This is a genomic window from Nocardiopsis sp. NPDC058631 (assembly GCF_042716955.1).
In the GTDB taxonomy this organism is placed as follows: Bacteria; Actinomycetota; Actinomycetes; order Streptosporangiales; family Streptosporangiaceae; genus Nocardiopsis.
On sequence record NZ_JBHXQY010000002.1, the window covers coordinates 57,672 to 111,331 of the forward strand.

Here is a 53,660-nt window from a genome sequence, read left to right on the forward strand (position 1 = left end):
GTTGCCGATCGCGGCGGCGGTGACGGCCTTCCTGGTCGCCCTGTGGTCCGTCTCCAGGGTCTGCTGACCCTGCGGTTGTGAGTCGCTCACGTCTCCCCCTCGGTGGGATCACCCAAGTGTCACCCAAAGCATTAAGTTAATCACTTTGTGTAATCAGCTGAGGTGGTTCGGTCGTGTCGCTCCGGCGGTAGCGTGGCAGCGCGGGGGAGCGGAGAGAGGGAGTCCATGCGCAAGGTACTGGTCAGCGCCTGCCTGATGGGGCGCAGGGTGCGCTACGACGGGCGCGCCAAGACGATCGGGGACGCCGTGGTCGCCCGATGGCGGCAGGAGGGGCGGCTCGTGGTGCACTGCCCGGAGATCGCGGGCGGCCTGCCCGTGCCCCGGCCGCCCGCCGAGATCGAGCCCGGTGCGACCGCGGCCGACGTGCTCGCCGGACGGGCGCGCATCCTCACCCCCGAGGGTGCGGACGTGACCGACCACTTCGTGCGCGGCGCCCGAGCGGCGCTCGCCACCGCACAGGGGAACGGGGTGGAGGTGGCGGTCCTCAAGGAGTCCAGCCCCTCCTGCGGGTCGCGCCAGGTGTACGACGGGACCTTCGGCGGGCACAAGCTGGCGGGCGCAGGGGTGACGGCCCAGCTGCTGGGGGACCACGGCGTCGCGGTCTTCAACGAGGACGGGGTCGCCGAGGCGGCCGACTACCTGGCCGCCGCCGAACGCGCCTGAACGCACGCAGGGGGCCCGGGGACGGCCGTCCGCGCGGCGCACGCCGTCGGCCGTCCACCAGGCCCCGGGGAGCTACGAGGGCTTGACCACCTCGTAACGCAGGCAGGCGAAGGCGCCCGCGAGCTTGGCCTCCAGGGGGCGCAGCCGCACCCGCCCGTCCAGCAGCGGGGCGCCCCCGCCCAGACTCACCGGGGCGATGGACACGACGACCTCGTCGAGCAGGCCGAGCCGGGCCAGGTCCGCGGCGAGGCGGCCCCCGCCGACCACCCACACGTCGCGCCCGTCGGCGGCCTCGACCATGTCCGCGTGCAGGGACCGGAGCTCCTGGTCGGTGTCGGCACTGGCGAAGCGCAGGTCCCCGTCACGGCGGGGCAGCTCGCGGTGGGTGAGCACCCAGGCGGGGACCCGGTAGGGCCAGGGCTCGTCGCCCTCGTGCCGGTGGATCCACTCGTAGGTGGTCGCGCCCATCACGATGGCGCCCGCGTTGTTGATGAACTCCTCGGTCTCGTCGAGGGCCTCACTGCCCTCCGACCCCGGTTCGGCCCCCTCCACCGCGAACAGCCAGTCCAGGGAGTTGTCCTGGTCGGCGATGAAACCGTCCAGGCTCGTCGCGGTGTTGTAGATCGTGCGAGTCATGTCCTACCTTCCGTGGTTGTGCCGGTTCTGGAGCCACTCGATCGGGTCGCCGTGGTCCACCTCCACACCCGCGGAGCGCAGCATCTGCCGGACGAGCTGCCTGCGGTGCGCGGAGAACGTGAGGACGTGGGCCAGGACGCTGCCGATGACGAAGCTCTCCGGCGGGTCGCACAGGGCGTCCACCAGGCGGTCGCCCCAGGCCCTGCGGCGCCCGATGTCGTTGACGGCCGCGATCCACCGGGCCGCGGAGTCCTCGTGCCGTGCCAGGAGCGCCGCCGGGTCGTCCGCGCCGCGTTCGGGCTGGTCGCCCGCCTCGATCGAGGCGAGCCACACCTCCTTCGCCCGGACCAGGTGTTCGAGGACGGCCGCGATCGACTCCTCGGGGCCGTCCCACTCCAGGACGGTCCGCCCGGGGTCGCGCACCTTCCGGTACACCCCGTCGGGGAGCGTCGCGGCGAGGCGGAGCAGGTGGGCGGTGTCGTCGACGTCGTGGTGGATCTGGAGGGCGAGGACGTCCATACCGGTGTCCTTCTTCGGGTTCTCCTCGACCCACAGGTGGATCGGGGGGTGGAAGTGGATGCCGTTCGGTGCGGGCAGCCACGTGGTGCTGCCGGGCGTGGTGGCGCCGGGCGGGTGCCCGTACGCGCGTCCGAAGGCGCGGATGAACCCCTCGACGGACTGGTAGCCGGCGGCGAACGCCGCGTCGGTCACGCTGCTGCCCTGGCCGATCTGCCAGGCGGCGCGCTCCAGCAGGACCCTGCGGCGCAGGGCGACGGGGGGCTCACCGGTGTCGCGGGTCATGCGGCGGGTGAAGTGGAACGGGGAGGTGAAAGCGTGCCCCGCCATGTCGGTGAGGCGGGAGTTCTCCTCGTCCAGGACGGCGTCGAGCAGTTCCCGGAGTCGGTCCCGTCCAGAGGTGGGCTCGGTCATGTGACCAGTATGTTCGCGGCGCCCCCGTGTCCGCCTGACCGATCTTGCCCACCCGGGGCGGTCGGCCTCCGTGTCGGAGGAGGGTGCCGGCCCGGGGTCGGGAGGCCGGCACCCGGTCCGGGGTCAGGCGCCGGCGGAGTGGCCGGCCCGGTTCTGCTTCTCCGGCCCCGATCCCGGTTCGGCGGGTCCGGCCGGAGGGTCGGCTGCCGCTGCAGGGTCGGCCGGCACCGGGACGTCGGTGGCCTCGTGCCCGACGCGGCGCGCCCTGAGAGCCGGCGGAACCATCGCCAGCAGGGCGAGCAGCGCCAACCCGAGGCCGATCCACAGCGGCGCGCGCAGGCCGAAGGCGTCGATGCCCATGCCGCCTGTCCATGAACCGAGCACGACACCCATGGTGATGAATGAGGAGTGCACGGTGTTGACCAGGGCGCGGGCGTTGCCCGCGCGCTGGACCCGGGTGATCATCGCCGGGTTCAGGGTGATGCCGACCAGGCCGATGCCCGCCATCGCCAGCAGCGCGGGCACCGGCAGGTCGGCGAACAGGGCGAAGACGGTGAGGAAGACCGCGTTGAGCAGCAGCCCGGTGACGATGACGGTGATGGTGTGCGACATGGCCAGGCGGCCGACCACGATGTTGCCGACCACCGTCGCCGCACCGTAGCCGAGCAGCAGCAGCGGCACGATGTCGCGGGAGAAGCCCGTGATGTCGGTGAGGATCGGCGTGAAGTAGGAGAAGGCAGCGAAGGTGGCGCCGATGATGAGCGTGGAGGTACCCATGACGGCCCACAGCCGGGGGCTGCGGAACACCGCCATCTCCGAGCGCAGCTCCCCGGCCTCGTCGGACTTCTCCAGCCGTGGCAGGGCGAGCATGGTGGCCACGGCGACGATCACGGTCAGGACGCCGACGAAGGCGAAGGCGGCCCGCCAACCGAACTGGCCTCCGATGAGGGCGGACAGGGGCAGCCCGAGCAGTGTTCCCACCATGAGGCCCTGGAGGGCCGCCCCGGTGGCACGGCCGCGCAGGTGCGGGGCGGTGACCTGGGCGACGGCGGACAGGGCGACGCCGAAGAACGCTCCGGACGCGGCCCCGGTGACGACGCGGGCGATGAGCATGGGCCAGTAGGAGGTGGACAGGGCGGCCAGGGTGTTGCCCACGAAGAAGATGACGAACAGCACCAGGAGGGCGTGGTCGGTGCGCAGCCGCAGCACCGCCAGGGTGGCCAGCGGTCCTCCGAGCGCCATCGCCAGCGCGAACGCGGTGATGAGGTAGCCGACCTGGGGGACGGTGGCCCCCAGATCCTCGGACATCTGCGGCATGAGTCCACCGACGAGGAGCTCGCTGGTGACCATGGCGAAGATGCCGAGTGCCATGAGGTAGACGGACTTTGGCATCGAATTTCCTCCTTTTCAGTTTTGAACTGATCAGACCAAAATCAGGGCGTGCGGGGATGCGCGCACGCCGACGCGGAGCAGGGCGCCGACGCGCGCCCGTGGTCGGGTCGCCGTCAGCCGGTCAGGGCGTCAGCGCGGCGAGTCCGGTCGACACGATGCCGTCCAGTGCTCCGCGTCCGGCCCCCGACTGGGCCGCGATCCTCATCCCGTAGATGAGCGAGGTCACGTACCAGGCCAGGTCGCCGGGGTCGCGGTCGGCGGCGATGGAGCCGTCGAGCTGGCCGTCCATGACGGCCAGACGCAGGGAGGACAGGCGTTTTTGCAGGTCGGCCTCGACCACCAGGGCGATGTCCTTGTTGCGCGAGGCGATCGTCGTGATGGTGTTGACGGTGAAGCATCCTGATCCGTGGCCGCTCTTCTGGTTGGCCGTCTCGTCGTCGACGATCACGGTGAGCAGCGAGCGGATGCGCTCCAGTCCGCTGCTTCCCTGGGCGTCGAGGACGGTTCCCTGGCGTGCGGTCATGGTGTTGACGTAGTACGAGAGCGCCCGTCGGAACAGGTGTTCCTTGGAGTGGAAGGTGTTGTAGAGGCTGCTGCGGGTCAGTCCGGTGGCCTGGCAGAGGTCGGCCGTGGACGTTCCGTCGAATCCCTTGGACCAGAACTCGTGACAGGCCTTCTGAACCACCCGCTCCTCGTCGAACTGGCGTGGTCTTCCCATGGAACGACGGTACCATTTTTTGGATTGATCGACACAAAACTTGAGGGGAACGGAGAGGGCTGCCGACCCCCAGGTCGCGGACCGGACCAGGAGGACGTGCCCTCCTGCGGCGCGGAGTCGGGCCCGTCCGACGCCCGATGCGCTGTGGTCCGACCTGGAGGCCGAGGGGCTCGTCGCGCCCTGTACGGGGGCTGAGCAGGGCTGCTCCCAGCACCGATCGGCATGGAACCGGTCCGGCCGGGTGCGTTTCGGAGCGGTCCGGCACGGGGCCTCGCGGGCGGAAACGGCGGTGCGAGTGCCCCGGCGGATGCGGTAGAGTCTTCCCCGTTGGCAGCGCCGGAGACGGTGCCTGCCGCACGGCCGGGACGTAGCGCAGTTTGGTAGCGCACTTGACTGGGGGTCAAGGGGTCGTGGGTTCAAATCCCGCCGTCCCGACAGAGAAGTAGCAGGTCACAGAGGGGCTCGTCGTCAGACGGGCCCTTTTCTGCGTCTCCGGTGGGGTCGGGGCGGGGTTGAACCGGGGCGGTGCGGGTTGTCAGCCCACGTCGTGGGGGACGGCGTCCAGGGCCTTCGTGCCTTCCGAAATCCTCCCGGTGGGCGGTGGGAGGGGGCGTCTCCCAACGCCGTGGCGTCCTGGCCGGGCTGTGGGCCGCCACGGCGGTGGCAACCACCTCCTTCTACGGTCTGAGTACCGGGTGGCCGCTGGCGATCGAGATGCGGTTGAACGCATTGATGAGAGTGGTCGTCCACTCCACCACGGAGATCTGGGCGGTGGTCAGATGGGCCGCCGCACGAGCGTTGACGGCTTGTCGGTCGATCGTCGGATCGATCACCGTCAAAGACTCCGCCAGTTCGAGCGCGGCCCTTTGCTCATCGGTGAACGACGCGACCTCGCGCCAGGCCGACAGCACATCCAGAGTGCCCTGCGCCACTCCTGCCTTGCGCGCCTTGGGGAAGTGGATACTCAGGCAGGTCGAACATCCGTTGATCTGGGACACCCGGATTTTGATCAGCTCGATGGTGTCCTCGCCCAGACCCGCCTCTTGCGCCGCGGACCGGGAGGCCGCGGCCGCCTGGAGCATCGCCCCGTAGACCTTGGGGTGCTCCTTGTCGATGTAGGGACGCTCCGCGCTCATGCGTCACCCTTGCCCTTGACCGTCCCCTCGACCAGGGCGAGGTCGGCCGGCCTCGGTCGACGGAACCGTCCGCCCTCGGCCGTGTACTCGTCGCCGTGCTTGTGCAGGTGCCTGGCGAAGAGCGGGCACACGGGGACGACGGTGAGGTTCCTGCGGATGCTGTCGGCCAGTGCCTCACCGACTAGAAGTCCGGCCAGTCCCCGGCCGCCGAGCTCCGGTGCGACCTCGGTGTGGAAGAAGACGCGCTCGCCGGGTACCCGGGGCGGGTCGATGAAGTCCGCGCGTCCGGCGAGGGTGCCGTCGTCCAGACTCACGGCGTAGGCGCTGATGGCGCGTGTCTCGTCCAGCGCGAAGTGTACGACGGCGCCGGTTCTGTCGGTCCGTGGCTCGCCCATGGCAGACCTCTCTGGTGGGGATGGTGTTCGGCTCGGTCGGTGGCGGACACGGCGGCAACCTGCCGCGCGAGTTCGTCCTCGCGCCTCAGCCCGTCGCTGTCGCGGAGGCGTCCCCGGCGGCGCGGGCGGCGAGCAGTGAGGCATGCGTGGGCGCCCCGGGCACGTGGTCCGGCCGGTTCTTGGCGAATTCCTTCCGCAGGACCGGCAGGACCTCCTCGCCGAGGATGTCGAGCTGCTCCAGCACGGTCTTCAGGGGGACCCCGGCGCCGTCGACGTTGAACAGCTGGCGCTGGTAGTCGCCGAAGTTCTCGCGGAAGGTGAGGGTCTTGTCGATGACTTGCTGGGGGCTGCCGACGGCCAGCGGGGTCTCGTCCATGTACTGCTCCAGGGAGGGTCCGCCGCCCATCAGGGGGGAGTGGTCGAAGTAGGGACGAAACTCCCGTACGGCGTCCTGGGATCTGGGCCGCATGAAGATGTGGCCGCCGACGCCGACGACAGCCTGTTCGGGGGTGCCGTGGCCGTAGTGGGCGTAGCGCTTGCGGTAGAGGCCGATCAGCTTCTGGAAGTGTTTCTTGGGCCAGAAGATGTTGTTGGCGAAGAAGCCGTCTCCGTGGACAGGATGATCCGCTCGGTGCGCGCCGCGATCCAGCCGAGCATGGTGGTCGGGGACGAGGGCACGAACGGCCGGTTGTGGTGCTCGCCGGTGGCGAACACGTCCAGCCCGATCTCCTCGGCCTTGCGCGCGATGGCGACCATCGCCTTGATCCGCTCGTGCTCGGTCGGCGTCCGACCGGTGACGGGGTCCTGTGTCATGTCACCGACGGTGAAGATCCCGAACTGCATCGCACCCACCTCCGTGTGGTCGCTGTGTCAACTGGCGTGGCGAACGCGATGTCGGGTGTGGTCGCCTCCTGTCGCGACATCGCAGCCGTTCGGTTGATTGATCAACAAAACTACTGGAAAGTTTATGTTGATGCATCAACAAACACTGTAGCCGCTGTCCGACGATCTCAGCTCTGGAGGATGTGGAGGACGCGGGTTCGCGCGACTGGATCGACGCCGTCCAGCCGCAGGGCTCTCTGTCGCTGGTCAGCTTGGTGTGTGCCTACCCCGGTCTCGCGCGCCTCCTGCGCTCGGCACTGGGGCTGCTCGCATGCGAAACCGCCGTACCACGGCCTGCTTCGGTGTCGATCATCCCCGCCGTAGACCACCGCCCGACGCGTCAAGAGTGAGGAGCGACTCCTCGCAGGCCCCGAGCTTGCCCCCCGGGAAGAACCCCGTATCGCCCGTTCAGTCCGGCTGCTTCTCCATGTGGTCCGAGACGCGCTGGGAGAGCCGGGCGAAGGTGCTGAGCTGGTTCGGGGTCAGGGCGTCGATGAACAGGCGGCGAACGTGCTCGACGTGCAGGGGCGCAGCGTCTTCGATCGCCTTGTAGCCGGCCGGTGTGGCGACGATGAACGCTCCGCGAGCGTCGTCGGGACATTCCTCCCTGGCCACGAGCCCACGCTTGGCCATCCGCCTGACCTGGTGGGACATCCGGCTCTTCTCCCAGTTCACGAGGTTGGCCAGCTCCAGGAAGCGCATCTTGCCGTCACTCGCCTCGGTGAGATTGGCGAGCACGATGTAGTCGGAGGCGGACATCCCGGAATTGGCCTGGAGGAGACGGGACAGCCGCCCGATGAGCGTCTCCTGCATGTGGATGAAGCCGTCCCAAGCGGCCTTCTCCTCCGCCTCCAGCCAGCGTAGCGTCTCGTTCATGGGCGCAGTGTAACGAAGAAGTTGACATCTCATCCACTTGAGCTGCGGCAACGGAGGTGTGGCCCTCTGCGGGTCGATGCACGTCGTACTCCGGCCACGGCGGTTCGGGGCCCGCCCTGGTTCAGGGGCCGCAAGTCCGCGGTGATCCTGCCGCCGGTCGACGGTGAACAGTGTTCTCCGTCCCCCGCGGACCGCAGGTGCCGCCCCTCCTCCGGGGGCGGCACCGCGGAGCAACCCGCGTTGCCGTCCTTCGTCTCACTTGCGAACCGAACTTGCGGGAACGTGAGCGGGACCTGTCAGCGGGGGCCGGCAGTCCGGCCCGGTCGAACACCGTCGTTTCCTCGGGACGCAGGGGTTCCGTGCCACCGGAAGGGGTCGTCCTCCAGCGCGGGGCGGTCCCAGTGCCCGCGGTCCGCGGCGGCTTCGTAGGTGGTGCGGAGGAACTCGGCGACCGCGCGGTCGGGGTCGGGTGCGGCGCGGGCGGCCTCGTACGGCAGCAGGAACTGCTGGAACTCGGTGCTGTAGTACGCGCCTTCGGGGCCGACCGGCTGATCGGCGAACCCGTCGGGTCCGGGGTAGGCGTAGGAGTAGAAGGCGCCTTCCTCGCCACCGCCGGGCCAGAAGCCGCAGCTGGACAGTTCCCGGGAGTAGCCCTCGACCATGACCCAGTCCCCGCAGTTGGGTGCCCCGCCCGGGTGGGGCGGAGCCGACCGCCCGGAGAAGCGGGTACAGGCCAGATCCATCGCTCCCCAGAAGAAGTGCACCGGGCTGACCTTGCCGACGAAGTGTGACCGGAACTCGCCGATCACCCGGTTGGCCTGCAGGAGCTGGCGCCAGAACAGGGTGGCCGCCTCGCCGTCGTAGGAGGCGTGCTCGTGGTCCTCGGCGAAGGGGATCGCCGGCTCGACCTCGTTGGGGTGCGGCCGGATCGGTGCCTCGATCCCGAGCTGGTCGAGCATGTCCAGGACACGGGTGTAGAACTCGGCGACCGGCATCGGCCGCAGCGGGAGGCTCCGCGTGCCGCCGTCACTGCTGCGGACTTCGAGCTGGTGGCCGACGAAGTCGAACTCGATCTCGAAGGCCCCCGTGCGGTACGGGATGGCCGAAGTCGTCAACCCGCGCGGGCTGACGTAGAGGGTCACCTGCCACCAGTGGTTGACCAGCGGAGCGTGGGCCATGCGGATCTTGCCCACGATCTGGGTCCACATGTGCAGGGTGTCGCGGGTGGGGGTCCAGTCCGAGACCCGCAGGCTCGGCCAGTTCGTCGTTGACGGGCTGGTCATCGGTTCTCATTTCCTTGGCTGTGCCGCCGGAGGGCGGGGGCGGTCGTGTTCTGCGGACGGGTGCCTCGACCCCTCGTCTCTCCCGGAGCGAAGCGGGCCGTGGTTTCGTCGGTCCCTGCCGCACCCTCACGACGACCGACGGCGTCCGTATGAGCGGTGCCTCGCATCCCCTGGGGGAGCGAGCCCCCCGATGGTAGTTGATCTATCACCGGAAAGGTAGGTGATGGATCAACTTGATGGACGGGATTCTGCCTCCAGGGGGCCGATGGTGGCGCCTGGACCCCAACTGGTTGACATATCATCCAAGGGTGCTAATTTAGGTGACGCATCATCTAAATCGGCGGTGTCCTGACCGAGCCCCCAGTACACGAAGACCTTGAGAGGAACCCCCCCTGTGAGCACCGAAGCCAAGAACGGACTTGAGGCGCTGCTGACGCCCGAGGAGAGCGTCGTCGTCCTGATCGACCACCAGCCGTTTCAGTTCACCAACCTGAACAGCCACGAGCCGTCGATGGTCGTCAACAACGCCGTCGGCCTCGCCAAGGCCGCCAAGGTGTTCGACGTTCCGACCATCCTGACGACGGTGCTGGAGGAGCGCGGCGGCTACCTCATCCAGGCACTGCAGGACGTGTTCCCGGAGCAGAAGCCCATCGACCGTACGTTCATCAACACCTGGGAGGACCAGCGTGTCGTCGACGCCGTCAAGGCCACCGGCAGGAAGAAGCTGATCATCGCCGGTCTGTGGACGGAGATCTGTGTGGCCATGCCGGCGATTCAGGCGGCGGGCGAGGGCTTCGAGGTCTTCGTCGTCACCGACGCGTCGGGTGGTATCTCGGTGGAGGCCCACGACATGGCCGTGCGACGCATGGTCCAGGCCGGCGTGGTGCCGATCACCTGGCTGGCCGTGGCGGCGGAGTGGCAGCGTGACTGGGCCCGCGAGAAGACCATGCAGGGCATGGTCGAGGTTCAGACGCAGCACGCCGGCGCCACCGGTGTCGCCTTCGCATGGGAGACACAGCTGCTGGGCAGCCGCGCCAAGAACAGCGTCTGACATGACCGCGGAACGGGCCCTGGTCCGCATCGGGTAGGGCGAGTGGTCGCAGCCGCGGGTCCTGCAGGCCCGGTTCCAGGGAATTTCCGGCCATGAGGCCGAGCGGCTCCGGAACGGGTCGCGGCGGATCGCGGTGTCACCACCGGAATCGTCTTCCGGAGAGCTCGTCTTTTCCGTGCGCGGAGGCTCTGGCCACCGGGCGGCGAGGCCGGCCGCGGCCATCAGGGCGGGCCGTCGGGTTGTCCGGCGGCCCGCCCTGCCCTGCTACGGCGGTACTGCCGGTGTGCCGTGTGAATATGTTGATGCATCACCTTTATGGGGTCGGCGTGACGCCCGGCCGACCGATCGAGGAGGAGACCATATGGCAGTCGAAGTGAGCGATGCGCCCGAGGCCAAGCGCTATGAGGCCCGCGTCGACGGAGAATCCGAGGTCGCGGGCATCGCGGGATACATCCGCACGGCGGAACTCGTCGCGTTCGTGCACACCGAGGTCGCGCCGGAGTACGAGGGAAGGGGGGTCGGGTCCGCGCTGGCCCGCACCGCCCTCGACGAGGCGCGGTCCGCGAACCTGCGGGTGCTCGCGACCTGCCCCTTCTTCGCGGGCTGGATCGCCCGTCATCCCGAGTACCAGGACCTGCTGTACCAGTCCCGGAGCAGGGTCAGTGACTGAACGGTGGGACACGGCGGTTGCGGAGGCCGGGAGGCCGGTATGAACGACGGATCCGGGAAGAAGACGTATGAGGGGCAGTCGGTCACGGTCACCTTCGAGGCCGGGCGCTGTCGGCACGCAGCCGAATGCGTCCAGGGCCTGCCCGAGGTGTTCGACACGGCCCGGCGCCCGTGGATCCGGCCGGACGGTGCCACTGCCGATCGGCTGGTCGAAGTGGTGCGGCGTTGCCCTTCGGGTGCGCTGCAGTACCGACTCGCCGACGGCGAAACGGGGCCCTGAACGACCCGCACAGATCGCGCGCGGTGAGATCGGACGGCTGACCTCACGCGGTGAACTGAGCGTGGACACGCCACAAGGGCCCGCGCGCGAGACCGGGGTCGTGCTGACGCTGAGGGCCCACTCCACCGGCGCACGCTGGTCAGGGCTCGTCGTTGCCCAGCCGCACGACCACGACGAGGTGAACCACGCCGGCGAGTTGCGGTGGCTGCGCCCCGTCCTTGTTGCGGGGACGACGTGCACCGACGCGGGACGGCGCTCTCCCACTGGCCCGGGGTGAGTGAGCTGTTCGCTCTCATGGGACTGCTCCCTGGTCGATGGGACTGGATTTCCAGTCCAACTTCCAGGGAGCAGTCCAAAAGACGGGGCCCTTCGGCCGTTGCCGGTGGGGGCGGTGGCCGTCGGCTCAGTCCGAGGCGGCGCCGAACCACCTCGATAGCGGGCCGGCCAGCTCCTGCTGGTCCTCGCCGACCCACACCACGTGCCCGTCCGGCCTCAGCAGCACGGCGGGTACGTCCGGTTCCCCGCCGGTGTCCGCGACGTGGTCGACGCGGTCGGCCCAGCCCCGGACAGAGAGCTGCCCGGTCCGGTCCAGGAGCAGCCCCCGGCCCCCGTGCATCAGCTCGTAGAGGCGACCGCCCCGGCCCAGCTCCACGTCGCGCATCCGCCTGCCGAGCAGCTCGTGCCCCTCGCCGAAGTCGTAGCGGACGTCGACCGCGGTGATCATGCCGGTCACGTACCGGTTGACCTCCTCGAAGTCCATCAGCCGCGAGAACAGCCACCGCAGTGCCACCGCACCCGGGTCGGCGCCCAGCATCGTGATCTGCGCGCGGGTGTTGTCCAGCACGCGGGCGCCGACCGGGTGCCTCTCCTCGTGGTAGCTGTCCAACAGTCCCTGCGGCGCCCAGTCCCCGACCGAGGCGGCCAATTTCCAGCCGAGGTTGAACGCGTCCTGCACACCCAGGTTGAGCCCCTGCCCGCCGGTGGGCGGGTGGATGTGCGCCGCGTCCCCGGCCAGCAGCACCCGGCCCGCCCGGTAGCGCTCGGCCTGGCGGGTGGCGTCGCCGAAGCGGGACAGCCAGCGCGGCGAGTGCACGCCGAAGTCGGTGCCCGCGAAGGCCCGCAGCTGCTGCCTGAACTCCTCCAGGGTCGGTGCGGCCGTGCGGTCCTCGGCCACACCGTCGGCGGGCACGATGACGCGGTGCACCCCCTCGCCCTCCTCACCTGCCGGGGCGAGGCCGAACCGCAGCTGGGTCCGGTGGACCTTCGCGACGGCGGCGGCGATCACCTCCGGATCCGCGGTCACCTCCATGGCGCCCAGCAGCGTCTCGACCGTGGCGGGCTCGCCGGGGAAGCCGATCCCGACCAGTTTGCGCACCGCGCTGTGCCCGCCGTCGCACCCCACGAGGTAGCGCGAGCGCAGGCGGGTGCCGTCCGCCAGTTCGACGTCCACCCCGTCCCCGTCCTGGTCCAGGCCGACCACCTCGCAGCCGCGCCGCATCCGCGTGCCCAATTCGAGGGCGCGCTCCTCCAGCAGCCGCTCGGTGACCGGCTGCGGGGTGGCGAGACCGTACGGGTGGGCCGTGTCCAACCGCTCCGGCCACGGCTTGGTGACGCCCCCGAAGAGACCGCCGATCCGGAACTTCTCGCTGACCGCGAGGAACCGGTCCAGCAGACCGCGCTGGTCCATCACCTCGACGCTGCGCGCGTGCAGGCCCTGCCCGCGGGAGTGCCCGGTCGGCTCGGTCAGCTTCTCCAGCACGAGCGTGTCAACGCCGTGCAGCCGCAGCTCGCCGGCCAGCATCAGGCCGGTCGGCCCACCGCCGACCACGATCACGTCGATCATGAATGCCCCTGTCCCTCGTCATGGCGTCCCGGCCGCCCGCACCTCCTGGGGAGTGCCCTCGTCCGAGCGCCTTCCCCTGCCGGTACGGCGTCCGCACGAGCCCCGCCCGACCTGCGACGGCACACGCGTGTCGTGGTTCCCGGAACTGTGTGCTCGGGCCACGAGCGATGATTCTGGGGCACGACCCGGGTCTTGCCGCAAGCCCCCCGGTACGCTATACGTTGAGAGTGGAAGGACGTATTTTTCCTCCCTCCCGCCGGTCCGAGACGGACGGGTGACCCTCTCACGAACCTGAGACGCGGAGCCCCCTCCGACCACGTGGGCTCCCTTCAAACCCCCTGTTTCCTAGGGCGTGAGGCCAGGCGCGCCGCCGACACGAGCGCGACGAGGCCGCCGAGCACCCAGCGACGACCGCGACCAGGGCCTGGGCCGTCAGCAGGGCGACCACGAGCAGGACCGCCCCAGCCCCGAGACCGGTCAGCCCCTGCGCGTTCCGGAGGAGGGGGCGGATCGGTGCGGGGCGCCCCCCGAGCGGGTCAGACGCCCGCTCCGAGGAGGGCCTCGCCCAGCGGCGTGCGGGCGTGCAGCATCCGCGTCCCGTCGCGCCGGCTGTGGACCAGCTGGGCCCTTCTCAAAATCGTCAGGTGGTGTGACGCCGTGGACACGGCTGTCGCACACGCGTCGGCGACCTCCGAGGTCGACCGGGGCCCGTCCAAGGACAGCAGGGCGCGGGCGCGCCCCGAACCGAGCAGTTCCACCAGGGCCTCCTCGACCGCCGAGCGCTCCTGCGTCCACGAGGCCGAGAGCCCGAGCACGGGGTAGAACAGTGTCGGCTGCGCGGGTGGTTCGGTGAGCACGGAGCAGCGCGGCGTGCTCATGACGGAGGGCACGAGCACCACACCGCTCCCCTCGCAGTCGACTTCCTCTTTGTGCTTGCGCATCTCGACCTCGATGGCGTCGCGGTGCCATGCGACGGACCCGTGGAGGGAACCGACCATCGCGGCGACCCCGTTCACGGCCACACGGCGTACACGCAGGTCGATGTCGGCGGTGATGAGCCGCCGGATCTGCGCCCAGTGGGGGGCCAGCAGTGACTCCCAGACCGCCTCCCAGGCGTCGGCCACCTGGGATCGGGTCCTCTCCGGGTGGGCGAACATGTCGGCGACGACCTGGTACCGGGGGCCGTCCGAACGGGCGAGCACCTTCGTGAGGTCCGCTCGCACGGACGCGGCCGGAACCCGGCGCAGCCGTTCGACCTCGTCGGCCGGGGTCATGTCCCACGACGGGGTCGAGGTGAGGAAGTCGGGGAAGTAGCCGTCCGGGCCGATCACCGTGCGCAGTACACCGAACGGACCGCGTGGCAGAGCCGACCGCACCGAGCGCAGCCACCCCCACTGGAGAGGGTGGTCCGGCGGGTTCTGGAGCACACGGACCGCGTGGCACAGCTCGTGGCCGGGGGAGATACCGAACCTGATGGAGGAGATGTCCGAGGCTCCGATCCGGAACCGGACCAGGTTTCGACCCATATCGAAAGAGTAGAGGCGCCGGGGGCCGCTCCACCAGAGTGGAGGCATCAGGACAGGCCCTCCAGGAGGAACCGTGAAGTTCGCTCTTCTGTACCACTACGACCCGCACACCGCCGGCCCCGTCGAGGAGGAGGTCGCCGACTGGATGACCTTCGACGCCCAGGTCCGCGAGGCCGGGCTCCTCGTCGACGAGGCGGGTTTCCACGTTCGCGACAAGGCCCTCACGGTCAGCGTCCGCGACGGGGAGAGCACCGTCACCGAGGGCGCGCCGACGTCGGGTCCGATGCTCGCCGGCTACTACCTCCTCGACGTCGCCGACATGGCCGCGGCGCTCCAGTGGGCGGCGCGCATCCCGACCGCCGCCTACGGCTCCGTCGAGGTGCGGCCGATCGTCGACGTCGAGTTCGAGGGTGGGAACGATGAGTGACGTGAGGACACCGGCGGTCGTGCCCGCTGCGGAGCTGCTGCTCGGCGACTCCAGGACCCTGCGGTTCGAGGGACGCCTGCACGGCTCGGGCATCTCCTTCTTCCTGGTGGACAACGACCCCGGCCAGGGGCCCGGTCTGCACCGGCACCCGTACACCGAGACGTGGACGGTCCTGGAGGGGGAGGCGACCATCACCATGGGGGACGAGCAGGTCGTCGCGAGAACGGGTGACACCGCTGTGGTCCAGCCCCACGTGTGGCACGGGTTCAGGAACACCGGTACCGGACGGCTGCGCCTCATGTGCGTGCACGCCTCGGACACGATGATTCAGGAGCGGCGGGACTGAACCGCCTCCCCGGGCTCGGCGGCGGTGCGGTGCCACCCGCGCCGCCGCATGCCATGCCGGACCCCACCGAGGAGTCGGGAGGTCAGCGGCGGTCCAGGACCCCGTCGAGGGGCCGTGGAACCCGTTCCGGGTCCAGGGCCTGGACCAGCGCCCGCGCGTACCGGCTCTTGCGGCCACTGAGGGTGCCCATGAACCGGCACAGCTGCCGGTCGACGGGGCGCTCGCGCTGGGCGGGCTGGTTCTGGAACGTGCGGAACGCCCGGAGGTCGCCCAGGGTCTCCAACACGGACTCCACCCCGGGGACACCGAGGGCGCGGATCAACTCGTCCTCCAGGTCGGCGTCGCACACGTGAAAGCCCTGCGCCTCCAGGTCCGAGCCGAGCCCGGCCCGTTCGAGGGCGCGCAGGAAGTAGCCCCGCTCCGCGACGTCGCACAGGCCGGAGAGGTGGAGGCCGAGCCCGCCCGGACCAAGCCGTTCCACGAACCGTCCGATGTTCGTCGCACCTCCGAGCGGCATCACGACGGTGCGCTCGGCGACCAGGTCGCGGCCCCGGCGCAGCGCGAGCGTCTCCAGGGCGACGCGGTCGCTGTCCCCCTCCACGAGGATCACCGCGCGGACCCGCTCCAGGTCTGACACCCGGCACACTCTACGGCTGGAGTGGGCCCGCACCGTGTCGGTGGTGGGGTCGCAGCCGGAGCCGCTGGAGACACGTGTGCCCGGCCTGTCCTCCTTTGGGAGGGGGCCGGGCACACGTGGTGTCCGTCGGCTACCGGGAAAGCGCGGCGCTGAGGAATCCGGTCCACTCGGTGGTGGGGAAGGGGAGGTGCCCGGCGCCGGGGTGCTTGGAGTCGCGAATGGCCGCGCCGCAGGGCAGGTCAGCGACCTCTACGCACTCGGCATCGTTTCCGGCGTGACGGGTTTTGCGGAGGTCGGTGGGGATGGGGGCTACCTCAACACAGTTGACATCTTGAGCGCTGTAGCTGCTCTTGCGAAACTCCAGGATCATCCTTGTCCACCCTCTATTGACGCCTTGGCATTAGCGATGCTCTGCATAGACGCGGTCGACGATAGTGCGATGCCCTGAACATTGCTGAATGCCATGTTGTAGCGCTTGATGTCGCTTTCCTGCTCAAGATACAGGCCGTCTGCTGCTGTGCTGACATAGACGATCGTAGGATCCCTGGGCTCGGGGAAGTCAAGGATGGTGAAAGCGCCTGCCATGCCCAGGTGAGCCCCGCTGCTGAACGGGAGCACCTGGATGTCGATGTTGTGCCGCAGGGCTAAATGTTCCAAGTACGCCAATTGTTCTGCCATGGTCTGGCTGCTGCCCACGACGCGACGCAGGACAGCCTCATCGATGACCGCTGTCATGTGAGGGGCATCGACTCGGGAGAGGATCTGCTGGCGTGCGAGACGTGCTTCTACTTGCCTGGGGATGCTCTGGTCATCAGTAGCTCGGCCTCCCTTGAAGATCTCCTCGGCGTAGTCAGGGGTTTGGAACAGGCCTGGCACGACTTGGGCTTCGTACGTACGTACAGCGGATGCTTCCGCCTCGAAGTCGGGAAGTGCGTGTTCACTGAAGACGTCCTTGTAGCGGGACCACCACCCCTTCTCTTTGGACTCACGTGATAGCTGGTGCAGTACGGCGCGGCTTTCTTCGGCAAGGTTGTACAGGTCTGCCAGGGCGTCAAGATCGCGAGCGCGAGTTCTCCGGGATTCCGCGGTCTCGATCTTGCCGATGGTCGCCCGGGGCACACCGGAGCGCTTGGCTACCTCGTCGAGGGTCAGGCCGCGCTCTTCGCGCAGGCGCCGCAGCTCGAAGCCGAGGCGCCTGCGACGGATACTGGGGCTGTAGGGCCGTTGCATGGGATCAGCCTAACAAAACCGAGTGCGAATCTCAGCAAGGAGCTTGACAACTGAGATTCGCAGTTTCAGTATGGGGGTGTAGTCAGTGACCAATGAATCACGGAGGGTTCATGTCGGTCAGGCTACGCCCTGCCCGTTCCGCGCATCACGTCAACCGTGAACCTCTCCAACGGGCGTCTTTCACCCCTGTTCGTGCTCTGCCATGCCAAGGAGTGTGTTCGTCATGCCCTCGCTCGCCCCCATGCCCGCCTTGGGTGAGGCTGTGGTCCCGTTGTCCAGCTTCATCCAGCCGGTCCACCGCCACTATTTCTCCGGTTACCCCGAGCGACCCAACTACCGCCGGCGCCGCTACGACTTCGCTGGAACTCCCGCCCTGATGCCGCTGGTTCGTGCGTTTCTCGACACCTGCTCGGCGGCGAGGTCCGCTGACTACCGGTACCTGTTCACCCTGCTCGGCAGTGAACTCGCAAACAACTCCGTCTGTCACAGCCTCTCCGGCCAGCCCGGGGGTAGCTACACCCTTCTTGTCCACCGTCACCGGGAAGGTCTGCATCTGACCTGTCGGGACCGGGGCGGCCTGCGCAAGAGGGACACCCACCTGAATCCCGACCCCAACGGCCTGGACCTGGACGCCGAGTCCGGTCGAGGGTTGGTCATGGTGGACGCCTTCGCCTCCAAGTGGGGTGACAACGGGCGTGCCGAATACCGCAGCGTGTGGTTCTACCTGGCTTACGACCTCACAGGCAGTGCCTGGAACAACTAAACGTGGGCAACAGCGAACCAAGCATGTCACGCCGCAGACGTGAAACGGGCCCAGGAAGTGCGCCAACACTCCCCGGGCCCCTGATCCAAAACCCAACACAGCTCTATGTAGAAAGCCAGGATCGATGACGCATCCTATCCCCGACCCGCGACCCCCCGTCGACCCGCGCTACGCTCCCCTCCCGCTGCCTTGGCGGCACCCGCTCCCAGGCCCTGTGTGCCCGATGTGTGATCACCCCTCCTGCCGTCACCGCCGCGCCCAGCGCTTGCCCCGCTTGGGCGGTCACCGCGCTGAGTTCACGCGTGAGCACGCCCGGGTGGCTGCCATTCAGGCCCATTACCGGAACCTGGTGCTTTGGTATGGGGAGTCCACTATGTCCTACTGGGTGGCCGGACCTACGGGGATGGTGGAAGCTCCCACGTGGAACGACTTGCTCGCATACCTGTGGGCCAGTGGCCGTATCCGGAGCAACGCTTGCTGATCGCGTGCCTCCTCGGCCGCCTGCCTTCCCACCCGATTGTGTGCGGTTTTGGGGCGGCGGGCGGCCCAGCTAGGAGTGTTATGAGGGATTATGTATACCAAAAATTCTGGCGAGGCTGGTAGTGGGAAAATTTTCTTGCTGGAATTAATAAGGATTGCTGGATTGAAGAGAAATGCCCTCATTGCTGGTGTGAAATGAATCATCGTCTTGCCAAATTATTGTGTACCCCTGGCTGTGGGCCAGATCGATCAGGTCAGGTCTAGGCTTGGAGGGTACGAGAATGGCGCAGTCTGGTTTTTCCATGAGTCTGCTGTAGTCGGCAAGTTGGCCGATGGCCATCCTTATGTTTTCTCGGGTCACACTCCCCTTTGCTTCTATGAGCAAGTTTATTTCTTCAACGTACAGGTCAGTGAACAGGGGTCGGCTTTCGCCGCTGGGAAGAAGTTGCTGTCGAATCGCGGTGCGCCCATGGGTGTGGAGGTATTCACTAAAATTGATAACCAGCTTGGCTTCTGTGCGATCTGCCGAGTAAACCTTTTTGTTTTGATTGACAAAAAACTTCTCCACCTCCTGTTTTTCGAGAGGAATCTTTTTGACGGGCTCATGGGTGGCTGCCAGGAGGGCTAGCGGACCTTGAGGGGGGAGTGGGTCCGTGTCTATGGGGTGCAGGTGGAAGACAAAAACCTTGCGCAGCGGCCCTTTGTCTGTCTCGGGAGAGTCTGTCTCATGCCAGGGGTTAGCCTCGTCGAGAATAAACTCACCCTTGTAAGTGACTTTATCGCGAGCTCCTTGGAATACGCGAAGTGCTCGCCCCTCCTTGACGTGATTAAGGATGCTGGCGTTTCCTTTGATCATGCGTTGGTCGCCGTATTTGCCCTCGCCGGTGTAATGAAAGCAGCCATCAGGCATCCATTCATCGCGGTAGCCGTGCTGCTCGCCCGAAGCGGGATCGGTAAAGATGATGACGTTTTTGCTCTTCGTGCAAGGGCTAATTCCGCTTTGTCTGCTTCCTCCATAGTAGTCATGGAGGTCTTTTCTTTTGATGGAATCCCCGGGCTTAAGTTTCCATTCGGGAGTGCTGTCTGTCATGGGGGCTCCTGGGGGTGAGGTTGGTCTGGTGCTTTTGTATAGGATCCCACGTATGTCTGTGATGTCTATTTTTGGAGAAGAAGTTAGGCGCGTGGCATGGGCTGCGTTGATGTGCCCCTGAACCACAGGCGAGGAGGCCCCCTCAATGAGCTGCAAAGATGCAGGTGGCGCCTCCGTAAAAGACCGATACTTGCCTGAGCGGAGCGGGATGGATCGACTCTCACCCGTGTTCCGTGACCTTGCCCAAGGTTGCCTACGGTGATTGGTGCGCACGGATAAGTGTTCGAGTGAGTCTGTGCCGAACCGGCATGAACCACGCTTCTTCGGTGTTTCCTTCCAACGACAGTTGATGAAGGGACAGGAGATGGCGCGCATGGTGGCACGGGACACGGTCACATCCGGCCTTAAGGCACGTAGGGGCGGGTCTGACCAGCAACCCAGCCAGGTGCTGCCGGACTCCGCCGACGTGGTCGTCGTGGGCGCGGGACAGGCCGGGCTGTCGGTGGCCTGGCACCTGAGGCGCCTCGGGCTCGCCCCGGGCTCGGACCTGGTGGTCCTCGACCGCGGGCCGGGTGCGGGCGGGGCCTGGCAGTCCCGGTGGGAGTCGCTGCGCCTGGACACGGCGCACAAGGTCGACGACCTGCCCGGCATGGGGGAACTCGGGCTGAGCTTCGCCACCGCCGACCGGTCGAGGGCCGCCAGGGAGGTCGTGGCCGACTACTACGAGCGCTACGAGCGGGCGTTCGCACTGGACGTGCGCAGGCCGGTCGAGGTCACCGGCGTCCACGAGGGTGGGAACGGCGGGTTCACCGTCACGACCGACCGGGGCGACATCGGCGCGCGTGTCCTCGTCAACGCCGCCGGGACCTGGGCCCGCCCGTTCCGGCCCTACTTCGCGGGCGCGGCGGAGTTCCGGGGGACGCAGATCTCCACGCCCGGTTACCGCTCAGCCGAGGACTTTCGGGGGCTGCGGGTCCTCGTGGTGGGCGGGGGTACCTCCGCGGTCGGGTTCCTGCGCGAGCTGGAGGGCGTGGCCGCGGCCACGGTCTGGGCCACCCGCCGTCCCGTCGAGTTCGTCGACGACCCGGCCGCCGGCGTCACGGCCGTGCGCAGGGCGGACGAGGCGGCCAGGGCGGGTCGCCCGCTCCCGAGCATCGTCAGCGGTACCGGTCTGCCCGCCACCCCGGAGAACCTGGCGGCGGCGGACCGGGGGCTCCTCGTGGCCCGGCCCATGTTCTCCTCGATCGAACCCGACGGGGTCCGGTGGGCCGACGGCTCCTTCGCTCCCGTGGACGCCATCATCTGGGCCACCGGGTTCCGGGCCGAGCTCACCCACCTGGCGCCGCTGCGCCTGCGCGAGCCCGGCGGCGGCATCCGCGTCGAACAGGGCCGCTCGCTGCGCAATCCCCGCCTCTTCCTCGCGGGGTTCGGTCCCCAGGCGAGCACGATCGGGGCCAACCGCGCCGGACGCACCATCGCACGGCAGGTCGTCGCCGAACTCCGGGCTCCCATGGCGGACCCGGCGCCCGTGGGTTAGGCAGGGTCTCGGACGGGCGCGGGCGCACCGGTTCCGGCGCGCCGCCGTTCGAGAGCTGCCAGGGAGCACCCTGGGAGGGGAAACCGCGTGAGGACGACCAGGCTGGGACGCTCGCGGGTGGGGGTCAGCGCGCTCGGGTTCGGTGCCGTGGGAATCGGCAACGGCATGGACCAGGAGGTGTCGGACGAGGTCGCCCACGGTGCCGTGCGGGCGGTGTGGGAGGCGGGGTGCGGTACTTCGACACCGCCCCGCACTACGGCCTGGGCCTGTCCGAGCGCAGGCTGGGCCCCGCCCTGGCCGGCCTGCCCCGGGACGGGTACACGGTGTCGACCAAGGTCGGCAGACTGCTGGAACCCACACCGCACCGGAGCGGGCAACGCGACGACCAGGGGTTCGACGTTCCGGCCACGCACTCCCGCCGGTGGGACTTCAGCGCGGACGGTGCGCGCCGGTCACTGGAGGGGAGCCTGGAGCGGCTCGGTCTGGACCGGGTCGACCTGGTCCTCATCCACGACCCCGACGACCACTGGGAACAGGCCGTGGGCGAGGCCTACCCCGCGCTGCACGAACTGCGCGCGCAGGGGGTGGCCGGCGCGATCGGGGCGTGCATGAACCAGGCCCGCATGCTGGAGCGCTTCGCGACCGAGACCGGCGTGGACGCGGTGCTGCTCGCCGGGCGGTACACGCTGTTGGACCGGTCGGCGGAGCAAGCGGAGCGCAACGCCGACCTGTTCGCGCGCCCGGTACGCAGGCACTGTGGACGGACCTGGTGGGGGAGGGGCTGATCGACCGGGAGGACCTGGGGTGACACGGCGCCGTGCCCGCCCCGGGCGCAGACCGGAGCCCCCGGACACTCAGGCGAGGGGGCCCAGGAGGGTCCGCTTGTCCAGCCCTTCGGCGGTGAGGCCGTCGAGGACACCGATGATCTGCTTCTCCTCGTACCGGAAGTGGGTCTCCATGACCGCCTCGATGCCGTCGAGGTGGCGCAGCTGCTCCTCGGTGCTGTCCCCCGAGTCCACGGCCTTCTCCAGACCGGCGATGAGGTACTCGATCATGCTGTGGTCCTGCTTGAGCTTGGCGATGACGGGGGCGAGGTCGGGGCGGAGTTCCAGGACGAGCGGGAACAGCGCGGAGTCCTCGCTCGTGTGGTGGCCGTTCAGCGCGGTGCAGAATCCGAGGCAGAAGAGTCGGAGGTCGCGGGAGACGGATTCGGCACGCCCACCTTCAGTGACGGACTCGCGGGTCACCTCCAGGGCGTCGCGCAGCCGCTGGTGGACGGTGCGGAGCTCGCGCCCCCACGCCTGTGCTCTCTGCTCGGTCAATGCGTTACTCCAGACGTCGGCCCGATCGTGGGGCGCATGGTGCTGACCAAGAGGGAAGCGGTACCGGAGACCGGCGGACCAGGCGCACCGGAGGGGGATGCTCCGGTACGGAGGCCGTTAGTGTCGGAACATGGTCTCTGATCCCACGGGATCCTTCTCCCGCCCGAGGGTCGCCGCCGGTGTCCTGTTCTTCGACCGCCTCGGCCGGGTGATGATGGTGGTCCCCTCCTACAAGGACTACCTGGACATCCCCGGCGGCTACATCGAGCACGGGGAGACGCCGACCCAGGCCGCGGCACGTGAGGTGAAGGAGGAACTGGGGCTCACGCCGCCGATCGGGCGACTCCTGGTCATCGACTGGGCCCCCAACCCCTCCGAGGGCGACAAACAGTTGTTCGTCTTCGACGGGGGAGTGCTCGACCAGGGGCGGCTGGACCAGATCAGCCTCGACCCGGCCGAGCTGACCGGGTACGAGTTCCACGACGTGGCCTCGATCGAAACGGTGACGATTCCCCGACTCGCGCGCAGGATCATCCAGGGGGACCGCGCCCGTCGGGAAGGCAGGACGGCCTACTTGGAGAACGGCGATCCCGTCTCGTAGGCGCCTACGCGCGGGTGAGGTAGAGCGTCTCGATGAAGGCGCTCCACTCTGGGCCGGTGAAGGAAAGCTGTCCCTTCCCGCGGTTCTGGGTGTCGCGCACGTCCGCGCCGGCGGTGTGCTCGCGGACCTCGACGCACTCGTTCGACCCGCCGCTGTAACTGCTCTTGTGCCAGTCACTCATCGTCGATCTTCCTCATCTCATCGCGGATGGCCTGCAAGGTCTCCTGCGGGTCGCGGGCTGCTCCCTGAAGGGCTGTGAACAGCAAGCGGCTACGAAAGATACCAGCGGAGTCGGTGATGATTCTGCCTTCTTCGGCCGATTCCATGTAGACCACTTCCGGTTCGTCAGCGGTCGTGATGATCCGTCGCGGACCCGAGTTCCCCGCGTGGCGAGGCGAGTTCGTCGGGACCATCTGCACGGTCAACCGGTCGCCGTCCACAAGGCTAGCGACATGGGCGAGCTGTTCTCGTTGGATTTCTGGGGATCCGTAGCGGCGGGCAAGGACGCTCTGGTCGATGATCAGCCAGAGCGAGGGAAGTTCGGCCTTCGCCATACGCTCCGCGCGTTCCCGGCGCTCCTTTGCCAGTGTCTGGACCTCTTGTCTCGCCAGCCAGGGGGATCCGTAACGGATGAGCGCGTGGGCGTACTCCTCCGTCTGCAGGTAGGAGGGGAACACCAAGGGCTGATACTCGAACAGTGCGTCTGCGGCGTGGGTGCGTTTGGTGACCTCGTGCAGCCACACCTGGCGTCCGGAGCCCGTCAGCTCCTCCCAGAGCCTCTCCAGCCTTCCGTCGCTCTCCAGGGCCTCGTCGAGGAGCTTGCGTAGCCACGGCCGGGCCATTGCCCGGCCGTTCTCGATGTCGGACACGTGCGAGTCGCTGATCGCCGTACCGCGCTGGCTGATGCGCCGGGCCAGGGCCTGCTGGGTGAGTTCGGCTTCCACACGCAGCCTGCGCAATTCGCGTCCGAAAGCCTTGAGGACACGTTCGTCTGTGTGCATGAGGCCATGTGACCACGGAGCAACACGCCCTGTGGGGCGTTCCACAGAATTCCAGATGCGTATGGAAGATTCGGGAACTCTCCGCCTGGCCTTCCCGGAGTGAACGGCCTGACCGCATCCTTTCGTCGTGGGCTCACGCACAGCGACCACGACAACACCGAAAGGACCCGGTGGAAATCCATGACCCCGGCTCAGGCCTCTCTCGACCTGCCCAGGCGTATCCGCCACACCGACCCCGACACCAGCGGCCTGGTCTGCGGGTCCGACCCGCGCCACGTCAAGGCCGCGCGCCGCTGGGCGATGCAGGCCACCCGGGCCACGCCTTCCGCTGCCCATCCGCTGCTGGTGTCCCTGGCCGAGTTGCACGCCAACGCCCTGAAGCACACCGCGTCCGGGCTTGAGGGCGGGCGGGTGAGGATCGAGATCCAGCGGCGTCCGCGCCTGTTCCTGCTCCGTGTCGGCGACGACGGCCCCGCACCGGGCGCGCAGGTCACCGTGCCCGCCGCGCCCACCAAGTTCGGGGTCGAGGGGGCCGGACCCGTGCTGGCCGAAGGCGGGTACGGCCTGGCGCTGGTGGAGGCCTTGGCTCTGTACTGGGACGTCTCCGGGAGCGCGGGAGGGCCGTTGACGGTTCGTGCCGCTTTCGACCGTCCCGGGAGGGCCCGCCTGCCGATGTGATCCCGAATGCGATGTCGTTTCCCGGCGACGGGTATCGAAGAACCTCGTTCATCCAAGCGAGCATCGGCCAGCCCGGCGGAAACGGCCTGCGTTTCCTGAGAATCCAGGGCTTTGTGTGCCCCTTGCGTGGTGTGGGTGGGAAGCGCAGTTCCGGGTGGCGTACGACCCCGGAACCACTGACACCAACCCGCCCCGCGCAGCCCATGAGTAGAAAAAGTGGAGGCGCCCCGGCCCGGTGCTGTGAACACCGGGCCAGGGCTGAATTCCCACCTGAGATAACCAGGAGGAGATCGTGGAGAAGCCTAGCGGTCGGCACCGCAAACCCGCCCGAGGATGGGCACACCAGGTGCGTTGGTTGTTCGGCGCGGTCCTGACCGCCGTGCTGTGCAGCCCCGCGAGCGCACGGCGGCAGCGGCATCCGTCGCAGCCACCCCGCGCGGGTGCGCTCAAGGACGCAGGGCCCGCGCCTCGAAGCAGGACCGTAGCGGCTGGGGTGGACGGGCCAGGGGCTCGAAGTGCTCCGTTCGCAGCCCGAGGTGACAGGCCACTTCCCGCACCTGTACGGATACCGCGCCCCCGCCTGCCGCACCCCTCGGAGCAGGGGTGGTGCGTCGATGACGATGGTGTGCGAGGGGTGCGCCCCTACCTGTTCCACGGCACGAGCAAGGTGGGCCCTCGCCCGCCGGATCCGCCGGCTCGGGCAGAACACGGGGAGCTCGATGAGCTGGCCGCTCCGGTGCGCACCTGGCTGAGCACAGCCACCTGAACCACATCTACTTCCCCCACGCCGGGCCGCGTCGGACCTGTAGCCGCCTGCTCACCCTGTACCGGTACGGGGGAGGGGCCCGAAGAGCGCTCGCAGGCGGACAACGGTTCGAGAGCACTGCCGGATGCGCTACAGTTTTACCTGTTGGCGGCACCGAAGACGGTGCCTGCCGCACGGCCGGGACGTAGCGCAGTTTGGTAGCGCACTTGACTGGGGGTCAAGGGGTCGTGGGTTCAAATCCCGCCGTCCCGACAGAGAAGTAGCAGTTCATGAGAGGGTCCACCACCAGGTGGGCCCTTTTTTGCGCGCTCGGTGGGGTAGAAGTGGGGTTGAACCGGGCTAGGTGGGCCGTTGGCACACGTTGGCATGTACTGGGTTTGCTGGAACCGTGTTTCTGGATTCCCAGGCCACGGCGCTCGGTCTCTTCCTCTCGCACTCCACGGGTGTCAGCCAGCTGATCGCCGAGTCTCGGCTCTGCCGGTTGTGCAAGATCTCCAGGTACTCGAAGATCGCGTTGGCCGGCTCCAGCCGGGTTCGCCCCCTGCGCCGGTCCAGCAGTTCGAAGTAGGCACGGAAACCATTATGCTACTCAGCGTGCTTATTCAAATCCCCTCGGTATTGGTCAGAGTATGGGCTCAGGCGGGCCCCCTCGCAGGTAACGGTTCACGGGTGCGAGAGCGCACTCCCGCGGTCACCGCGGAGGAACAGCGATGAGCGGGTACATGAGGACAGGTGGTTCCCTGCTGATCGCGGAGCGGGGCGCCGACACCAGCCTGGCGCGCGCCTTCGAGGTCTGTCGCAGGATCCACACGGGCGCGGACCACCTCTCTCCGCAGATCGTCGATCTGCTGCCCGCCCACAAGCGCCCCTACGCGCACGCACTGGTCGCCTTCGGGCTGTGGGCCGATCGGCTGGCCGACGAAGGGGAGGTCTCCGAGCGTGGGCCGGCCCTGGCCCGATTCCGCGCCGACACCCTGACCGCGCTGGCCGGCGAACCCGGCGCCCCCGCCCGCCTACCGTCGGTCCAGCGCGCCATGGTCCACACGGTGCGGGCGTGGGACATGTCCGTGCCGGTGCTGGAGGAGCTTCTCACCACACTTGAGCAGGACAGTCGCCGGCCGCCCGACTTTCCCGGCTTCGCCGACCTGCGCGGCTACATGCGCGGTACGGCCGGCACCGTCGGGGAGTTGCTCGGCACCGTGTTGGAGCCGGTCCGGGAGGACGCCCCGGAACTCATGTCGCTGCTGGGTGAAGTCCTCCAGTACATCGACATCCTCCACGACCTGCCCGAAGATCTCGAACAGGGCCGCTGCTACCTGCCCCGCCAGGACCTGGAGCGACTCGGCCTGGACGCGGACGACCTGATCGGTGCGCGTGGCACGAACGTCTATCAGGAACTGATCGCACGACAGGTGCAACGGGCACGCGGACTGCTGGACCAGGGGCAGGAGGTGGTCGATGCCGTGCACCCTTCCAGCCGTCCCTTCCTCGCAGCCATGGTGGTCGGGCTGCGAACGGGCCTGGACGAGTGCGAGTATCTTCCAGCGGGCCCCCCGGGTACCCCACCGCGAACAGCGGTTCCCGCCCGGTTGTCACAAACCCGAGAGACACCTGTCGGAGTCTTGCCGGTCGTCCCCCGGCTGCGGCAACGGCAGTCCCCCGTCCCGTCCCCGGACCCCGGGGGCCCTCCCTCCGCGGTCCCCGAGCACGTGGCCGTGATCATGGACGGTAACCGGCGGTGGGCCCGGGCACTGGGGCTGGCCGCCGTGGAAGGGCACTCGGCGGGAGAGGAGGCGATGTACCGTCTGGTGGACGCCGCCGGGGATCTGGGCATCAAGTACGTGACCACCTTCGCCTTCTCCACGGAGAACTGGTCGCGCTCTCCCGAAGAAGTGTCCTCTTTGCTCAGGATGTTCACCCGGGGCGTTCCGGGGGTGGCCGGGCGCCTGCACGCCCGGGGCATTCGGATGCGCTGGTACGGCCGTCGCAGCAGGGTCGGGGCGGAACTCCGCGAACGGCTGGAGTGGGCCGAGGAGCTGACGTCGGGCAACAGCGGGATGACGTTCACGTTCTGCCTGGACTACGGAGGCCGCCAGGAGATGGTGGACGCGCTCAAACACGCGGTGGCCGAGGCGCTCTCGGGGCGGCTGGACCCGACCCGCCTGACAGAGTCCGACCTCGCCGAGTACCTCTACGATCCTGGTCTGCCCGACGTGGACCTCCTGATCAGAACCGCCGGCGAGCAGCGCACCAGCAACTTCCTGCCCTGGCACACCGCCTACGCCGAGCTTGTCTTCGAGGGCGCTCTCTGGCCCGACTTCGACCGCTCCCACCTGGTTCGCGCCGTCAGCGCCTACGCGCAACGGCGCAGGAGCTTCGGCGGCACCCTGAGCGAGGAGAGCGTCTGATGCTGCATGTGGCGGACGTGCACAAGGCCTTCGGGGCCAGACGTGTCCTGCGCGGGGTGAGCCTGCGGGCCGCGCCCGGAGAGCTGGTGGGGATCGTCGGCGAGAACGGAGCGGGCAAGACCACCCTGCTGCGGATCCTGTCCGGTGAACTCGCACCCGATTCCGGCCGGGTGCAGGTCGAGGGCCGGATCGGCTACTGCCCCCAGCATCCGGTGACCAACCCGGAGCTGACCGTGGACCAGCATCTGCGCTACTTCGCCGTCGCCTACCGGTTGCGCCGTCTGGACCGGGCTCGCGACCTCATCGCCCGACTCGGGTTCGAGCAGTACGGTGCCACCCCGGTCCGGCACCTGAGCGGCGGAACACGGCAGAAGCTGAACCTGGTCCTGTCCCTCATGCACGACCCGGCCGTCCTCCTCCTGGATGAGCCCTACCAGGGCTTCGACTGGGAGACCTACTTGCGGTTCTGGGAGATTTCCGCGGAACTGCGGGCCCAAGGACGCGCCATCGTGGTCATCTCCCACCTGGCCCACGACGTCGACCGTCTGGACACCCTGTACCAGTTGCGTGCGGGCACGTTCGATCAGAGCGTCGTCGGGCGCGACCTGTGAACGCCTACCTGGTGGCGACCCGGTACTCGCTGCTGGAGCTGACCCGCAACCGTCTCGCGGTGGTGGTGCTGGTCTGCCTCGTACCCCTGTTGATCTGGTTGCTCGACTCGGTGGTGACCGAGGAACCCGTCGAGTTCGTGCACCGGTCCACGGACACGCGGATCCAGGCGCTGGGGCACCAGGTCACGACCCTGGGCTGTGTACTCAACCTGGTGTCCTTGCTGGTGGGGTTCGCGATGTTCACCGCGGCGCACCGCTCGGCGGACTTCGACCGGCGCCTGGCCCGGGTGGGCTACCCCCGCACGGCGCTCATCCTGGCCAAGCTCACCATGCTGGTGGTGTCCTCGGCGACGGTCAGCGGTTACGCCGCCGCCTGGACTTCCTTGCACTGGACCGCGGAGCAACCCCTGGAGCTGTGGGCGGGCCTCTTCCTGGGCGGGGCGGTCTACGGTGCCATCGGGCTCTTCCTGGCCCTGTTCCTACCGGAAGAGCTGGAGGGCACGTTCGTGATCATCGTGGCGACGGTGATCGACAACGCCCTACAGAACCCGATCATCAACCCGACCGCGGACGCCGACGCCGTTCTCTTCCTACCCGGATACGGAGCGATGCAGGTCTGTGCGGCAGGGGCGTTCACCGATACTGTCCCGCTCACATCGATGCTCCTCAGCCTGGGGTGGACGGCGGTGTTCGGAGTGGTCGCCCTGGGGGCATTCGCCGCACGCACGCGTGACCGCACACCCCAGAGGGTGGGCGGCGGGCCACCCGGAATCTGAGCGGTCCTGGTGGGGTAGAGGTGGGGCTGGCAGAGGGGCCCCGGATGACTGTTCCCGCCGTCCGGTAGCCCGGACTTTGCGTCCTGGCCAGGTTCTTCCTGCTGTTGAGCGACCTCCCCCGGCCCCCTGCGGCTTGGTTCAGCTTGCCTGGGGGGCAAGGGGCCGTGGATTCGGATCCCGCCGTCCCGACAGAGGACTAGCAGGTCAGTGAAGGGTCCGCCTGAGGGCGGGCCCTTCACTGCGTCCCCGGGGCGCGTGCGGGTGCTGCGTGAGGCCGCCGCGCAGCGCCCGGTAACAGCACCCCTGGGGCGGCAGCCGCCAAGGCCCCGTGCGGTCAGCGGGACCGGTCTCCGGCGGTGCTCGGCTCCGGTCGGGCGGGGTGGGTGGTCACGGGGGCCAGCCACAGCCCGGTGAGGGCGTCGGTCAGCCCGGCCGCGGCCTCCTGCCAGGAGCCCCGGGGGGTGGGGGCGCCCTCGGCCAGGGCGAGTTCGCGCTCGGCGATGGTGTGCACGATGAGCGTGCGGGCCATGTCCTGGCGTTCGCCGAGCACCGGCGCGGGCAGATCGGGCAGGCGCCTGCGCAGTTCCTGCCCGGCGCGCACCAGCGAGGGTGATTCCAGCGCCTCTTCGGACACGATCCGGCGGTAGGCGGGGTCGGCCAGGGCCTGGGCGCTGAAGCGCCCGTACCAGGACGGTGTGCCCAGGTCCGCCAGGTGCTGGGCCAGCGGTTCCACCATGCACGCCACCCAGTCCCGGGCCAGGGCCGAGCCCTCGACCTGGGCCACCCGGCGGCGCCGCAGCTCCTCCAGCGGCCCCGTGTGCCGGCGCACGATCGCGCGCACCAGCCCCTCCTTGGAACCGAAGTGGTAGGTGACCGCGGTGTTGTTGCCCTGCCCCGCCTCCTGGCTGACCTGGCGGTTGGACACCCCGGCCAGCCCGTGCTCGGCGAACAGCCGCTCCGCGGCCGCCAGGATCGCCTCCCGCGTCGCCGCCACCCGGTCCGACCTCGCCACTCTGCCGCTCATGCGAACCACCGTACCGATCCCCGTGTGTGGCGGCTCACCCGTGTCGTCCCCGTCGGGGCCCGTCCTGCGGCCCCGTTCCGTGCGGGGCGGTCGCTCCCGTCCCCGGCGGGCACGCGGACGGTCGCCGGCCTCCTCGGCACTATGGCCTCCCTCACCCACGGCTGGCGTGGAACAGTCCTGGTACGCCCTGTTAGCATAATTCATGCGCCTGACTTAAAAGTCGGCGCCTTCGCGTGTCCGAATACGGGGGTTCCTGCTCGATGACCGGTGTCCACACCAGCCCACCCGACGCGCGGTCTCCCGTGCGCCCTCCCGCCCGGCCGAACGTGATCGTCTGGGTCCTGGCGTTCAGCGGTATCGTCGTCTCACTCATGCAGACCCTGGTCATCCCGCTCGTGCCCGTGCTGCCCGGCTTCCTCGGGGCGACCCCCGGGGACACGGCGTGGGCGATCACCGCCACGCTGCTCGCCGCCGCCGTCGCCACACCCACCGTGGGCCGCCTGGGCGACATGTACGGCAAGCGCCCCATGCTGGTGTTCAGTCTGGCGGTCCTCGTGGTCGGCTCGGTGTTCTGCGCCCTCGCCGACAGCCTGGTGCCGATGGTCGTGGGCCGCGCCCTCCAGGGCCTGGCGGCGGGGGTCATCCCCCTGGGCATCAGCATCATGCGCGACGAACTGCCCCCCGAACGCCTCGGCGGGGCCACCGCCGTCATGAGCGCCTCCCTGGGGGTGGGCGGCGCCCTCGGCCTGCCCGCCGCCGCGTTCCTCGCCCAGACCGCGGACTGGCACACGCTGTTCTGGGTCGCCGCCGCGCTGGCCGCCGCCTCCGCCGTCCTGGTCCGCACACTCGTCCCGGACTCGGGGGTCCGTACGGGCGGCAGGTTCGACCTGCTGGGCTCGGTGGGCCTGTCCGTGGCCCTGCTCCTGCTCCTGCTGGCCGTCTCCAAGGGCTCGGACTGGGGCTGGGGGAGCGGTCTGCCCGGGGGCATGATCGCCGCCGCGGCCGTGGTGCTCCTGGTGTGGGGCTGGTGGGAACTGCGAGCCCCCCACCCCCTGGTCGACCTGCGTACCAGCGCGCGCCCCCAGGTCCTGCTCACCAACACCGCGTCCCTGGTGTTCGGGTTCTCCATGTTCGCCATGTCCCTGGTCATTCCGCAGCTGCTCCAGCTCCCCGAGGCCACCGGCTACGGGTTCGGGCAGACGATCCTGGTCGCGGGGCTGGTGATGGCTCCCAACGGGCTGGTCATGATGGTGATGGCGCCGCTCTCGGCCCGGCTGTCCCGTGCCATGGGCCCCAAGACGACCCTCATGTGCGGCGCCCTGCTCGTCGCGTTCGGCTACGGCCTGAGCCTGCTGCTCATGTCGGGTATCTGGCAGCTCATGATCGCCTCCACCGTCATCGGTGCGGGCGTGGGTCTGGCCTACGGCGCCATGCCCGCCCTGGTCATGGGTGCGGTTCCCCGGTCCGAGACCGCGGCGGCCAACAGTCTCAACACCCTCATGCGCTCCATCGGAACCTCGCTGGCCAGCGCCGTCACCGGCATGGTCCTGACCAGCATGACCCTGCCCGTGGGCGGACAGGACCTTCCGTCCCAGGGTGCCTTCACCCTGGTCCTGGGCATCGGCGGGATCGCCGCGCTCACCGCCTTCGCCATCGCCGCGTTCCTGCCCCGTCACCGCAGGGCCTTCGAGGACGACAGGGCCGAGCCCGGCACAGAACCCGGGACCGGCTCCGCGCCGCCCGTCAGCACCTCGGCCGCCCCCGGCGCCTGACCGCGCCCGCCGGTGACGGTTCCCGGCGTTGCGGGAAGGGCACGCCCACGGGGGCCTGCCCGGGGCGGTCCGGATCCGGACCGCCCCGGGACGAAGGCGCCGCCGGTCAGGGCAGGCGCAGGCTCAGCCGGGCCGCCCCCGCCGGGGCCGACGCCAGGGTGCCGCCCTCCCCGTCGGCGGCCACGGTGGAGGAGTCGGCGGGTTCGGCGCCGCCCACGCCCACCAGGAGGACCTTCCAGCCCCGCGCCGGAGCGGGGTCGGCCTCCACGGTGACCGCGTCCTTCGAACGCGAGATCCGGAAGACCGCGGCGGCGGAGCCGTCGGCGGCCGGGACGGTCACGACGGCCGGGCGGCCGGCGGCCGGGGGCGGGCCCCCGGCTCCGTACACGCGCAGGGTCAGGCCGTCCGCGTAGTCGTAGTCGGGTCGCTCGTCCACCGAACCGACGGGGAGGACCGCGTGCGGCCGGACCAGCAGCGGCAGGGAGTCGAAGCCGTGGACCTCGCGGTGCCACCCCGGGCCCCGCACGGTCCGCCCCGTGAGCAGGTGCGTCCACTCGCCCTCGGGCACGTAGTACTCGACGGAGCCGTCCGGACTCAGCACGGGGGCGACGAGGAGGTCGTCGCCCAGCATGTACTGCGTGTCGAGGTGGTGGCAGGTCGGGTCGTCGGGGAACTCCAGCAGCATCGCGCGCATCACGGGCGTACCCTCCCGGTGGGCCTGCACGGCCGCCCCGAACAGGTAGGGCATGAGCGTGCACTTGAGCCGTGTGAACGCGCGGGCCACGTCGGTGGACTCCTCGTCGAACTCCCACGGGACCCGGTAGGAGCGGCTGCCGTGCAGCCTGCTGTGCGAGGAGAGCAGGCCGAACGCGAGCCAGCGCTTGAACAGCCCGGGGTCGGGTGTGCCCTCGAAGCCGCCGATGTCGTGGCTCCAGAAGCCGAACCCCGACAGCCCCAGCGACAGCCCGCCCCGCAGGCTCTCCGCGACCGCCTCGAACGTCGAGGCGCAGTCCCCGCCCCAGTGCACCGGGAAGCTCTGGCCGCCCGCCGTGGCCGAGCGCGCGAACAGGACCGCCTCGCCCTCGCCCCGTTCGCGCAGCAGCAGGTCGAACACCGTCGCGTTGTACAGCTGCGTGTAGTAGTTGTGCATGCCGTGCGGGTCGGAGCCGTCCGACCATACGACGTCGGTCGGGACCCGTTCGCCGAAGTCGGTCTTGAAGCAGTCCACCCCCATGTCGAGCAGGGGTTTGAGCTTGCCTGCGTACCACTCCCGGGCGCCGGGGGACGTGAAGTCGACCAGCGCCATCCCCGCCTGCCACATGTCCCACTGCCACACGGTTCCGTCGGGCCGCCGGACCAGGTGCCCCAGCCGGGCGCCCTCCTCGAACAGGGCCGACCGCTGGGCGATGTAGGGGTTGATCCACACCGAGGTCCGCAACCCCCGGGCCTTGAGCCGCGAGAGCATGCCCACGGGGTCCGGGAACACCTCCGGGTCCCAGACGAAGTCGCACCAGTGGAACTCGCGCATCCAGAAGCAGTCGAAGTGGAACACGCTGAGCGGTATGCCCCGCTCCGCCATGCCGTCGACGAACCGGTTCACCGTGTCCTCGTCGTAGGAGGTCGTGAACGACGTGGACAGCCACAGGCCGAACGACCACTGCGGGGGCAGCGCGGGGCGGCCGGTCAGCGCCGTGTACCTGGCCAGGACCTCCTTGGGGTTCGCCCCGTGGACGACGTAGTACGTCAGGGAGTGGTCCTCGACGCTGAACTGCACGCGCCCCACGGACTCCGAGCCGACCTCGAAGGACACCGGCCCGGAGTGCGCCACGAACACCCCGTAGCCGCGGTTGGTCAGGTAGAACGGGACGTTCTTGTAGGCCTGCTCGCTGTTCGTGCCGCCGTCGGCCTGCCAGATGTCCACGGTCTGGCCGTTGCGCACGAACGGGGTGAACCGCTCGCCCATGCCGTACACGAGCTCGCGGATCCCCAGCGACAGCTGCCCGAGCATGTGGTGGGTCCCGTCCGCGTCCTCGACGAAGCCGGTTCCCTTCGAGTCGACGCTGGTCAGCGTGGTGCCGTCGGCGGCGAACTCCATCTGCCAGGGGCCGTCGGTGCTCACCGTCAGGGACAGCGCACCGCTGGTCAGCCGGACCGTCGAGCCGTCCCGGTGCACCGAGGCGGCGGCACCGGGGTCGCCGCGCACGTCGAACTCCGGCGTGCGCCGCACCGAGCCGGCCAGGTGCGTGGTCCGTACGCCGATCACACCGGGGGCGGGTGACCAGCAGTCGACCGTCACCAGCGCCGTGTTGAGCGTGTCCCCTCGGTGCCCGATCGGCCTCACCGGCGCGTAGAGGGTGAAGCGGTCGTCGTGCACCCGGACGTCACGGGCCTCGCGCGCGTAGTGGGCGCGGACGCCCTCCCGCATCTGCCAGAACCCGTCGGTGAACTTCATGGGCGGACTGCCCCTCTCGTCTTGGTGTCGGTTCGCCGGCGGTACCGACGACGGGTCACTTGAGTGCTCCGCTGGAGATCCCGGCCGCCACGTACCTCTGCGCGACGACGAGCAGCACCGCCGCGGGGACCGAGGAGAGCACGGCCACGGCCATGACGGCGCCCCAGTCGCCGACGTGCGCGCCGATGTACTCGTAGATGCCCAGGGTCACCGGCTTCACGTCGTCGGTGGTGTTCAGGGTCAGGGCGAAGAGGAAGTCCGACCAGGCGAACAGGAAGGTGAACAGCCCGGCGGTGATCAGTGCGTTGCGGCTCATGGGCAGCACGATGGAGACCAGGACGCGCAGCCGTCCGCCGCCGTCGATCATCCCCGCCTCGATCACCTCCTCGGGGATGGACACCATGAACGCGCGCAGCAGGACGATGGAGAAGGGCAGGCCCAGGGACGCGTCCGCCAGGACCAGCCCGAGGTAGGAGTTGACCAGCCCCAGTTCGACGTAGGCGTTGTAGAGCGCGTTCGCGACCACGATGCCCGGGACCATCTGGGTGATGAGGGTGGCGAAGACGACCGTGCTCGCGCCGCGCAGCCGGAACCGCGCCAGGGCGTAGGCGGCCGGGGTGGCGACGGTCAGGCAGACGGCGACCGCGCCGAGCGCCACCAGGACGGAGGTGAGCAGGTTGCCCGCCTGCGACTCCCAGGCCCGCTGGAAGTTGCCGAGGTCCAACGACCGGGGGAACCAGGGCAGGCCCGCCGTCGCGGCGCCCGGCTGGAGCGCGGTGTTGACCATCCAGTACAGGGGGAAGAGCAGGACCGCCAGGACGAGGACCCCGACGACGAGGCTCACGGCGTCGCCGCGCGCCTTGCGCGTCACCCGCGGCCGCGGGCGGGGGGTGGTGCGGGGCGGGCCGCCCCGCCGGGCCGGGGCTCCGGGTCCGGAACTGTTGCGCACGGTGTTCATCGGGTGGCACCTCCGCGGTTGGCGCGCAGATAGACCGCGGCGAAGACCATGCTGAGGACGATCAGGACGTTGCCGACGACGGCGCCCTGACCGAAGTCGAGCCGCAGGAACGAGAGCTGGTAGGTGAGGGTGCCCAGCGTCTCCGTGGAGTGCGCCGGCCCCCCGTTGGTGAGCGCCAGCACCAGGTCCAGGATCTTCACGGTGGACATGAAGCCCAGCACCAGCACCACGGTCACGACGGGTCGCAGCAGGGGCAGGGTCACGCTGAAGAAGGTCCGGAAGGGGCCCGCGCCGTCCAGGACGGCTGCCTCGCGCAGCTCCGCCGGGATCTCCTGGAGTCCGCCGTAGAGGATCACCATGTTGAAGGGGACGCCGATCCAGACGTTGACCAGGATCACCGACAGCAGCGCCTGGTCGGGGCTGCTCAGCCAGGGGACGGCCGACGAGGTCAGGTGCAGCGCCTGGAGTGCCTCGTTCAGTACGCCGGTCTCCTGGTCCAGGACGCGGCGCCAGACGGTGCCGGCCACCACCATGGGGATCAGCCACGGCAGGAGGAGCAGCGAACGCATGACCCCGGACAGCGGGAAGCGGCGGCTGAAGAAGAGCGCGAGCGCCATGCCGATGCCGAACTGCCCCACCAGCGATCCCGCCGTGAACAGCAGGGTCCGCCACAGGGAGGCGACGAACAGCTCGTCGGTGAAGACGGTCCGCCAGTTCTCCAGGCCGTTGAACGGCGCCTCCCCCGTGAAGTACGTGGAGAACGTGTAGTCCTGGAAGCTCATCACGACGTTGCGGACCAGCGGGTAGCCGAAGAACAGCAGCATGTACGCCAGTGCGGGGGCGACGAACAGCCATGCCGTGAGGTCGCGCCGCCGCGTGGTGGTGGGTGCCGGCGCCCTCATGAGCGGCCCCCCAGCTGGGACTCGACCTGCTCCTGCGCCCTCTCCATGGCCTCCTGGGGGCTCGCCCCGCCGGTGAGGGCCGACTGCAGCGCGGTGCCGATGGCCTGGGAGTAGGTGTTCCACTCGGTGCCCACGTGCCCGGTCCTGCTGCGCGCGGTGCGCACCTGGTCGACGAAGGGCGCCAGTTCCGGCACCTCCTCGCGGTACTGCTCGGCGGCACCGGGGTCCAGGGGCACGTTGCTGCCCTTGGTCGACCAGTCCAGCTGTGCCTCCGGCGTGGTCATGCAGGCCACGAGTTCGGCGGCGACCTGTTCGCGCCCGGGGTCCCCGGCGTTGACGGGCACGGTGTAGGCCTCGCCGCCGATCGGGGCGACGGAGGTGTCCCCGGCCTCGGGGACGGGGATCTCGGCCACGGCCCAGGCGCGCTCGGGGTGCTCGCGCAGGACCGGCATCTGCCAGGGGCCGTTGACCATCATGGCCGCGTTGCCCGCGATGAACTGGTCGTTGGCGTCGGCCTGGGTCCAGTTGACCACCGACGGGGACACCGAGCCCGCCTCGACGAGCGAGACGACGTACTGGAGTGCCTCCACCGACGCGGGGGAGTCCAGCTCCCTCTCGTCGCCGCCGTTGGACCACAGCCACGGCAGGAACTGGTAGACGCCGTCCTCGGTGGCGAGGGCGCTGATGGCCAGGCCGTAGCGGTCCCCCTCGGTCAGCTCGGCGGCGGCGGTCCGCAGCTCCTCCCAGGTCCGCGGCGGCTCGATGCCCTCCTCCGCGAGGAGGTCCGCGTCGTAGAAGAGGCCGATCGAGTTCACCGCCCGGGCCGCGCCGTAGTACACGCCCTCGTAACTGCCGAAGGCGAGTGCGCTCTCGGTGAGGCCGTCCGTGGGCAGGCCGAGCTCCTCCAGCGGGACCAGGCCGCCGGCCTCCGCGAACTGCGGCAGGTCGGAGCCGTCGAGGGAGATGACGTCGGGCAGCGAGTCGGAGGAGGCCATCCTCAGGGCCTTGGGGACGAGCTGGTCGGCGGGCACGCTGAGCTGGCGTACCCGCACCCCCGCCTCGTCGCCGCAGGCGTCCATGACCTCCTGGTCCCAGGAGTGGTAGGGCTCGTCGGTGCCCGAGTTCATGATCGTGTACACGTCCGGGTCGCGCTCGGCCGCGCAGCCGGCGACCGTCAGCAGGAGCGCCGTCGCGCAGACGGCCGTGCGGCGGCGGGGCGGGGGGTGGGGGCGGTGTGCGTGCATCGGGGCCCTCTTCGGCGGGGAGGTGGGCGGTGCGCTCGCGCCGCGGCGCGAGCCGTGCGGGGGGTGTCGCCGTAGGGCCGGTGATCGGATCACCGGGCTGGGTCTGGGAGGTCGTCGGGGGTGGGGAGGCTGGTCCCCGGGGGCTCCGCCTCCCTTCCCGGGTCACCGTCGTGCGTTCTTCCCGACCATTGTCGAAGCGATTCGACAGTGGGGAAGACCGACCCGTCGAAGCGCTTCGATGATCGGCACCATCGTAGGAACCCCGCCCTGGTGTGACAAGCCCCCCTCGCCCCGGATCTCAGCCCGGAGCGGGTGGCGCGCGGGGCGGGTCCGGGCGCACCGGAGGGAGGGGCCCACCGTCAGGCGGCCCCCTCCCTCCCCGCCCCGGGGCCCGGGGCCGAACGGCGGCCGGGCGCCGTCAGCGCAGGCTCTCGCCGTACACGTGGTCCACGGTCATCGTCATGAGGACCCGGCGCTCGGACACCATCACCGCGCGGTACTCCTCCCAGTCCGGGTGTTCACCGGCGGCGAGGCGGTAGTAGCCGACCAGTGCCTCGACCTCGGGCCCGTCGGGGGCCGTGCCCGGCCCGGTCAGGGAGGCCACTCCCTCGGCCGTGGCCCACGCGCGGCCGTCGGAGCTGGTGACCTCCAGGGTGGCCCGGGGGTCCCGGCGCAGGTTCGCCGTCTTGGCGCGCCCCTCCGTCATCGACACGTGGATGACGCCGGCGCCCGGGTCGTAGAAGGGCAAGACGGGTGAGAGCTGCGGGCGGCCGTCCGCCTTGATGGTGGCGAGGACGCCGAGCCGGCTCTCCGCGAGCAGGGCGCGGGGGTCGAACGTGGTTGCTGTCATGCCCGGAGCCTAGCCGCGGCGGAGCGGGCGGTGCACGGGGCCGTCCCCGGCTCAACCGGCGGCGAACAGGTCTTTGTAGTGCGCGATGAGCGCCTCGTCCGGGCCGGCCTCCTGCGGGGCGGGCCGCCCGTCGAGGGCTGCGGCGAGACCGTCCAGGCACGTGTTCCACCCGGCGGCCGTGTTCGCGGTCCACTCCGGGTCGGCGACGGTGTTGGACAGCCGCAGGACGCACCCGTCCCCGTCCTCCTCCAGCGCCCAGCGCAGGTCCTCCCCGGCCCAGTGGAACGCCAGGGTGGCAGGCGGGTCGAACTCGGTGATGGGCGCGGTCTCCGGTGCCTCACCGGGGAAGGTCAGCGTGAGGGCTCCGCCCTCGCGGGCGTCGATCTCCACGTGGCAGGGAAACCAGCGGCTGAGCGCCTCGCCCGTGGTCAGAGCGGTCCACACGGCCGACCTGGGGTGCGTGTAGCGGTGGGTGAAGTGCAGGACGTGTGCGCCCGGCGTGCTCGCGTCGAGGCGAACGTGCGTGGTCATGGTGGTGGTCCTTCCTGCGGGCAGGTGGAATCGAGGTGGTCGCCCAGGTCCTGCAGCCTGGCCGTCCAGAACGCGCGGTACGGGTCCAGCCAGGCGTCCACGTCGCGCAGCCCCTCCGCGCGCAGGCGGTAGCGCCGCCCCTGCCGCTCGGTGCTCTCGGTGACGAGCCCGGCGTCGCGCAGGACGCGCAGGTGCTTGGAGACGTTCGGTTGGGACAGGCCCAGCGAGGCGACCAGCTCCTTGACCAACAACCCCTCGCTCTCGCGCAGCGCCTCCAGGATGCGGCGGCGGCTGGGTTCGGCGAGAACGGAGAAGAGGTCGGACATACAGCAATTATGCTTGTCTGGTTATATGCCTGTCAAGGAATGAAGGTTGCGGTCGTCGCCGGGCCGGGGAGGAGCGGTTGGCGATCGGCGCCCTCGGGGGCGGCGGCCGGGCTCCGTCCGTCCGGGCTCTCGTCGGGCGGACGGGCCCCGGCCGGGCGCCGGCGGATACGATGCGGCTCCGACCGGAGAGCGTGTCAGAGGGGAGCCGTGGATGAGGGCCGACGACATTCCCGCCGAGGAGACCGGGCGGGAGCCGGTGGCGTCCGCCGACCGGGTCACCGCGCACGGCCGCTCCACCGGTCCGGGCCCGCGCAGGTACGACCTCGTCCTCTTCGGGGCGACGGGGTTCACCGGCGGGCTCACCGCCGAGTACCTGGCCCGCCACGTGCCCGCCGGAACCCGGTGGGCGCTCGCGGGACGGGACCCGGACCGGCTCGCCGCCGTGCGTTCGCGACTGTCGGGGAGCGACCCCGCCTCGGCCGGGCCGGACCTGCTCACCGCGGACGCGGACGACCCGGAGTCGCTGAGGGCGGTCGCCGAGGCCTCGCGTGTGGTCGCGACGACGGTGGGGCCCTACCTCCGCCACGGCGACGGGCTCGTCGCCGCGTGCGCACGGGCCGGGACGGACTACGTCGACCTGTGCGGCGAACCCGAGTTCGTCGACAGGACCTACCTGCGCTGGCACGGCGTCGCGCTGGCCAGCGGGGCGCGCATCGTGCACAGCTGCGGCTTCGACTCCGTCCCGCACGACCTCGGCGTGCACTTCACGGTCGGCCGGCTCCCCGCGGGGGTGCCCCTCCGGGTGGAGGGGTTCGTCAGCGCCTCGGCCACCGTTTCCGGGGGGACGTTCCACTCGGCGGTGACGGCCTTCTCACGGCTGGGACAGGGCGCGATGACCGCGAGGCGGCGACGGGCCCTGGAGCGCCGGGAGGGCCACGGCGCAGGGGGCGGGGACGGCGCCCGCAGGGTACGGGGGCTGCCCGCGGTACCGCGCAGGGAGGGGAGGCTCGGCGTCTGGGCCCTGCCGCTGCCGACCATCGACCCGCAGGTCGTCCTGCGCTCCGCCCGTGCGCTGCAACGCTACGGGCCCGACTTCTCCTACGGGCACTACGCCGCCGTCGGGAGGCTGCCGAACGCGGTCGGGATCGCCGGGGGCGCGCTGGCCCTGGTGGCGCTCTCCCAGGTGCGGCCCGCGCGCGAGTGGCTGCTGGGTCGCAAGGGCCCCGGGGACGGGCCGTCCCGGGAGCGGCGGGAGCGCTCGTGGTTCAGGGTGGTCTTCCTGGGTGAGGGCGGCGGGGAGCGCGTGGTCACGGAGGTGTCCGGGGGAGACCCGGGTTACGGGGAGACCGCGAGGATGCTCGCGGAGTCCGCGCTGTGCCTGGCCTTCGACGACCTCCCGCCGGCGGCGGGGCAGCTCACCACGGCCGCCGCCATGGGGGACGCGCTGACGGAACGCCTGGCGGGACTGGGTTTCCGGGTCCTCGCCCACTGGTCGTAGGGCCGCCCGGGCCCGGACGGCTGGGGCCCGGTTGTCCGGGGCCCGGACGGCTGGGGCGGCGCCGGAGCGCCCGGTCGCGACCGGGCGGGGCGCCGGGGCCGGGAGAGGCCCTCACAGGTCCCGGGCGTGCTCGCGCAGGATCCGGACGGTCTCGGCGACGGCGGGGCGGCGTGAGGTCCCCGTGCGCCAGAGCACCGACACACCCCGCACCGGGGCGGGCTCCAGGGCCTTGACCACGACCGTGTCCGGGACGGGCCCCCGACCCAGGCGGGGGACCATGGCGATGCCCAGTCCGACCTCGACCAGGGCGATCTGGGTCTGGTACTCGGCCACGTGGTGGGCGAAGTGGGGTTCGGTCCCCACCGAGCGCAGCGTGCGCGTGAGCCAGTCGTGGCAGACGGTTCCCGGCGGCTGGCAGATCCACCGGGCGTCCGCCACGTCCTCCCGGTGCAGGACGGCCTTCGCGGTGAGGGGGTGGTCGCGGGGCAGCAGGACGTCGCACCGGTCCTCGCCGACGAGCTCCCGGGACACGCCCTCGGGGACGGTCATCGGCGCGATGTCCCAGTCGTGGACCACGGCCAGGTCCACCGTTCCCTGGGCGACCATGTGCGGGGTGGCGTGGGGGTCCTCCTCGAACAGGCGCAGGTCGAGGGCGGGGTGGGTCGCCACCAGCTCGGCCAGGACCCCGGGGAGCAGCCCCCGGGCAGCGGTGGAGAAGGCCGCCACGGTCAGTCGGCCGCTGGGCCTGCCGCGCCGCTCCTCCAGGGCCACCTCGGCCTCCTCCACCAGCGAGAGCACCCGCGTGGCCGTGTCGACGAGCATGTCGGCGGCGTCGGTGAGGACGACCCCGCGCCCGCGCCGCTCCAGCAGTGTGGTCCCGGTCTCACGTTCGAGCTTGGCGACCTGCTGGGAGACCGCGGAGGGGGTGTAGCCCAGCGCCTTGGCGGCGGAGCCGACGGAACCGTGGACGTGCACCGCATGCAGGGCGCGGAGCCGGGAGAGGTCGAGCACGGGCCTGTCCTTCGTCTGGGTGGGTGGGCGGAGCCCGGACGTTTGTTTAGCGCAGCTGAATCCAATTATGTAGGACCTTTCGCTGGTGCTTAATCCAGGGTCCCCCCATCATCGGATCCATGCGTCCCGTTCACACGTTCCTCGCCGTCCTCGTCGCCCTGGTGTGGGGGGTCAACTTCGTCGTCATCGAGGTGGGCCTCGACCACTTCCCACCGCTGCTGTTCTCCGCCCTGCGCTTCCTGGTGGCGGCCGTCCCCGCGGTCTTCTTCGTCCGCCGCCCCCGGGTGGCCCTGGGTTGGATCGTCCTGGTGGGCCTGGTCCTGGGGGTGGCCAAGTTCGGCCTGGTCTTCCTCGGCATGGACCTGGGCATGCCCGCCGGGCTGGCGTCCCTGGTCCTGCAGATCCAGGCCGTGTTCACGGCGGTCCTCGCGGCGGTGTTCCTCGGGGAGCGGCCGGGCCCGGTCCGCTACGCCGGGATGGCCGTCGCCCTGGGAGGGATCGCCGTCGCCGCCCACGACCAGGGGGCGACGGGCCCCGTGGTCGGGTTCGTGCTGGTCGTGGCCGCCGCGGCGTTCTGGGGGCTGTCCAACGTACTGACCCGCAAGGCGGCGCCCCCCGACGCCCTGAGCTGGATGGTCTGGGTCAGCCTGGTGCCTCCACTGCCGATGTTCGCCCTGTCGCTGCTGGTGGAGGGGCCCGACGCGGGCATGGCCGCCCTGCGCGGGCTGGACCTGGCGGGGGCGGGGACGATCGTCTACGTCGCGTGGATCTCCACGATCTTCGGGTTCGGGGCGTGGGGGTTCCTGCTCCGCCACTACGACGCCTCCACGGTCGCCCCCTTCTCGCTGCTGGTGCCGGTGTTCGGCATGTCGTCGGCGGCCCTGCTGCTCGGTGAGCGCGTCACGCCGCTGAGCCTGGTGGCCGCGGTGCTCCTGGTCGGCGGCGTCGCGCTGACGTCGTTCGGAGGCCGCGCCGCCGGGCGCGGTGCCGTGACGGTCCCCGACCCCGTGACGGTCCCCGACCCCGTGACGGCTCCGTCACCCGGCGACGGCACGTCCGTCCCCGGCTGATCAGGGCGTTCGGGCGGGCCGCCGGGCGAAGTCCGGTGCGTGCTCGGGTCGGAGCCCCACCCCGATCAGGCGCGCGGGCACGTACGCCATCCGCGGCACGCGCGTCAGGAGCGCCAGCACGGGAGCGGGCGGGCCCTGCCTCCGGCCCTGGATGATCGGCTCGACCATCCCGCGGTGCATCAGCCGCTGCAGGAGCTGGACGCCCGCGGTCGGCAGGAGGCGGCGCCTGCGGACCGCGGCCAGGCCGCGGGAGGTGACCGTCCCGTCGAGCAGCGGCCGGGCCAGCAGCGTGGCGGCGGCCACGGCGTCCTGCACGGCGAGGTTGATCCCCACGCCTCCCACCGGGGACATCGCGTGCGCCGCGTCGCCGATGCACAGCAGCCCGTCGGCGTGCCAGCGTCGTAGCCGGTCGACCCGCACGTCCAGGTGCTTGACCTCGTCCATGGAGGTCAGGGACCCGACGCGGTCGGCCAGCTCCGGCATCAGCTCGCGGAGGTCCTCGCGGAAGGCCCCGATGCCCCGTGCGCGCAGCTGCGCGTCGGAGCCCTTGCGCGCGATGTACGCGAGCTGGAGGTAGCCCTCGCGCGGGATGACCACGGTGAACCGGCCCCGGCCCGCGCGGGGGGTCAGGGCGGAGCTGTCCCCGGGGCCTCCGGGCAGCCGGAACCACCAGGCGTCGATCCCCACCGGGAACCTCCGGGAGGGCAGGCGCGTCTCGCGGCGCGCGAGCGACCACCGGCCGTCGCAGGCCACCGTCAGATCGGCCCGGAGCTCCCCGGACCGGTCCGGGCCCTCGCGCTCCCGGTCCCCGTCCGGTGCCCCGGCGCGGGGCCGGTGGCGCACGCCGACGACCCGCCCGTCCTCGCGTACCAGCCCGGTGACCTCGGTGCTCATGCGGAGCGTGAAGCTGGGTTCGTCCCGCCCGGCCTCGGCGAGCAGGTTCAACAGGTCCCACTGCGGGACCATCGCCACGTAGGGGTGGCGCGACCTCAGGAGACGGAAGTCCGCGACGGTCACCAGGCGTCCGCCGCCGACGGGGAACGCGGCCTCGCTCAGCCTGCTCTGGGGGAGCGCCGCGAACCGCTCGCCCAGGCCCAGCTCGTCCAACAGGTCCAACGTGGAGGGGTGCACGGTGTCCCCTCGAAAGTCCCGCAGGAAGTCGGCGTGCTTCTCCAGCACCGTCACCTCGACACCGGCGCGGGCCAGCAGGAGGCCAAGGACCATTCCGGCCGGGCCGCCGCCGATGATCGCGCACGTCGTACGGTCGTTCATCAGGGCTCCCGGTGCGTGGTCGGGGTGTGCGGACGGGGAAGGCGCCGCTGCGCACCGTGCGCCCGGGCCGCGGAGCGGGGCCCCGGCGGGCCGGTGGTCGTGGCGGCGGTGGGCGGGCTGTCCATGGTCGGCTCCTCGGGGTCACTCCTGTACGCGCGACTCCGGCGGGGTCGCGGCGGCCCGCAGGAACGCGTCGGCGAACACCGCGCACGTCTGCTCCGGGTCGGGGAACTCCACACCCGGCACGCTCCGCAGGGCGGGGCGCAGCATCGTGTGGACGGCGATCGGACCGATCAGCTGCTGCATGAGCAGCGGTACCGGCAGGTCGCGGATGCGCCCCGCGGCGACCTCCTCGGCGAGCCAGCCGCCCAACCCCGCGAGCATCCGGGGGAAGAGGTGCCGGGCGAGGACCTCCGTGGAGGGCCCCTCGGGGCGGGCGAACACGTCGGCCAGCATGGCGGGCACCACGCGCGGTTCCCGGCTGAGTCCGGCGGCGATCAGGCGGTAGATCCCGTGGACGCGGGCGCGCAGGTCCTCACCGGTCCGGGCGATCGCCGCCTCCAGGTCGAGGATGGGGCTGTACCGCTCGAAGACGGCGGAGAGGAGCTCGTCCCGGCCGCCGAAGGCCGCGTAGAGGCTGTGCACCGAGCACCCGGCGGAGGAGGCGACCGCCTCCAGGGTGGAGGAGGCCAGGCCCTGTTCGCTGATCAGCCGAGCCGAGGCCTCGATGGCGCGCTCCCGGACCGGCCTCCTGCCGCCCGGGTCGACCCCGGAGGCGCGTACGGCCTCGTCCAGTGCCCGGCGGGAGCCCCCGACGCGGCGCAGCAGGGTGCTGCGGGAGACGCCCGCCTTCTCCGCGATCGCTACCAGGGGCACGTCGGCCACATCCTTCCCCAGGTGCTCGGCGGCGCGGACCGCGGCGCCGACGAGGTCGTCCGGGACGGTAGTGCGTAGTGGTTCTGACATCACTACCAAGGTAAAACGTAATCGAGTTCCACACAAGGGGGCGGGAGCGCGGGGGCGCGATCCCTCCGGGAAGGGCGTTCCGTTAGGTTGGCGACCGGCATGGCGGACAGCGCGGCTGCGATCGCGTGAGAGGACCGGGCGGAGACACGGGTGGACAGCGACGAGCGGCCGGAGGGGCCCCGGACTCCCCGGGAAGCCGAGCAGCCCCGGAGGCCGGAGACCACCGGGCAGCGGACCAGGAGCGTCCTGGCGTGGGCCCGACTCGGTCTGCTGGCGGCCGTGGCGGCCGGGGCCCTGGCCGTGGTGGTCGCCGGCGCCCTGGTCCCGGCCGTCGTGCTCCCGCCCGTGCTGCACACCGTGGCCGCGGCCGGGGACCCCGTGCCGGAGCCGCCGACGGTCACACGGGTGGGGTGGACCTGGAGCCCGCCCCCGCAGACGCGGATCCAGGGCGTGGCCCGGGGCACCCGCGGTCCACTGGTCGGCCTGGAGGACGGGGTGGTCGCCCTGGACGGGGCGACAGGAGGGGAGCTGTGGAGCTACCGGCTCACCTACGCGGACACCGTGGTGAGCGGTGCCGTCGAGGGCTCCGCGTACGTCACGTACACGGAGGGGGCGGAGGACGGCTCCGCGGAGCCCGCCGACCCGGTCACCGTGCTGTTGGACCCGGGGACCGGGGAGGTCACCGGCCGTTTCGCACTCTCGGAGGAGGAACGGGAGGAGTACCAGACCTGGAAGGCCGACCTGCGCCTGCGCTGGCACAGGGGCGCCCTGTCCGGTCGGTCGGTCGACGGCCGCGAGGAGCTGTGGACCCACACCCCGGGCACCGTTCCCGGCCGGACCTGCTTCGGGGACGGGGTACGGCTCCGGGGGGACCGGGTCGTCCACGTCCACGCGTGCCTCGCCTCGGAGGAGCCGCTGGACTCCGCGGTCTTTCGCGACCTCCTCGACTCGGGAGGCGTCGAGGGCACGTACGCGGTGGCGGGCCTGGACGCCGGTGACGGCACCGAGGTCTGGCGGCACGAGTGGGAGGCCGAGCCCTCCGAACGGGTCCCGGACATCGAGGTGCCGCCGACGGGTGAGGGCGGCCCCGTCGTCCTGGTGGACCGGGGCGGCTCCGGCGTGGACCCCCTCCCGGAGTTCCTCGACCTGGACACGGGCGAGGAGGTCGCCGTCCTGCCGGGGGAGGCGCGGGACACCACGCGGCGGACGGCCTCCGCGGACGAGGTCCTGAGCGCGGGTACCCGGGGCGCACTCGTGCGCACGGACGACTGGACGGACGAGGACGTCTCCAGGGCGGCGGTGATCGGTGCCCTCACGGCCGAGGTCACGGACTACTTCGTCGACTCCGGGGGAGAGGAACTCGTCCTTCCGCTGGCCGACGCCGTCCTGTTCCCGCGCATGGACTGGGACGGCTTCTCCAGCGGGACGGTCCCCGACCTCATGGTGGTGCCCTTCGGGGACAGCGTCACCGAGGAGGGGGCGCAGAGCATCCCGGTGGGGGTGCGCGACGACCGCGGTCGCGAGTTCGACTACAAGGACCTGGGCCTGGTCACCGTCCCCGGCGCGGTGGTCGTCCACGCGGGGGGCGCCGACCGGGTGGAGGGCCTCGTCCCCTGAGGCTGTGCCAGAGTGTTTCCCCGCCCCTTCGCGACCCCCCGGCACCACGCCCCGAAGCCTTCGAGGAGAGGGCCGGGGACCCCCGACATCCGACGCCGCACGGCCTGGAGGCAGCATGGCGACCACGACCACCGAACCCGGTTACGACGTCCTGGTGGTGGGCGGCACGGGGGTGGACACCATCGTCCGCGTCGACGCCCTGGAGGTGCCCGGGGGAGACTCCGTGTCCGTCCCGCCGGCACACGACCACGTGGGGCACACCGGGAACGGGGTGGCGCTCGGGTGCCACGCCCTGGGGTTGGCCGTGAAGTTCGTGGACTTCCTCGGCGACGACCCCCAGGGCCGGATGGTCCTCGACCGCTACGCGCAGCTCGGACTGGACTTCGAGCACGTGGTGTCCCCGCACGGCACACCCAGGGGCATCAACCTGGTGGACCCCCAGGGGCGGCGCTTCTCCTTCTACGACGGCCGCCACCCCGCCGACCTGCGCCTGCCCCGCGAGTTCTACCTGCCCCACCTGGAGCGCGCCGCGCACGTGCACCTGTCCATCGTCAACCACAACCGGGACGTGTACGAGGACCTGGAGGCGCTGGGCGCGACCAGCTCCACCGACCTGCACGACTGGGACGGCGAGAACCCCCACCACCTGCACTACGCCCTGCGCTCGGACCTGGTCTTCATGAGCGCGGCGACGGTCCGCGACCGGGTCGGCCCGGTGCTGCGCGCCATCCTGGAGCGGGGGCGCGCCCGCCTGGCCGTGGCCACCGACGGCGCCGAGGGCTGCCACGTGCTCGTGCGCGGGGAGAGGGAACCCCGACACTTCCCGGCGGTGCGGCCCGAGCACCCCGTCGTGGACACCAACGGGGCGGGGGACGCCTTCGTGTCGGGGTTCCTGTACGCCCACCTGCGCGGTGCGCCGGTGGAGGAGTGCGTGCTGGCCGGATCCGTGGCCGGGGCGTTCACCTGCGCCAGCGCGGGGACCCACAGCGCTTTCGTCGACCGGGGCGGCCTGGAGCGGCTGGTCGCCGCCGCACGCTCCTGACCCCTGTGGGCGGGGGAGTGCCCGTGGCCGGGGTGAGGCGCCCGTCACAGGGCGCGGGGAACCCCGCCCGAAACACCTCCTGACCGGCACCCCGTACCGGACGTGCCCTAGGGTTGGCCGCTGGGGAGGCTTCTGTGGAGAACGCGTGGTTCGGACGTCGTACCTACCGGTCCTCGGACTGGTCGGTCGAGCGGCTGGTCGAACTCAAACGCCGGCGGGGCAGCACGGTCAGCCTGGTGATACCGGCGCGCGACGAGGCCGCGACCGTCGGCGGCATCGTCGCCCGCGTCCGGGAGGCGCTGGTGGAGGACGCGCCCCTTTTGGACGAGGTCGTCGTCATGGACTCCGACTCCGCCGACGACACCGCAGCCCTCGCCCGTGCGGCCGGGGCGACCGTTCACCGCGTCGCCGACGTCCGGCCCGACCTGGGCCACCAACGGGGCAAGGGCGAGGCGATGTGGAAGTCGCAGTTCGTGACCTCCGGCGACATCGTCGCCTTCCTCGACGCCGACCTCGTGCAGTGGGGCCCCCACTTCGTGTCCGGGCTGCTCGGCCCCCTGCTCACCGAACCGGGTGTGTCCCTGGTCAAGGGTTTCTACGACCGGGTCCTGGACCTGCCGGGCGGCTCCGGGCAGGCCGCGTCCTACGAGGGCGGCCGGGTCACCGAACTCGTGGCCCGCCCCACCATCGCCCTGCGCTGGCCCGTGCTGTCGGGCGTGGTCCAACCGCTGTCGGGCGAGTGGGCCGTCCGCCGTGACCTGTTCTCCCAGCTGTCGGTGCCGACCGGCTACGGCGTCGAACTCGCCGTCCTGGTCGACACCCACCTGCGGCGCGGCGTGGACGCCATCGCCCAGGTGGACCTGGGCCGCCGGGCCCACCGCCACCAATCGCTGCGTGACCTGGGGGCCATGGCCACCGAACTCCTCGCGGTCGCCGACCGCCGGTCGGGGATCGACCGCGGCTCCGACCGGGTCGAGATCCAGCAGTTCGGCTCGGGGGAGGGGCGGGGCCGGCCTCGCGCGACCTCGGTCAGCGTCGTGGAGCGCCCGCCCGCGGCCGAGGCCGGAACCGGCGCGGCGCCGCAGGACGGCGGGGCCGCGCGCGCGGACCTGCCGAGCGGACTGGAGGGGGTGGCGAACCGGTGCTGAGGTTGCGCGGCCGGGAGTACGACGCGGACACGCCGCTGGTCATGGCGATCGTCAACCGCACCACCGACTCCTTCTACGACAAGGGTGCCACCTGGGACGACGGGCCCGCGTTCGAGCGTGTGCGCCGGGTCGTCGCCGAGGGCGCCGACATCGTCGACATCGGCGGCATCAAGGCGGCCCCCGGCGAGGAGATCGGCGCCGACGAGGAGAAGCGCCGGGTCGTGGACTTCGTGGCCGGCGTCCGGGCCGAGTTCCCCGACCTGGTCATCAGCGTGGACACCTGGCGGGCGTCCGTGGGCCGGGCGGTGTGCGAGGCCGGGGCGGACCTGCTCAACGACGCCTGGGGCGGGTACGACCCGGGGCTGGCCGAGGTCGCGGCCGAGTTCGGCGCGGCCCTGGTGTGCACCCACACCGGTGGTGTCACCCCGCGCACCCGGCCGCACCGGGCGCACTACGAGGACGTGGTGCGCGACGCGATCGACCACACCGTCGGTCTGGCCGAACGCGCGGTGTCCCTCGGGGTGGACCCGGCGTCCGCGATCATCGACCCGGCGCACGACTTCGGCAAGAACACCTGGCACTCCCTGGAGCTGACCCGGCGCCTGGGCGAGATGACGGCGACCGGGTGGCCGGTGCTGGTGTCGCTGTCCAACAAGGACTTCGTGGGGGAGACCCTCGACCTTCCGGTGGGGGAGCGCCTGACCGGGACGCTCGCGGCGACCGCCGTGTGCGCCTGGCTGGGAGCACAGGTCTACCGGGTGCACGAGGTGGTGCAGACCCGGCAGGTGCTCGACATGGTCGCCTCCATCCGCGGGGTCCGACCCCCCGCACGGACCGTGCGCGGGCTGGCGTGAGGAGGCGTCCGTGATCGTGGGAACAGTGGTCTGCCCGCACCCGCCGCTACTGCTGCGGGAGCTCACCGGAGGCCAGGACGTGGCCGCCGACCTGCGCAAGGCGTGCACGGAGGCGCTGGAGGCGCTGGCCGGGCTCGCACCGGACGCGGTCGTGGTGGTCGGCGGGCACGAGGTGTCGGGCGGGTGCGCCGGGGGAGCGGTCCCGGTCCGTGAGTTCGGCGGAACCGGGGAGCGGGTGCCCCGGGATCGGGCGCTCCCGCTGAGCCTGGGCGTGGCCCGGCGGCTCCTCGACACGGTCGGGTACGCGAGACCGGTGCACATGGTGACGGTGGCCTGGGACGCCTCCGCCGCCGAGGCGGAGGCCCTGGGGGCGCGGATCGCGCAGCGCCCGGGGCGGGTCGCCCTGCTCGTCATGGGCGACGGCAGTGCCAGGCGCGGGCTCAGGGCACCCGGACACCTGGACGAGCGAGCCTTCGGTTTCGACGAGGAGATCCGCCGGTCACTGGCCGAGGGGGACCGGGACGGTCTGCTGCGGATGGATCCTGCCCTGGCGGAGGAGCTGCTGGTGGCGGGCCGGGCCGCGTTCCAGGCCATGGCCGGTGCGGTCGGCCGCGGCGGGGCACCAGTGCGGCCCGAGGTGCTCTACGCCGACGACCCGTTCGGCGTCATGTACTTCGTGGCGGTGTGGCCGTGCGTGACCGGTTGAGCGGTGCCGCCCCCGGGGCGGCCGCCCCGGGGGCGCGGCGGTGGAGGAGGGGAACCGTGGGTCCTGGCTGTGGGGGGAGGCGGGCGTGCGCCTGCTACTGAACGACGTCCTTCCCGGGGGTGCCGCTCCCGGCGAACTCCTGGACGAGACCGCGCTGGAGGGGCTCTACGCCTACCCCGACACGGTGGACCGCCCCTGGGTGCGCGCGAACATGGTCGCGACCCTCGACGGGGCGGCGGCCGGCAACGACGGGCGGACGGGGACCATCAACACCCCCGCCGACCTGGTGGTCTACACGCTGTTGCGTGATCTGGCCGACGTCGTGCTGGTCGGCGCGGGAACCGCCCGGGCCGAAGGGTACCGGCGCGCCCGCCCGCGCAGCGGGGGCCGGGCGGCGCTCGCGGTCGCGCAGGGCCGTACGGCCCACCCGGAGCTGGCCGTGGTCAGCCGGACGGCCGCGGTGCCGCCGCTGCTCGCGGCGGCCCCGGAGGGCGGGGCCGGTGACGCCGGCGGCGGCCGGGGCGGTGTGCTGATGGTGACCTGTGCGGCCGCCGGCGAGCAGGCGTTGGACCGGGCCCGGGACACCCTGGGCGCCGACCGGGTGCTGGTGGTGGGCGGCGACTCCGTGGACCTGCCCGCGGCCGTCGGGGCCCTGGCCGGGCGCGGGCTGGCGCGTGTGCTCTGCGAGGGGGGTCCGCGCCTGCTCGCCGACGTGGCCGCCGCGGGACTCCTGGACGAGCTGTGCCTGACCGTCGTGCCACTGCTGGCCGGCGGGGCGGAGCAGCGCGTCGCCGTGGGAGCGGTCGCGGACCGCCCGCTCGTGCCCCGGGTGCTGATCGAGTCCGGGGGCACCCTGCTCCAGCGCTGGACCCGTCCGGGGGCCTGACCGCTCCTTCGCAGGCCGCCTGTCCGGGCGGGACGCCCCGGCCGAGGGGTTCGGACCGTCGCGCCCGGGTGTCAGGTGGCGTACCGTGCGGCCCGGTCCTCGGCCGTCTCCACCATCTGCTCCTGCCTGGCGGCGACGGCGGCCCGCTCCGGCTGCGCGACACGCTGCAGTTCGCGGCGTCGACCGTGCCTCGTGGCCAGGGCGACGGCCGCCGACCTGCGCATGCCGAGCTCCTCCGCCTCGGCCGCCAGGGCTGCGCGGACCCGGCGCCGGTAGGTGTGGCGCACGGTGAAGTACACGGCCATCGTTGTCGCGAAGATCCCGGCGACCGTGAACAGGACGCCCGGCAGGCCGCCGAGCACGGGTGCGTCCAGGAGCCAGTGGAGCGCCATCGCGAGCACCACCAGCAGGGCGGCGCCCACCGCACGGCGGGGCCGGGGCCGCCAGGCCACGGCGGCCAGCAGACCCACGGCGGTGCCCGCGACGGCCGACAGCGCCCAGTGCGAGCCCAGCCCGGTCAGCCCCACACGGAGGACGGTCGCCTGCACCACCGGCACGAGGCCGCCGGTGCCGCCCGCCATGAGCACCGCGTTGATCGAGTAGACGAAGTTCTCGGTCACCTCGAACCCCAGGCCCACCAGGGAACCGATCGCGAACCCGTCCACGGGGCCGCGCACGGCGGACGGGAAGGCCACCGCGACGAGCACGATCCCCGCCAGCTTGAGCAGTTCCTCGTTGAGCGGGGCGGTCAGTGCGGCGCCCCAGTCGCCCGCCAGGTCCAGCCCCAGGCCCTTGGCCCAGACCGACCCCAGGCCCGCGTTGGCGACGACCCCGGCGCCGGTCGCCGCGAACAGGCCCCAGGCCACCGCGACCAGGGACGCGTCGGCGTAGGGCTCCCGCACGGGGCGGATGCGGCGCAGCACCCAGAACCCGAACACCAGCGTCGCCGCGCCGAGGACCAGCCCCAGGAGCGCCTCGGGGAGGAACACCCGTACCGGGAGCGCGAACCGCCAGGCCAGGTACAACAGCCCGGCCAGGCACAGCACCGTCATCAGGACGAGCGCGGCCAGCGCGGGAAGCCGCCGGCCGCGCGCGGTGAGCTCCGTGCCGTGCCGCGGCGGGGGGACGGGCCGCGGTCCCTGCGGGTCATGGGCCGAGCGGCGCGGGGGCGGCACCGCCCCCCGGTCGGTCGTGGCCGGGAGGCGCGGGTCCTCGGGTGCCGGGCTCATGCGGCTCCCCCCTGGGTGAACGAGACCGACCGCACGACGTCGGCGACCGCGGCCAGGTCGGCCGTCGTCGCGTCCTGGCCCGCGAGCGTCATCTCCACGGCGAAGCCGCCGTCGGGGGAGGGGTAGACCACCGCCGCGCCCTGCTGCGAGTCGCTGGTGAGGGTGCCGGTCAGGCCCTCGGCCCCCTCCTCGGTCGAGATCGCCTCCGGGGCGCTCAGCTGTGCCGACGCCTCGCCCGCGCGGGCGATTTTGCGCATGCCGTCCCACAGCTGCTCCGCGGTGGGAGGCGGTTCGGTCACGGGGGTGACGGAGATGAGCGTCAGCTGCACGGGGCCGCGGTCGAAGCGGTAGGTCTGTCCGGCCTGGCTGGCACCGGTGTCCAGGAGCCAGCCGTCCTGGGGGAAGGTCAGCGACGCCCGGTAGTCCCCTCCGGCCCCGACGGGCACGGGTTCGCCGGAGGGCACGGACTCGGAGCCGGGCAGGAGCGCGTTGACCAGCGGCCAGCCGCCGACGAGGACGGCGACCGCGGCGGCGGCCAGGCCCAGTGGAACCCAGTTGCTCAGGGGTTCACGCGGCTCCGTGCGTGGGCCGTCCTCGTTTGCCTCCGTCATGGAGCCCCCTTCGTCGCTCACGGTGGTGAAGTGTCACCGTCAGCGAAACACCGGGGGGTGCGACGCGGAACGACCCACGGGCGACTTGGCGCACGTTGACGGCGATTTCACCAACTCCGGTGCTTCCGGGGAGAAGCGGGGCGCTGGGCACGGTTCCGTCGGCCGGGACGTGCGCGGCGGGGTCAGACGATGCCGCCGTTGGCGTAGACGGTCTGGCCGTTGATCCAGCGTCCGGGGCCGGCGAGGAAGGCGACCGACTCGGCGATGTCCTCCGGAAGGCCCAGGCGCCCCAGCGGGGGCTGGGCGGCGAGCCGGTCGATGGTCTCCTGGTCCTTTCCCTCCAGGAACAGCGGGGTGGCGGTGGGACCCGGGGCGACGGAGTTGACCGTGATGTCGCGACCGCGCAGCTCGCGGGCGAGGACCGGGGTGAGCGCGTCCACGGCGCCCTTGCTCGCCGCGTACCCCGCGTAGCCGGGGAAGGCGAGTTTGACGACCGAGGTCGAGAAGGTGACGACCGCGCCTCCGTCACGGACCCGGCGGGCGGCCTGCTGGGCGACCGCGAACGTGCCGCGCACGTTGGTGCGCAGGAGGTCGTCGAGGGCGTCCAGGTCCTGTTCCGCCACCGGGGCGAGCCTGAGGACCCCGGCGGTGTGCACGACGACGTCCACTCCGCCGAAG

At 71.0% G+C, this 53,660-nt stretch carries 56 protein-coding genes, 2 tRNA genes and 1 pseudogene (2 of these 59 cut by a window edge); 25 read left to right on the forward strand and 34 right to left on the reverse strand.

The window, feature by feature from the left end:
- Nucleotides 1–90: the 5' portion of an MFS transporter gene (locus ACFWTE_RS01435; protein WP_378776784.1), read on the reverse strand. Its footprint begins 1,368 nt before the window's first position; only the first 90 of its 1,458 coding nucleotides appear in the window; the start codon lies at nt 88–90; its stop codon lies off the left edge, out of view.
- A gap of 135 nt (nt 91–225) precedes the next feature.
- On the opposite strand from ACFWTE_RS01435, the gene ACFWTE_RS01440 reads away from it, so the two are divergent.
- Nucleotides 226–723 (forward strand): DUF523 domain-containing protein, encoded by a 498-nt coding sequence (locus ACFWTE_RS01440; protein ID WP_378776786.1) that lies wholly within the window; start codon nt 226–228, stop codon nt 721–723.
- A gap of 72 nt (nt 724–795) precedes the next feature.
- Here ACFWTE_RS01440 and ACFWTE_RS01445 read toward each other — a convergent pair whose 3' ends face one another.
- From ACFWTE_RS01445 to ACFWTE_RS01460, 4 genes are all read right to left on the reverse strand, one after another.
- Nucleotides 796–1,359: a dihydrofolate reductase family protein gene (locus tag ACFWTE_RS01445; protein WP_378776788.1), complete on the reverse strand. Its 564-nt coding sequence runs from the start codon at nt 1,357–1,359 to the stop codon at nt 796–798.
- A 3-nt stretch (nt 1,360–1,362) separates the two neighbouring features.
- Nucleotides 1,363–2,289, reverse strand: a complete 927-nt coding sequence (locus tag ACFWTE_RS01450) for a helix-turn-helix domain-containing protein (RefSeq protein WP_378776790.1) — start codon at nt 2,287–2,289, stop codon at nt 1,363–1,365.
- 123 nt (nt 2,290–2,412) lie between these two features.
- Entirely contained in the window at nt 2,413–3,681 is a 1,269-nt protein-coding gene (locus ACFWTE_RS01455; protein ID WP_378776792.1) for an MFS transporter, read from the reverse strand.
- A 121-nt stretch (nt 3,682–3,802) separates the two neighbouring features.
- Nucleotides 3,803–4,399 carry a TetR/AcrR family transcriptional regulator gene (locus ACFWTE_RS01460; RefSeq protein ID WP_378776794.1) on the reverse strand — a complete coding sequence of 199 codons (597 nt, stop codon included), beginning with the start codon at nt 4,397–4,399 and terminating at the stop codon, nt 3,803–3,805.
- Between the two features lie 361 nt (nt 4,400–4,760).
- Here ACFWTE_RS01460 and ACFWTE_RS01465 point away from each other — a divergent pair.
- Nucleotides 4,761–4,834: transfer RNA gene (locus ACFWTE_RS01465), tRNA-Pro, on the forward strand.
- Nucleotides 4,835–5,076: 242 nt separating this feature from the next.
- On the opposite strand, the gene ACFWTE_RS01470 is transcribed toward ACFWTE_RS01465, so the two are convergent.
- From ACFWTE_RS01470 to ACFWTE_RS01490, 5 genes and pseudogenes are all read right to left on the reverse strand, one after another.
- A complete protein-coding gene (locus ACFWTE_RS01470) occupies nt 5,077–5,535 on the reverse strand; it encodes a carboxymuconolactone decarboxylase family protein (RefSeq protein ID WP_378776796.1) in 459 nt (152 codons plus the stop codon).
- Nucleotides 5,532–5,930, reverse strand: a complete 399-nt coding sequence (locus tag ACFWTE_RS01475) for an N-acetyltransferase (protein ID WP_378776798.1) — start codon at nt 5,928–5,930, stop codon at nt 5,532–5,534. The genes ACFWTE_RS01470 and ACFWTE_RS01475 overlap by 4 nt, the downstream gene beginning before the upstream one ends.
- 85 nt (nt 5,931–6,015) lie before the next feature.
- A pseudogene (locus tag ACFWTE_RS01480) lies at nt 6,016–6,773 on the reverse strand (LLM class flavin-dependent oxidoreductase).
- A gap of 447 nt (nt 6,774–7,220) precedes the next feature.
- Nucleotides 7,221–7,688: a MarR family winged helix-turn-helix transcriptional regulator gene (locus tag ACFWTE_RS01485; protein ID WP_378776800.1), complete on the reverse strand. Its 468-nt coding sequence runs from the start codon at nt 7,686–7,688 to the stop codon at nt 7,221–7,223.
- A gap of 296 nt (nt 7,689–7,984) precedes the next feature.
- Nucleotides 7,985–8,971, reverse strand: coding sequence for a DUF5996 family protein (locus ACFWTE_RS01490; RefSeq protein WP_378776802.1), 987 nt, complete (start codon nt 8,969–8,971; stop codon nt 7,985–7,987).
- A gap of 394 nt (nt 8,972–9,365) precedes the next feature.
- Between ACFWTE_RS01490 and ACFWTE_RS01495 the strand changes: the two genes are divergently transcribed.
- From ACFWTE_RS01495 to ACFWTE_RS01505, 3 genes are all read left to right on the forward strand, one after another.
- A complete protein-coding gene (locus tag ACFWTE_RS01495) occupies nt 9,366–10,022 on the forward strand; it encodes a hydrolase (protein WP_378776804.1) in 657 nt (218 codons plus the stop codon).
- Between the two features lie 361 nt (nt 10,023–10,383).
- A complete protein-coding gene (locus tag ACFWTE_RS01500; protein ID WP_378776806.1) occupies nt 10,384–10,692 on the forward strand; it encodes a GNAT family N-acetyltransferase in 309 nt (102 codons plus the stop codon).
- Nucleotides 10,693–10,731: 39 nt separating this feature from the next.
- The gene (locus tag ACFWTE_RS01505; RefSeq protein WP_378776808.1) at nt 10,732–10,971 is read left to right on the forward strand and encodes a (4Fe-4S)-binding protein; all 240 of its coding nucleotides are present in this window, start codon (nt 10,732–10,734) and stop codon (nt 10,969–10,971) included.
- A gap of 403 nt (nt 10,972–11,374) precedes the next feature.
- Here ACFWTE_RS01505 and rox read toward each other — a convergent pair whose 3' ends face one another.
- Nucleotides 11,375–12,814, reverse strand: coding sequence for a rifampin monooxygenase (rox, locus tag ACFWTE_RS01510; RefSeq protein ID WP_378776810.1), 1,440 nt, complete (start codon nt 12,812–12,814; stop codon nt 11,375–11,377).
- 536 nt (nt 12,815–13,350) lie between these two features.
- Nucleotides 13,351–14,340 (reverse strand): DUF5937 family protein, encoded by a 990-nt coding sequence (locus ACFWTE_RS01515; RefSeq protein ID WP_378776812.1) that lies wholly within the window; start codon nt 14,338–14,340, stop codon nt 13,351–13,353.
- A gap of 73 nt (nt 14,341–14,413) precedes the next feature.
- Here ACFWTE_RS01515 and ACFWTE_RS01520 point away from each other — a divergent pair, with 73 nt between their 5' ends.
- Nucleotides 14,414–14,767, forward strand: coding sequence for a YciI family protein (locus tag ACFWTE_RS01520; protein WP_378776814.1), 354 nt, complete (start codon nt 14,414–14,416; stop codon nt 14,765–14,767).
- Nucleotides 14,760–15,113, forward strand: a complete 354-nt coding sequence (locus ACFWTE_RS01525; protein ID WP_378776816.1) for a cupin domain-containing protein — start codon at nt 14,760–14,762, stop codon at nt 15,111–15,113. Before ACFWTE_RS01520 ends, ACFWTE_RS01525 begins: the two co-directional genes overlap by 8 nt.
- A gap of 82 nt (nt 15,114–15,195) precedes the next feature.
- Here ACFWTE_RS01525 and ACFWTE_RS01530 read toward each other — a convergent pair whose 3' ends face one another.
- The 3 genes from ACFWTE_RS01530 to ACFWTE_RS01540 form a co-directional block, all read right to left on the reverse strand.
- Nucleotides 15,196–15,750 (reverse strand): TOPRIM nucleotidyl transferase/hydrolase domain-containing protein, encoded by a 555-nt coding sequence (locus ACFWTE_RS01530; RefSeq protein WP_378776818.1) that lies wholly within the window; start codon nt 15,748–15,750, stop codon nt 15,196–15,198.
- A 130-nt stretch (nt 15,751–15,880) separates the two neighbouring features.
- A complete protein-coding gene (locus tag ACFWTE_RS01535; RefSeq protein WP_378776820.1) occupies nt 15,881–16,120 on the reverse strand; it encodes a DUF397 domain-containing protein in 240 nt (79 codons plus the stop codon).
- Nucleotides 16,117–16,980, reverse strand: a complete 864-nt coding sequence (locus tag ACFWTE_RS01540) for a helix-turn-helix domain-containing protein (protein WP_378776822.1) — start codon at nt 16,978–16,980, stop codon at nt 16,117–16,119. The genes ACFWTE_RS01535 and ACFWTE_RS01540 overlap by 4 nt, the downstream gene beginning before the upstream one ends.
- A 223-nt stretch (nt 16,981–17,203) precedes the next feature.
- Between ACFWTE_RS01540 and ACFWTE_RS01545 the strand changes: the two genes are divergently transcribed.
- Nucleotides 17,204–17,743, forward strand: coding sequence for an ATP-binding protein (locus ACFWTE_RS01545; RefSeq protein WP_378776824.1), 540 nt, complete (start codon nt 17,204–17,206; stop codon nt 17,741–17,743).
- 625 nt (nt 17,744–18,368) lie between these two features.
- On the opposite strand, the gene ACFWTE_RS01550 is transcribed toward ACFWTE_RS01545, so the two are convergent.
- Nucleotides 18,369–19,313, reverse strand: coding sequence for a restriction endonuclease (locus tag ACFWTE_RS01550; protein ID WP_378776826.1), 945 nt, complete (start codon nt 19,311–19,313; stop codon nt 18,369–18,371).
- A 445-nt stretch (nt 19,314–19,758) separates the two neighbouring features.
- Between ACFWTE_RS01550 and ACFWTE_RS01555 the strand changes: the two genes are divergently transcribed.
- Both ACFWTE_RS01555 and ACFWTE_RS01560 read left to right on the forward strand, forming a co-directional pair.
- Complete coding sequence (locus tag ACFWTE_RS01555) at nt 19,759–20,850, forward strand: NAD(P)-binding domain-containing protein (RefSeq protein ID WP_378776828.1); 1,092 nt, start codon at nt 19,759–19,761, stop codon at nt 20,848–20,850.
- Between the two features lie 227 nt (nt 20,851–21,077).
- Entirely contained in the window at nt 21,078–21,635 is a 558-nt protein-coding gene (locus ACFWTE_RS01560) for an aldo/keto reductase (RefSeq protein WP_378776830.1), read from the forward strand.
- Nucleotides 21,636–21,704: 69 nt separating this feature from the next.
- On the opposite strand, the gene ACFWTE_RS01565 is transcribed toward ACFWTE_RS01560, so the two are convergent.
- Nucleotides 21,705–22,172: a hemerythrin domain-containing protein gene (locus ACFWTE_RS01565; protein ID WP_378776832.1), complete on the reverse strand. Its 468-nt coding sequence runs from the start codon at nt 22,170–22,172 to the stop codon at nt 21,705–21,707.
- A gap of 130 nt (nt 22,173–22,302) precedes the next feature.
- Between ACFWTE_RS01565 and ACFWTE_RS01570 the strand changes: the two genes are divergently transcribed.
- Nucleotides 22,303–22,773, forward strand: coding sequence for an NUDIX domain-containing protein (locus tag ACFWTE_RS01570; protein WP_378776834.1), 471 nt, complete (start codon nt 22,303–22,305; stop codon nt 22,771–22,773).
- A gap of 4 nt (nt 22,774–22,777) precedes the next feature.
- Here ACFWTE_RS01570 and ACFWTE_RS01575 read toward each other — a convergent pair whose 3' ends face one another.
- Complete coding sequence (locus tag ACFWTE_RS01575; RefSeq protein ID WP_378776836.1) at nt 22,778–22,954, reverse strand: DUF397 domain-containing protein; 177 nt, start codon at nt 22,952–22,954, stop codon at nt 22,778–22,780.
- Nucleotides 22,947–23,774, reverse strand: a complete 828-nt coding sequence (locus ACFWTE_RS01580; protein WP_378776838.1) for a Scr1 family TA system antitoxin-like transcriptional regulator — start codon at nt 23,772–23,774, stop codon at nt 22,947–22,949. The genes ACFWTE_RS01575 and ACFWTE_RS01580 overlap by 8 nt, the downstream gene beginning before the upstream one ends.
- Before the next feature lie 180 nt (nt 23,775–23,954).
- Between ACFWTE_RS01580 and ACFWTE_RS01585 the strand changes: the two genes are divergently transcribed.
- The 5 genes from ACFWTE_RS01585 to ACFWTE_RS01605 all read left to right on the forward strand — a co-directional run bounded on the left by ACFWTE_RS01585 (nt 23,955) and on the right by ACFWTE_RS01605 (nt 29,013).
- Entirely contained in the window at nt 23,955–24,452 is a 498-nt protein-coding gene (locus ACFWTE_RS01585; protein WP_378776840.1) for an ATP-binding protein, read from the forward strand.
- Nucleotides 24,453–25,396: 944 nt separating this feature from the next.
- Nucleotides 25,397–25,470: transfer RNA gene (locus tag ACFWTE_RS01590), tRNA-Pro, on the forward strand.
- Nucleotides 25,471–25,928: 458 nt separating this feature from the next.
- Nucleotides 25,929–27,626: a polyprenyl diphosphate synthase gene (gene uppS, locus ACFWTE_RS01595; protein WP_378776843.1), complete on the forward strand. Its 1,698-nt coding sequence runs from the start codon at nt 25,929–25,931 to the stop codon at nt 27,624–27,626.
- Nucleotides 27,626–28,237, forward strand: coding sequence for an ABC transporter ATP-binding protein (locus tag ACFWTE_RS01600; RefSeq protein WP_378776845.1), 612 nt, complete (start codon nt 27,626–27,628; stop codon nt 28,235–28,237). Before uppS ends, ACFWTE_RS01600 begins: the two co-directional genes overlap by 1 nt.
- Nucleotides 28,234–29,013, forward strand: a complete 780-nt coding sequence (locus tag ACFWTE_RS01605) for an ABC transporter permease (protein WP_378776847.1) — start codon at nt 28,234–28,236, stop codon at nt 29,011–29,013. The genes ACFWTE_RS01600 and ACFWTE_RS01605 overlap by 4 nt, the downstream gene beginning before the upstream one ends.
- Before the next feature lie 334 nt (nt 29,014–29,347).
- On the opposite strand, the gene ACFWTE_RS01610 is transcribed toward ACFWTE_RS01605, so the two are convergent.
- A complete protein-coding gene (locus tag ACFWTE_RS01610) occupies nt 29,348–30,037 on the reverse strand; it encodes a TetR/AcrR family transcriptional regulator (protein WP_378776849.1) in 690 nt (229 codons plus the stop codon).
- A 260-nt stretch (nt 30,038–30,297) separates the two neighbouring features.
- Between ACFWTE_RS01610 and ACFWTE_RS01615 the strand changes: the two genes are divergently transcribed.
- On the forward strand, nt 30,298–31,809 hold the full coding sequence (locus tag ACFWTE_RS01615) for an MFS transporter (RefSeq protein WP_378776851.1): 1,512 nt from the start codon (nt 30,298–30,300) through the stop codon (nt 31,807–31,809).
- Nucleotides 31,810–31,915: 106 nt separating this feature from the next.
- On the opposite strand, the gene yicI is transcribed toward ACFWTE_RS01615, so the two are convergent.
- The 7 genes from yicI to ACFWTE_RS01650 all read right to left on the reverse strand — a co-directional run bounded on the left by yicI (nt 31,916) and on the right by ACFWTE_RS01650 (nt 39,072).
- Nucleotides 31,916–34,261: an alpha-xylosidase gene (gene yicI / locus ACFWTE_RS01620; protein ID WP_378776853.1), complete on the reverse strand. Its 2,346-nt coding sequence runs from the start codon at nt 34,259–34,261 to the stop codon at nt 31,916–31,918.
- Between the two features lie 55 nt (nt 34,262–34,316).
- Nucleotides 34,317–35,219 carry a carbohydrate ABC transporter permease gene (locus tag ACFWTE_RS01625; RefSeq protein ID WP_378776855.1) on the reverse strand — a complete coding sequence of 301 codons (903 nt, stop codon included), beginning with the start codon at nt 35,217–35,219 and terminating at the stop codon, nt 34,317–34,319.
- On the reverse strand, nt 35,216–36,121 hold the full coding sequence (locus ACFWTE_RS01630) for a carbohydrate ABC transporter permease (RefSeq protein WP_378776857.1): 906 nt from the start codon (nt 36,119–36,121) through the stop codon (nt 35,216–35,218). The genes ACFWTE_RS01625 and ACFWTE_RS01630 overlap by 4 nt, the downstream gene beginning before the upstream one ends.
- Complete coding sequence (locus ACFWTE_RS01635) at nt 36,118–37,365, reverse strand: extracellular solute-binding protein (RefSeq protein WP_378776859.1); 1,248 nt, start codon at nt 37,363–37,365, stop codon at nt 36,118–36,120. The genes ACFWTE_RS01630 and ACFWTE_RS01635 overlap by 4 nt, the downstream gene beginning before the upstream one ends.
- A gap of 418 nt (nt 37,366–37,783) precedes the next feature.
- Entirely contained in the window at nt 37,784–38,215 is a 432-nt protein-coding gene (locus tag ACFWTE_RS01640) for a PPOX class F420-dependent oxidoreductase (RefSeq protein WP_378776861.1), read from the reverse strand.
- Nucleotides 38,216–38,266: 51 nt separating this feature from the next.
- Nucleotides 38,267–38,746, reverse strand: a complete 480-nt coding sequence (locus ACFWTE_RS01645) for an SRPBCC family protein (RefSeq protein ID WP_378776863.1) — start codon at nt 38,744–38,746, stop codon at nt 38,267–38,269.
- Nucleotides 38,743–39,072 carry an ArsR/SmtB family transcription factor gene (locus tag ACFWTE_RS01650; RefSeq protein ID WP_378776865.1) on the reverse strand — a complete coding sequence of 110 codons (330 nt, stop codon included), beginning with the start codon at nt 39,070–39,072 and terminating at the stop codon, nt 38,743–38,745. The genes ACFWTE_RS01645 and ACFWTE_RS01650 overlap by 4 nt, the downstream gene beginning before the upstream one ends.
- A 211-nt stretch (nt 39,073–39,283) precedes the next feature.
- Here ACFWTE_RS01650 and ACFWTE_RS01655 point away from each other — a divergent pair, with 211 nt between their 5' ends.
- Nucleotides 39,284–40,570 carry a saccharopine dehydrogenase family protein gene (locus ACFWTE_RS01655; RefSeq protein ID WP_378776867.1) on the forward strand — a complete coding sequence of 429 codons (1,287 nt, stop codon included), beginning with the start codon at nt 39,284–39,286 and terminating at the stop codon, nt 40,568–40,570.
- Nucleotides 40,571–40,681: 111 nt separating this feature from the next.
- Here ACFWTE_RS01655 and ACFWTE_RS01660 read toward each other — a convergent pair whose 3' ends face one another.
- Nucleotides 40,682–41,581, reverse strand: a complete 900-nt coding sequence (locus ACFWTE_RS01660; RefSeq protein ID WP_378776869.1) for a LysR family transcriptional regulator — start codon at nt 41,579–41,581, stop codon at nt 40,682–40,684.
- Between the two features lie 119 nt (nt 41,582–41,700).
- Between ACFWTE_RS01660 and ACFWTE_RS01665 the strand changes: the two genes are divergently transcribed.
- Entirely contained in the window at nt 41,701–42,651 is a 951-nt protein-coding gene (locus tag ACFWTE_RS01665; RefSeq protein ID WP_378776871.1) for an EamA family transporter, read from the forward strand.
- Here ACFWTE_RS01665 and ACFWTE_RS01670 read toward each other — a convergent pair whose 3' ends face one another.
- From ACFWTE_RS01670 to ACFWTE_RS01680, 3 genes are read right to left on the reverse strand one after another with little or no spacing between them, the layout of a single operon-like run.
- Nucleotides 42,652–43,923 (reverse strand): FAD-dependent oxidoreductase, encoded by a 1,272-nt coding sequence (locus ACFWTE_RS01670; protein WP_378776873.1) that lies wholly within the window; start codon nt 43,921–43,923, stop codon nt 42,652–42,654.
- Entirely contained in the window at nt 43,923–44,048 is a 126-nt protein-coding gene (locus ACFWTE_RS01675) for a hypothetical protein (protein ID WP_378776875.1), read from the reverse strand. Before ACFWTE_RS01675 ends, ACFWTE_RS01670 begins: the two co-directional genes overlap by 1 nt.
- A 16-nt stretch (nt 44,049–44,064) precedes the next feature.
- The gene (locus ACFWTE_RS01680) at nt 44,065–44,889 is read right to left on the reverse strand and encodes a TetR family transcriptional regulator (RefSeq protein WP_378776877.1); all 825 of its coding nucleotides are present in this window, start codon (nt 44,887–44,889) and stop codon (nt 44,065–44,067) included.
- A gap of 150 nt (nt 44,890–45,039) precedes the next feature.
- Between ACFWTE_RS01680 and ACFWTE_RS01685 the strand changes: the two genes are divergently transcribed.
- From ACFWTE_RS01685 to ACFWTE_RS01710, 6 genes are all read left to right on the forward strand, one after another.
- On the forward strand, nt 45,040–46,506 hold the full coding sequence (locus tag ACFWTE_RS01685) for a hypothetical protein (RefSeq protein ID WP_378776879.1): 1,467 nt from the start codon (nt 45,040–45,042) through the stop codon (nt 46,504–46,506).
- A gap of 115 nt (nt 46,507–46,621) precedes the next feature.
- Complete coding sequence (locus ACFWTE_RS01690; RefSeq protein WP_378776881.1) at nt 46,622–47,548, forward strand: carbohydrate kinase family protein; 927 nt, start codon at nt 46,622–46,624, stop codon at nt 47,546–47,548.
- A gap of 134 nt (nt 47,549–47,682) precedes the next feature.
- On the forward strand, nt 47,683–48,696 hold the full coding sequence (locus tag ACFWTE_RS01695) for a glucosyl-3-phosphoglycerate synthase (protein ID WP_378776883.1): 1,014 nt from the start codon (nt 47,683–47,685) through the stop codon (nt 48,694–48,696).
- On the forward strand, nt 48,690–49,550 hold the full coding sequence (folP, locus tag ACFWTE_RS01700; protein ID WP_378776885.1) for a dihydropteroate synthase: 861 nt from the start codon (nt 48,690–48,692) through the stop codon (nt 49,548–49,550). The genes ACFWTE_RS01695 and folP overlap by 7 nt, the downstream gene beginning before the upstream one ends.
- A gap of 10 nt (nt 49,551–49,560) precedes the next feature.
- On the forward strand, nt 49,561–50,256 hold the full coding sequence (locus ACFWTE_RS01705) for a class III extradiol dioxygenase subunit B-like domain-containing protein (protein ID WP_378776887.1): 696 nt from the start codon (nt 49,561–49,563) through the stop codon (nt 50,254–50,256).
- An 85-nt stretch (nt 50,257–50,341) separates the two neighbouring features.
- Nucleotides 50,342–51,142 carry a dihydrofolate reductase family protein gene (locus tag ACFWTE_RS01710; protein WP_378776889.1) on the forward strand — a complete coding sequence of 267 codons (801 nt, stop codon included), beginning with the start codon at nt 50,342–50,344 and terminating at the stop codon, nt 51,140–51,142.
- Nucleotides 51,143–51,213: 71 nt separating this feature from the next.
- Here ACFWTE_RS01710 and ACFWTE_RS01715 read toward each other — a convergent pair whose 3' ends face one another.
- The 3 genes from ACFWTE_RS01715 to ACFWTE_RS01725 all read right to left on the reverse strand — a co-directional run.
- Nucleotides 51,214–52,371, reverse strand: a complete 1,158-nt coding sequence (locus ACFWTE_RS01715) for a PrsW family intramembrane metalloprotease (RefSeq protein WP_378776891.1) — start codon at nt 52,369–52,371, stop codon at nt 51,214–51,216.
- Nucleotides 52,368–52,982 (reverse strand): hypothetical protein, encoded by a 615-nt coding sequence (locus ACFWTE_RS01720; RefSeq protein WP_378776893.1) that lies wholly within the window; start codon nt 52,980–52,982, stop codon nt 52,368–52,370. The genes ACFWTE_RS01715 and ACFWTE_RS01720 overlap by 4 nt, the downstream gene beginning before the upstream one ends.
- Before the next feature lie 182 nt (nt 52,983–53,164).
- Nucleotides 53,165–53,660, reverse strand: the 3' portion of a protein-coding gene (locus tag ACFWTE_RS01725) for an SDR family oxidoreductase (RefSeq protein ID WP_378776894.1). The gene runs 245 nt beyond the window's last position; the window shows 496 of its 741 coding nt (coding positions 246–741); its start codon lies beyond the right edge, outside the window — the gene reads right to left on this strand; the stop codon is at nt 53,165–53,167.

Coding starts and splice junctions, on each gene's coding strand:
- ACFWTE_RS01440 (WP_378776786.1), top strand. CDS start 226: ATGCGCAAGGTACTGGTCAGCGCCTGCCTGATGGGGCGCAGGGTGCGC.
- ACFWTE_RS01445 (WP_378776788.1), bottom strand. CDS start 1,359: ATGACTCGCACGATCTACAACACCGCGACGAGCCTGGACGGTTTCATC.
- ACFWTE_RS01450 (WP_378776790.1), bottom strand. CDS start 2,289: ATGACCGAGCCCACCTCTGGACGGGACCGACTCCGGGAACTGCTCGAC.
- ACFWTE_RS01455 (WP_378776792.1), bottom strand. CDS start 3,681: ATGCCAAAGTCCGTCTACCTCATGGCACTCGGCATCTTCGCCATGGTC.
- ACFWTE_RS01460 (WP_378776794.1), bottom strand. CDS start 4,399: ATGGGAAGACCACGCCAGTTCGACGAGGAGCGGGTGGTTCAGAAGGCC.
- ACFWTE_RS01470 (WP_378776796.1), bottom strand. CDS start 5,535: ATGAGCGCGGAGCGTCCCTACATCGACAAGGAGCACCCCAAGGTCTAC.
- ACFWTE_RS01475 (WP_378776798.1), bottom strand. CDS start 5,930: ATGGGCGAGCCACGGACCGACAGAACCGGCGCCGTCGTACACTTCGCG.
- ACFWTE_RS01485 (WP_378776800.1), bottom strand. CDS start 7,688: ATGAACGAGACGCTACGCTGGCTGGAGGCGGAGGAGAAGGCCGCTTGG.
- ACFWTE_RS01490 (WP_378776802.1), bottom strand. CDS start 8,971: ATGACCAGCCCGTCAACGACGAACTGGCCGAGCCTGCGGGTCTCGGAC.
- ACFWTE_RS01500 (WP_378776806.1), top strand. CDS start 10,384: ATGGCAGTCGAAGTGAGCGATGCGCCCGAGGCCAAGCGCTATGAGGCC.
- ACFWTE_RS01505 (WP_378776808.1), top strand. CDS start 10,732: ATGAACGACGGATCCGGGAAGAAGACGTATGAGGGGCAGTCGGTCACG.
- rox (WP_378776810.1), bottom strand. CDS start 12,814: ATGATCGACGTGATCGTGGTCGGCGGTGGGCCGACCGGCCTGATGCTG.
- ACFWTE_RS01515 (WP_378776812.1), bottom strand. CDS start 14,340: ATGGGTCGAAACCTGGTCCGGTTCCGGATCGGAGCCTCGGACATCTCC.
- ACFWTE_RS01525 (WP_378776816.1), top strand. CDS start 14,760: ATGAGTGACGTGAGGACACCGGCGGTCGTGCCCGCTGCGGAGCTGCTG.
- ACFWTE_RS01535 (WP_378776820.1), bottom strand. CDS start 16,120: ATGATCCTGGAGTTTCGCAAGAGCAGCTACAGCGCTCAAGATGTCAAC.
- ACFWTE_RS01540 (WP_378776822.1), bottom strand. CDS start 16,980: ATGCAACGGCCCTACAGCCCCAGTATCCGTCGCAGGCGCCTCGGCTTC.
- ACFWTE_RS01545 (WP_378776824.1), top strand. CDS start 17,204: ATGCCCTCGCTCGCCCCCATGCCCGCCTTGGGTGAGGCTGTGGTCCCG.
- ACFWTE_RS01550 (WP_378776826.1), bottom strand. CDS start 19,313: ATGACAGACAGCACTCCCGAATGGAAACTTAAGCCCGGGGATTCCATC.
- ACFWTE_RS01570 (WP_378776834.1), top strand. CDS start 22,303: ATGGTCTCTGATCCCACGGGATCCTTCTCCCGCCCGAGGGTCGCCGCC.
- ACFWTE_RS01575 (WP_378776836.1), bottom strand. CDS start 22,954: ATGAGTGACTGGCACAAGAGCAGTTACAGCGGCGGGTCGAACGAGTGC.
- ACFWTE_RS01580 (WP_378776838.1), bottom strand. CDS start 23,774: ATGCACACAGACGAACGTGTCCTCAAGGCTTTCGGACGCGAATTGCGC.
- ACFWTE_RS01585 (WP_378776840.1), top strand. CDS start 23,955: ATGACCCCGGCTCAGGCCTCTCTCGACCTGCCCAGGCGTATCCGCCAC.
- uppS (WP_378776843.1), top strand. CDS start 25,929: ATGAGCGGGTACATGAGGACAGGTGGTTCCCTGCTGATCGCGGAGCGG.
- ACFWTE_RS01600 (WP_378776845.1), top strand. CDS start 27,626: ATGCTGCATGTGGCGGACGTGCACAAGGCCTTCGGGGCCAGACGTGTC.
- ACFWTE_RS01610 (WP_378776849.1), bottom strand. CDS start 30,037: ATGAGCGGCAGAGTGGCGAGGTCGGACCGGGTGGCGGCGACGCGGGAG.
- ACFWTE_RS01615 (WP_378776851.1), top strand. CDS start 30,298: ATGACCGGTGTCCACACCAGCCCACCCGACGCGCGGTCTCCCGTGCGC.
- yicI (WP_378776853.1), bottom strand. CDS start 34,261: ATGAAGTTCACCGACGGGTTCTGGCAGATGCGGGAGGGCGTCCGCGCC.
- ACFWTE_RS01625 (WP_378776855.1), bottom strand. CDS start 35,219: ATGAACACCGTGCGCAACAGTTCCGGACCCGGAGCCCCGGCCCGGCGG.
- ACFWTE_RS01630 (WP_378776857.1), bottom strand. CDS start 36,121: ATGAGGGCGCCGGCACCCACCACCACGCGGCGGCGCGACCTCACGGCA.
- ACFWTE_RS01635 (WP_378776859.1), bottom strand. CDS start 37,365: ATGCACGCACACCGCCCCCACCCCCCGCCCCGCCGCCGCACGGCCGTC.
- ACFWTE_RS01640 (WP_378776861.1), bottom strand. CDS start 38,215: ATGACAGCAACCACGTTCGACCCCCGCGCCCTGCTCGCGGAGAGCCGG.
- ACFWTE_RS01645 (WP_378776863.1), bottom strand. CDS start 38,746: ATGACCACGCACGTTCGCCTCGACGCGAGCACGCCGGGCGCACACGTC.
- ACFWTE_RS01650 (WP_378776865.1), bottom strand. CDS start 39,072: ATGTCCGACCTCTTCTCCGTTCTCGCCGAACCCAGCCGCCGCCGCATC.
- ACFWTE_RS01655 (WP_378776867.1), top strand. CDS start 39,284: ATGAGGGCCGACGACATTCCCGCCGAGGAGACCGGGCGGGAGCCGGTG.
- ACFWTE_RS01665 (WP_378776871.1), top strand. CDS start 41,701: ATGCGTCCCGTTCACACGTTCCTCGCCGTCCTCGTCGCCCTGGTGTGG.
- ACFWTE_RS01670 (WP_378776873.1), bottom strand. CDS start 43,923: ATGAACGACCGTACGACGTGCGCGATCATCGGCGGCGGCCCGGCCGGA.
- ACFWTE_RS01675 (WP_378776875.1), bottom strand. CDS start 44,048: ATGGACAGCCCGCCCACCGCCGCCACGACCACCGGCCCGCCGGGGCCC.
- ACFWTE_RS01680 (WP_378776877.1), bottom strand. CDS start 44,889: ATGTCAGAACCACTACGCACTACCGTCCCGGACGACCTCGTCGGCGCC.
- ACFWTE_RS01690 (WP_378776881.1), top strand. CDS start 46,622: ATGGCGACCACGACCACCGAACCCGGTTACGACGTCCTGGTGGTGGGC.
- ACFWTE_RS01715 (WP_378776891.1), bottom strand. CDS start 52,371: ATGAGCCCGGCACCCGAGGACCCGCGCCTCCCGGCCACGACCGACCGG.
- ACFWTE_RS01720 (WP_378776893.1), bottom strand. CDS start 52,982: ATGACGGAGGCAAACGAGGACGGCCCACGCACGGAGCCGCGTGAACCC.